Source organism: Pelomonas aquatica (assembly GCF_026712205.1).
Lineage (GTDB): Bacteria > Pseudomonadota > Gammaproteobacteria > Burkholderiales > Burkholderiaceae_C > Pelomonas > Pelomonas aquatica.
The window spans coordinates 1-56,130 of record NZ_JAPPUW010000026.1; the positions used below are offsets into that span (position 1 = coordinate 1).

Genomic DNA, 56,130 nt, shown 5'->3' on the forward strand with positions numbered 1-56,130 from the left:
CAGCCGCTGGGCTACGTCCCTCCGGCCGAGTTCGAGGCCAACTACCATCAACAACGCGCTGGTCAGGCCGCGACCGTCTGACTTAAACCAACGGGCCTCCGCGAAACCCGGGGCGATTCAGGTCAAGGCCGGCCTGGTGACCTTTGGCGCATCCGACAAGCCACTGTCTCCAGAGGATTTGAAGGCCGCTGGCCTGGTGCAGTTCCCGCTGGTGATCGGTGGTGTCGTGCCGGTCGTGAATCTTGAGGGCGTCAAGCCTGGGCAGCTGAACTTCACCGGCGAGCTGTTGGCCGACATCTACCTCGGAAAGGTCACGACCTGGAATGACCCGGCGATCGTGGCCCTGAACCCCGACGCCAAGCTGCCGGCGCTGAAGATCATGGTCACACACCGGTCCGACAGCTCGGGCACGACCTTCAACTGGGTCAACTACCTCTCCAAGCTCAGCCCGGAGTGGAAGGCCAACGTCGGCGAAGGCACGACGGTGAAGTGGCCCACCGGCACGGCCGGCAATGGCAACGAAGGCGTCGCTCGCTACGTCAACTACGTCAAGGGCTCCATCGGCTACGTCGAGCTCGCCTACGCCGTCGAGCACAAGATGACGTTCGCCAAGCTCAAGAACAAGAGTGGTGTCTTCGTGACGCCCTCGCTTGACAGTTTCCAGGCCGCTGCCGCCAACGCAAGCTGGAAGTCGCCGGACTTCTACGAAGTACTCACTGACGCGCCAGGCAAGGACTCGTGGCCCATCACCGCAACGACGTTTGTGCTGATGCCCAGACCGTCCAAGGACATGTCGAGCTCTGCCGAAGCGCTCAGGTTCTTCCGCTGGTCGCTTGAGCAGGGCAAGGCCGACGCGAAGAAGCTGAACTACGTGTCGCTGCCCGACACACTCGTCCAGCAGGTCGAGGCGTACTGGGCAGAGAACCTGAAGTAATCGCCGAGCCGCGACCTGGACTCGACGGCCCAGGAACGGGCTCCTGGATAGGATCGAAACCGCATACGGCTTCGTCGACAGGGCGGCATTGCTCCAGGCTCGCGAGTCGTTCGACATGGCCGGCCTGCTTCACCGCATCGAGGAACTAAAGCAGGCCGCGGATTCTCTGGACTCAGAGGGCGGGCTAAGGGATTCCTTCATGCGCCTCTATTGCGTGATGGCCACCATCCTCTTTGGTGCCAGCACGACCGTGCCACCTGGGGACGGGGATCTGTCGTCGCTGCTACGCGACATCCGTTCGGGTTTGGACGACAACATCGCGTTTGCGCAAACCTGCATCGCGACGATCGAGCCGTTGGAGCGACTTCAAGGGGCGCAGGAAGTACGCCGTTGATTAGCGATCATGTGAGTGCTCGGCGGGAAGGTCAGGACAGCAAGCCATGGGGTGATGGCCAGCCCGCGGCGTTCGGTGTCCGTGCCGCCACATTCGAAGTTTGAATACGCTTCGGCGCACGCCATGCTGCGCGAATGTCGACGCTGGAAGAACGCCTCAGATCACTGCGCGACGGCCGCTTGTTGCTTGCGGCCCTAGTCAGCGCTGACGCCTTGTCTCCGGCATTGCGAGATCTTGCAGCGGGCGCGTTGCAGCGCTATCCGGACGATCAGGCCATCCATCACAGACTGCGCGGCACCGAAGCCATTCAGGCATTGGCGTGGGGAGAGGCCCTAGCGGCGACTCGTACCCTGATCGAGGCCTTGATGGAACGGCGGCCTGGCGACGATCCCTGGAGGCAATGGGCTCGTGGAGTGGATCGGCACTTTCCTGAGGCCCGCTACCTTCCCAGCGGCATCACTTCGTGTGAGCGTTGGTCCGCGGCATTCCTTGACCCCTGGGTGGGCTTGGAGAGTGGGAGCTAGCCATGTGGGCCCGCCAACGAGATCAAAGACGGAAAACGACGACCCTCGGCTTAGTTATCCACAGGTGGATTTCTGGTCAGGACAAGAACTGAGAGGCCAATCCGGTCAGTGAAGGCCGGCACTAGCGGTCAGAGGTGCCGGAATACGCAATCTTCTGCAGAACACCGATGCGAGCGGCGAATGGAATCGCTACGACACGCAATTCGATGCGATGGCGCGTTGCCTGCATATAGCGCCTGCGCACCCACGCAGTTTGCTGCGCAGCGTCAGGCCACAGCTGTGCAGGGAAGCCGTCAGGGACAAACTCTATGCAGCGGTCGATTCAAACCGCAAGGCGGCGTCGGAACGGGACGTCGCGCATGTGATTTCGAGCTGGGTCGCGCGCAATCGCCGCGACACCCGATCCGCCGCTCGCGGCAGCCGGCCGGTGGGATTTTCGGTGTCCGCCCACCGTTCGCTGGCCCTCCACAGGGACGGAGCCCAGTTGGTGGGAATTGATGAAACCGCCGGTGAGTGGCGGCTGTTGGGAGATTGGCAGCGTGCCGACCCTGCATTGGTCACCCATTTAGAGGAATTCGGCGACCGTTCGCCGGAAGCGGAAGGCTGCCCGGTCTAGCAGCCACTTTGGAGAACGATATGCAACATGCTCAACCTCAAGCGCTCAAGCGAATCCAATCCCGCGTCCTGATCCAGGAACTCACGCCGGAGGAGCTCGAACTGGTGGCGGGCGCCGGCTGCAAGACGACCGGCGGCGGCGGATGCAGTGGCGGCAGCAGCGGCACCAGCTGCAGCGGCAATGTCGACTACGAGTGCACGTTCTAAGAATCTGCTGCCTGCACTCGTTGAACGGGCCGATCGGCCCGTTTTTCCATGAAAAATACACCGCGCCTCGCACCTCCATTTCCCGATTCCGTCGACGGCATGATCAAGGCACTGGACATCCGCTGCCTGCAGCCGCAGGTGCAGGCGTTGACGCTCGGATTGGCCTGGAAAAGCCAGCTTTCAAATCTTGACCATCTGAAAATAAGGAATACCAACGCGATGGCGCGTAAGCTCATCGAATATATTTCCAATCGATCGATTCAATTGTATTTCGACACCTACGGACGCGTTCATGGGCATCTCGCTTGGCACCATGAGCACAACGCTGGACCAGTGCGGCAGGTGGAAATCGATTCAGTGGCGATGACCCCTCGCGTGCGGCGCAGCGTCCTTCAGGATATCAGGAATCTCAGTGCGGCATATGGTGCCGACATTGCCTACACACGCGTGCAGCGAACCGGACTCGTGCGGCATGTTTGTCGCCAAACGTCTAGCCATTCCGAAAATGATCCGTTCATCGTGGCATTCGGCAGCATCAACCTGCCGCCAATTTTGGAAAACATCAGGATCTCGATGCTGGAAGGGGAGATGCTGCAACTTTTCGCAAGCTCGTCGCTGTCTGCATCTGCCAATCCTTTCCGCCGTATTGCTACGCCCATTTCCTGCGCGCAGCATGCAATCGCCTACGGCGCGCGTGGCGAGGCCGTGGGCCTCGTTACGTGGGCATGGACGTCCGCGCGATCCAACGACCGGTGGAGCGATATTGCTTCGGTCCACAACACCCGCTGGCGGTGCGGGCCAAGGCTGCTCTTGATCGACGGTGTCGGCGACTGGCAAGCCGCACGCGCGGCTGCTGTCTCGAGCAACAAGTTGTCTGCCGAAGAAACAAGCTCGCTCGTTCCCCTGCATCGATTTTGATCCCACCATGCGCCATCGCTTCCTGATCGCCGCCCCAGCGCACGACATCCATGCCAAGCTGGTGGCTGAAAAACTGGTCGACAGCGGCAAGGCCGTCGATGTCGTCGACTTCGGCAACTTCCCAGAGCGAAGTTTCATCGACCAAAATATTTCAGATGAATCCGATACGGTGGCCCTGCGTGAACTCGGTGTAGTCATCGATGACGCCACAGTCGACGTTGTGTGGTGGCGTGCTTACTATGGATTTCAACCGAGCCTGCAATCGGTGCATCACGACGATCGAGAAATGGTTGCACGTGAGAATCAGGTTTATTCGCGGTATTTTCCATACCACGTCGCCCGCCGGGCGCTGTGGATCAATTCGCCGCAGGCCGAGCTGGAATCATGCAACAAGCTGCTTCAGCTACGCATCGCACGCGATTGTGGAATGTCTGTCCCAACTACCGTCGTCACGAACGACAGCGCAGTTGCTCGCCGTTTCGTCGAGGATGCCGAAAGGGCAGGCAAGAGGACAATCTACAAGTCGCTAATTCCTCCCGAGACGAGGTTTTTTGAATCGCTGCCTGCCGGCGCGATGGGTGGTCTCACCACATTCGTGGACGAAGGCAGTATCGTCGATCAGGATATTTTTAAAAAGTCTCCGGGAATTTTTCAACATGTGGTCGACAGCCAGTATGAACTCCGAATATTCGTCATTGGCGCCGCGTTTGTTGCGATTGCACACAATTTCCGTGACCTGCCCGATTGGAAAATCGACTCGCGCATAGTGCTCGGGCGCAATCGCCATACGAAGTACCACCCCATCCCCCAGCATTTCAAATCACGATGTATGGAATTCATGACACGCATGGGGTTGTCCATGGGATCGTTCGACGTAATGGTCGATCGAACCGGACGCTATGTTTTTCTTGAAGTCAACCCGCAGGGCGCGTGGCTGTGGATGGAGGACGTGTGCGATGAGATCCGGATCCTCGACCCCTTCTGCAGCTTTCTGTGCGGAAATGAGGTCAGCGACCGGTCGTTCATCCGGGCCTAGCGATGGACCGACAGTTGTTTCGACCCGAGGTGGTCGACAAGATCACGTCCGAACATGGCGCGCCTTTGTTTCTTGGCTTGCGGCAACTCTCGATGCTCACCTGGGCGACGATGCTGGCGCTGGTGATCGTCTGCGCCGGGGCTTGCCTGATCCCGATAAGGACGTTGATCCCCACCCCCGGCGTGATCGTGCGCGACGGCACCACCGATGTGGCCGCATCGTCGTCGGGGCGCATCGACCGGCTGTTCGTCAACCCGGGCGACAAGGTGACCGTCGGCCAACCGCTGTTCCAGATCTCCTCCGACGTGTCGTCACCCGATCAATCATCGGTTGAAGGGCTCAGTTCCAGCTTGCTCGCCACACGTCGCAAGCTGGCGATCTCTGAAGGCGCCCTGGACGCCGTCGAGCTTGCAAAGAAGGTGGCGTCATGGAGGGCCCAAGCCGACACCGTGTCGAGCGACATCCAGTCACTCGGCGCCGAACACCGTGCGCAATTGCGGCGCTTGGACTACGCTGCTTCGGACTTGAAGAATCAGGAAGCGTTGGTGGCCAACGGATTCATTTCGAGCGGTGCTCTGGTGGCTAAACGCGACGCCATCATCGTCCTGGAGCAGGGCGCCCTCGCCATCGCCCGATCAATCGCGACCAAGACAAGGGAGCTCGCAGCGCTACAGGAATCTATCGACGGTCAAAGCGTTCAACGCCAGCAAATTGAGTTGCGGCGCGACAAGACCATGCGGCAACTCGATGCGGAGTCAATCGCTTTAAGCGCCAGGACCTTTTCCGTCGTGACCGCGACCACGTCCGGTGATTTCAGCGGCCTGGCGATGTCGAAAGGTCAGTTCGTGACAACCGGGCAATCGCTTGGGCGCATCTCCGACGCTGCTGCAACGACGCGGGTGGAATTGTTCATCGCCAACTCGTCACCCGCGCTGCCAAGACCGGGAATGCCGGTGTTCATCCGCTTGAGAGCTTATCCACACCAACTGTATGGGTCGCTGCGCGGCGTCGTATCGAAAGTGGCGGGTGGCGCGGTGACTGGGCGGCAATTCGCTCACCTGCCGATCAAGCTGATTCCGGACGAGCTCTACTTTCGTGCGGAAGTCAGCCTGTCACCCGATGGCATCCCAGGCTCCATCCTGATGGATGGCATGGCGGTCGATGCAGATATCCAGGCTGAACGATCGAGTGCGATCCAGTGGCTGTTCAAGCGGTTGATCGTGCAAAAGCGAGCCTTGGCGGCATGAGCATCTTTAGGCCGATCAACCGGCGGAAATGTCCCGTCGTGCTCCAGGCGGAGATGGCGGAATGTGGCCTCGCCTGCGTCGCCATGATTGCCGGGTTCCATGGGCGAGAGGTCTCGCTGCCGTGGCTGCGGAACGCATTCTCCGTGTCGTCCCGTGGCATGACGCTTCGCAGCATCATCGGCCTTGCCAACACCATCGGCCTGGACAGCCGACCGGTGAAACTGGATTTGGACGGTCTTCAGGAACTCCAGCTGCCGGCGATCATCCATTGGGACATGACCCACTTCGTCGTGCTCGAGGCTGTCGACAGGAATGCAGTCGTGATCGTCGACCCGGGCGAAGGACGGCGCCGACTGTCACATTCGGCATTTGCTGCCTCATTCACTGGCATCGCCGTGGAACTCTGGCCGGGTGAAGACTTCCACAAGTCCGCCGCGGACACGGCGGCGCAGAGGCAAGGTGGCGCGCTGTTGACGCGTCAGCTCACCAGCTTTCCAGGCATTGGCAGATCGATCTGGCAGTTTGCGTTCCTGGGTCTGCTTGTGCAGCTGTTAGGCCTGACGGCCCCCTTTTATTTGCAGTGGCTGGTCGACGACGCTCTGCCAAACAACGATTTCGACCTGATCTGGATGCTGGGCGCGATCTTCATGTGCCTAGTGGGCGTACAAATCCTGCTTTCAACCATCCGCAGCTGGCTGCTGGCCGTGATCGCGACCCAGGTTCGAATGCGATGGAACACGAACGTGATGTCGCACTTGTTGAAGCTGCCCGTCGATTATTTTTCGAAACGCAGCCTGGGGGATACCACTTCCAGGCTGGGAAGCATCGAGCACATCCATCAGACGCTCAGCATCTCGCTGCTGGAGGCTGTGCTCGACGGTGTCGTCGCCATCGCAGTGGTGGTGTTGATGCTGAACTACAGCGTGGTCCTGACGGCGGTCGCCACTGCGACAGTGGTCTGCTACGCCCTGCTGCGCCAGGTGACGAACCCGCTGCTAGCAGCGCGCAACCGCGACCAAATGGTTGCTGCGGCGCGCCAGCAGTCGATATTGATGGAGACGATAAGGGGCATTCAGGCAATCCGCATTTTCCAGATCGCCGCAGCTCGGAAATACACCTGGCTCAACTCGTTTTCGCGCCAGCTAAACATGGAGTTGAAGCTGACGAAATTCAACATCGGCTTCTCGGCAGCGAATGCGGCATTCTCCGGCTTCGAGCGCATTCTCGTCATTGCGCTCGGTACCAGGATCGTCGCTGACGGCGCGATGTCGCTCGGCATGCTCGTCGCATTCCTGGGCTACCGTGAACAGTTTGCACAGAGGGCGATGCGTTTGGTGGATGTGATGGGGCAGTTCGTGCTGCTGCGCGTCCATTTCGAACGGCTGTCCGACATCACCGCAACCGCCGCCGAGGACCCTGGCCCCGACACCACGGAGAAGGTGAGCCAGACACCGCACCTGTCGCTGCGGGATGTCAGCTTCAGGTATGCCGACAACGAGCCGGATGTTGTGAAGGGCGTCAATCTTGAGATTCCGTTCGGCAGCAACCTATGCATCACCGGCCCGTCGGGCTGCGGTAAGTCGACTTTGGCCAAGTTGCTGCTGACCATCCTGAGGACGCGCAGCGGCGGCATCTTCATCGACGGATTGAGCATCGACGACTTCGGCATCGAGCGGTATCGCTCCTTGTTTTCGGCAGTCATGCAGGACGACATCGTTTTCGCCGGCACCATCGCGGACAACATCCACCTCTCCGACCTCGCACCCGACTCGACGCTCGTACAGGACGTCTGCGAATCCGTTGGCTTGCACACGGATATCGCAGCCATGCCGATGGGTTATCGAACGCTGTTGGGCGAGGGTGGTAGCGGGTTGTCGGGCGGGCAAAAGCAGCGGATCTTGCTGGCACGAGCGCTGTACAGGAAGCCGAAGATCTTGATCCTCGACGAAGCCACCAGCCATCTCGATGTGCGCCTGGAAGCGAGCGTCAACAGTGCAATTAAGAAGTTCAACGTCACCCGCATCGTGATCGCCCACCGTCCCGAGACCATCAACGCTGCGGATGTGGTCGTCACCATGGAGGCCGGCGCCATCGCAGGCGCCTGAGCCGAGGCGACAGGCCATCGTCTGTGCAGCCGAGTCCGCGCGTGACAGCCACCGAGTGGCCCATCAGGATCTTCGCCCTAGCGGTCGCGTTTGCGTTGTGCCTGGGGTTTGTCAGCGCGTTTGATGCAAGCCGCTCGCCGGTTGCGGCAGCCCCGGCAGCGAAGCCCAGGATCCAGGTGGTTGCCACGGCGTCCCTGCGCCCGAGACCTGAGCGTCGGATCCCTCATGCCTTAGCACCGCCCATGCGCGCTGCTGAGCGCATCCTGGGGGGGCGTGCATCCGCCCCCCAACGGGTCGAGCGTCTGAATGAGGCCGCGCACGAGCCAGTTTCCGGGACGGTGGATGCGGGCGTCGTCGACGCCACAGCACCGCAGTCCCTGCAGCCGCTCAGCATTGACATCCAACGGGCCATGAGCGACAGCCAGAGCCACGTCCTGTCGATGAGTGTGACCGCCGGCGCGCCGACCAGCATTGGCAGGCGCACCGCGGCGGAGCGCTTCGCCGATGACGTATCCAGTACTGAACGGCGGGATTGCCTCGGCCCGCAGCCGAACATGAAAGCCGATCTCATTCAGTTGGCGATCTATCTCCAGACGGCGGTCGCCGGCAAGTGCAAGGGGCAATAGCCGCCACATGCCGGCTGATCGCCCCGCCGCGCGACCACGCGCAGGGCGGGGGCCGGCCCATCATCTGCGGCCCAACTGCACACCGAGTCATCCATGACCCGTGCCACCAAGCCCCGCGCGCGTCAGAATAGTTGTCGCCTCCATAGAGCGACTCTGGGGGCGGCGATGAAGGACGGAGTGGGCTCGATACGGACAAGCATTCATGGACAAGGCGGTGCCGAGGTCGGCCGGCCTGCGAGACCACCGGCATCGATGTAGGCCCTTGCTCGCCGTCGAAGACCCCGCCAAGTCGGTTCTGATCAACCTCAACTGGGACGACGTTCGCCTTGGCCTCGTCCGCAAGAACAGCGGGCAAGCGCGCTTGTGGCCCCGGCTGGAGGCAGGCCAGCCGAAGCCTGCGGAGATCGCCAAACTACGAGCCGAAGCCACGCACACGGTGTGGGCTGCGGCGCGCGCTGTGTGCGTGTCTGAACAGCAATGGATGGGCTGGGAGGGGGGGGCGCTGCTGTGCGCCTTCGACGTCCGGGGACCCTAGGGTGAGCACTTCGCAAAGGAAGCCGTGGCTGGCCCACGAGTTCGAGGCCAGCGATGCAGCGGTGGTGCTCGCAACTTTTCCTGGCACGCCGTACGTCGTTGTGACTGACGGTGGCAAGGCGGCCAACGCTCCCACTCGGTGGCCAAAGGTCGTTGCAGCCGGCCGTCCCGTCGTCGTGGAGCGATTCCGGGCCGACGCGGATCAAGCGCCGGCGCCCGAGAGTTCGGGCGCAGGCCCCCCACTGATTTTTCCCATGGGGCTCGTTTTGGGCCAACCAGGCTGATTTCTGGGGTTTCGTGCACCGCCAGACGGCTCCGAGGCGCTGGCGCCAGCCTCAGAAGGAGTAATTCGATATTAAGACTTCTCAGCAGTTCACAGATTTCTGAATCTTTACATCTATATCGTGGTACGTAATACTGGCATTACGTACTACATACGAAATTGGTGGCAGACATGGCACGAGCAGGCGTGACGAAGGGCGAGGTCCAACGGGCCAGGCTGGCGCTGATCAAGGCGGGCAGGCATCCGTCGATCGACGCCATCCGCATCGAGCTCGGCAACACCGGGTCCAAGGCGACGATCTTTCGTCACTTGAAGGACATCGAGGCCGACGAGGGCGGTGCCGGCGTGCCGCAAGGATCGGTCAGCGAGGAACTACTGGCCTTCGTCACCAACCTCGCCGGGCGCCTCGAATTCGAGGCGCAGGAGCGTTTCGACACGCTCAAGGCCAGCCATGTCGAGGAGGTGCGCGGCCTCAAGGAACAGCTGGAAAAAGCCCGTGGCGAGGCGCGATCCGGCCGGTCTGAGGCTGAGCGCAGCCAGGTCGACTTGTCGGCGGAACGCGCCGCCCGACAGCGCGTCGAGGCGGACCTGACCACGCTACGCCTGGAGCACGGTCAGACGGCCACGCAGCTCGCTACCCAGCTGGAAGGCGTCCAGGCGCAGCTCAAAGCCTCCCAGGCTCAGGTGGCCTCGCTGGAGGAAAAGCACGCCCACGCGCGTGACGCTCTGGAGCACTTCCGAAACGCGTCCCGGGAGCAGCGCGACCGAGAAGCGCGCCTGCACGAGCAGCAGCTCCAGTACCTGCAGCGGGAGGTCGCCGGTGGCGCGGAGGCCCTGACCGCCAAGCAGACCGAGCTGCGCGCGGCGCTGCAGGAGAAGGCGGACGCCTTGGCGTTGCTCACCGTCGCCCGGGCTGAGCGGCGTCAGGTGGATGAGCAACTGCGCGAACTCAAGCCCGCGGCCGAGCGACTGGCGGTACAGAATCAACTGGTGGAAGATTTGCGTGAGCAGGCGAAACTGGCTGCTCAGCAGTACGAAACGCTTCGGGCACGCACAGGAGAGCTTGAACTGCGCAACGGGGAACTGGTGCGCCAGCTGGCGGCCGCCCACGCCTGTGCACAATCGCAGGAACAGTTGGTCCGGGAAGTCCTCGACCGCATCAGCCAGGCTGGCAACAGCACGGAGTCGGGCAAGAAGCGCACGAAAGCCGCCGCGCCGGGCTAGACCCATGGAATCAGAACCGGACGACATCGCGGCGACGCCTGCCACCGATCAAGAGACTCCACCCGCACTGGTTGCCGTCGCCAGGGCGATGGGTGACCTTGACGACTTGGTGCGCCTGCTGGCGAAGGGGCTTTCGCGAGCAAAGCCTTGGCAGTTGCACCTTGCAGCACACCTGGCCGAAGCCGACCGGCTGATGCAGGTCTTGCGGCTCACGGTCGCCTTGGATCGGCCGAATGCCGAGATCGTCGAGGCTGCCGTGGATCTGCAACTGGCTTGCCGGCGAGCGAGACACTCTCTTGCTGGCACGCGCGCGGACCGAACCACCGTGGCTGCCATGCAGCTGAGCACAGATCTGGTGGCGTCTATCGTCCACGCCTTGCAGCGATTCATGACAACGCGTTGACGTGGTCGCCATGGCGGTGGTCAGAGTCGTCATCGGGCGTGCGGATAGGCGAAATTTCCGGGGCATCCGATGTACATCAAAACGACCCAAACCCCAAAAATACAGGCTGAATTTCTTATGCGCAGCAATCACTTGCGATAATTTTTGCGTTTATGGGGGATTCGCAAAATTAGCCAAATAGTCGACGGCGCGGGCCTCGAAGGCCTCGACGGCGTACTGGTCGTAGGCTGTCACGAAGACGACGCGGGTCGCACCCTCGATGCCCTGGGCCACTTCCAGGCCGGTCAGGCCCGGCATCTGGATGTCGAGGAAGGCCAGGTCGGGTTCGAGTTCGGCGATGGCCTCGGCGGCCTCGACGCCGTTGGCGACGGTCCTGACGATCTGCAGCCCGGGCCAGGCCTGGGCAAGCTGGGCCTTGAGGTACTGGACCAGATGGGGTTCGTCGTCGGCGATCAGGGCGGTGGTCATGGGCTCAGGGCAGTGGCGGGAATCTGGATGCGGGCGAGCGTGCCGCCGCCGTCGCGAGGCAGCAGGTCGAGGCTGGCGCCGGGGCCGAAGCGGGCCGCCAGCCGGGCGCGGATGTTGTCGAGGGCGACGCCGTTGCCGCTGCGGCGCTGACCGCCCGGTCTCTGGCCGTCGAGGCCCTGGCCGTCGTCGGCGACCTCGATCCACAGCCGGCCGTCGACGCGCCGCGCGCTGACGGCCACGGTGCCGCCGGCGATCTTGGGTTCCAGGCCGTGGTGGATGGCGTTCTCGACCAGGGGCTGGGCCAGCAGCGGCGGCAACGCGATGGCGCCCAGCTCGGCCGGCAGCGACAGCTCCACCTTCAGCCGCTCGCCCATGCGCAATTGCATCAGCGCGAGATAGGCGCCCAGCATGCCGAACTCCTGGGCCAGCGTCGTCGAATCGCCGCGCAGCTGGCCGAGGCTGGCGCGCAGATAGTCGGTGAAGCGCTCCAGCATCTGCTTGGCCCGCTCGGGGTCGAAGTCGATCAGGCTCTGCACATTGGCCAGCGTGTTGAACAGGAAGTGCGGCTCGATCTGTCCCTGCAGCAGCTTGAGCTGGGCCTCGGTGACGCGGGCCTGCAGGGCCTCCTGCTTCCAGCGGGCGCGGTAGCGCAGGCCCATGATGAAGGTGACCAGCATCGACACCGACAGGAACTCGCCCCAGAAGCCGGGCTGGGCCAGCAGCTTGTCCAGCCCCTGGCTCAGCCAGATGCGGTCGACGACGCCCAGGCCGATGACGACGCCGAGCAGCGAGCAGGCGATGGAGAACACCGAGAAGAACACGCCCGAGCGCCAGTCGCGCCAGCCCATGATGGTGTCCAGCCAGCGCTGCGGCGCGAGCCGCTCGAAGCCGCGGAAACCGATGACGAAGCAGGCCGTCACGCAGGCGCTGACGAGCATATGGCCCGGCACGTCGTTGAGCCACCAGCCGGCCGATCCCAGGCGGCCGCTCTGCAGGCCGTTGATCGTCGCGAAGAACAGGCCGAAGCCCGCCAGCCAGAGCAGATAGACCAGCACGCGCATGCGCAGCCGGTCGGGTCGGTGTTTCATCAGCATGCGCTGGTGGCGCAGGGCCTGGCTGAATTCCTCGGTGAATGTCATGGGCCGCAGTGTAGGAAGGCGCCTGCCCTGTCCCGCGGTTACAGCGATGAATCGACAGCGGCGCCGACAAATGGAAAGCCACGCCGCCTGCCTACAATCCGGCGCGCTTTTCAAACCCAGTTTCCCGAGGCATCCATGCAGGTTCACGCATCCATCTTCAAGGCCTACGACATCCGCGGCGTCGTCGGCCAGACCTTGAACGAGGAACTCGCCGAGCACCTGGGCCGGGCCTTCGGCACCGAGGCCAAGGCCGCCGGCGAGAAGGCCGTGGCCGTCGGCCGCGACGGCCGCCTGTCCGGCCCCGGCCTCGTCACCGCGCTGATCCGCGGCATCGCGTCCACCGGCCTCGACGTCGTCGACATCGGCGCCGTGACGACGCCCATGCTCTATTACGTCGCCGCCACGCGCGCCAGGCACGGCTGCAACTCCGGCATCCAGGTCACCGGCAGCCACAACCCCAAGGACTACAACGGCTTCAAGATGGTCCTCAAGGGCGCCGCCGTCTACGGCGAGCAGATCCAGGGCCTGCGCCGCCGCATCGAGGCCGAGGACTACGCGAGGGGCCTGGGCCGCGTCGGCGCGATGGACATCACGGCCGAGTACACCCACCGCATCGTCAAGGACTGCAAGCTGGCCCGGCCGATGAAGATCGTCGTCGACAGCGGCAACGGCATCCCCGGCGCGACGGCGCCCGCCATCCTGCGCGCGCTGGGCTGCGAGGTCGTCGACATCTACTCCAAGGTGGACGGCGACTTCCCCAACCACCACCCGGACCCGAGCCGCCCCGAGAACCTCGAGGATCTCAAGCGCATCGTGCACGCCTGCGACGCCGAGCTGGGCCTGGCCTTCGACGGCGACGGCGACCGCCTCGGCATCGTCACGAAGGACGGCGAGATGATCATGCCGGACCGCCAGATCATGCTGATCGCGGCCGACATCCTGAAGCGTCAGCCCGGCGCCGAGATCATTTTCGACGTCAAATGCACGCAGCGCCTGGCGCCGTGGATCCGCGAGCATGGCGGCAAGCCGCTGATGTGGATGACCGGCCATTCGCTGGCCAAGGCCAAGCTGAAGGAGACCGGCGCGCCGCTGGCCGGCGAGCTGTCGGGCCACATCTTCTTCGCCGAGCGCTGGTATGGCTTCGACGACGCGATGTACACGGCCGGCCGCATGCTCGAGATCCTGTCGCGCAGCGCCGACCCGAGCGCCACGCTGAAGGCCCTGCCCAACAGCTTCAACACGCCCGAGATCAACGTGCCCTGCGCCGAAGGCGAGCACCACGAGGTCGTCAAGACGCTGAAGGCCCGGACCACGCTGGCCGACTTCCCCGGCGCGTCCGAGCTCATCACCATCGACGGCCTGCGCATCGAGTACGCCGACGGCTTCGGCCTGATCCGCCCGTCCAACACGACGCCCGTGCTGGTGCTGCGCTTCGAGGGCCACACGCCCGAGGCGCTGGAGCGCATCCAGCACGACGTGCTGGCCCAGCTCAAGCGGGTGAAGCCGGACGCCACGTTTGCCGCCGGCCATTGAACCCGCCCGGTGGCTTTATGCCACCGCACTGCGGCTGCTGACGCCGCTCTACCTGCTGCGCCTGTGGCGCCGCGGCGCCCGGGAGCCGCTGTACCGGCAGGCGCTGGGCGAACGTCTTGGCGTCTACCGTGGCCGCAGCGAACCCGGCCGGCTGTGGATCCACGCCGTGTCGCTGGGCGAGACGCGCGCGGCCGGCGCGCTCATCCACGCGCTGCGCGAGCGCGAGCCTGGCCTGCGCCTGCTGCTCACGCATGCCACCGCCACCGGCCGCGAGGCCGCCCTGCCCCTGCTGTGCGACGGCGACGCGCTGACCTGGCTGCCCTACGACACGCCGGGCGCCGTGCGCCGCTTCCTGCGCCACTGGCAGCCGTGCCTGGGCGTGCTGATGGAGACCGAGGTCTGGCCGACGCTGCTGCGCGAGGCCGAGCGCACCGGCCTGCCCATGGTGCTGGCCAACGCGCGCCTGTCCGGGAAGAGCCTGCGCCGCGGCCTGCGGCTGGCGGCGCTGATGCGGCCGGCCGCGCAGCGGCTGACACTGGCGCTGGCCCAGACCGAGGCCGACGCGGCACGGCTGCGCACGATGGGCGCACCGCGCGTCGAAGTGGCCGGCAACCTGAAGTACGACATCGCCATCGACCCGGCCCTGATCGCCCGCGGCCAGGCCTGGGCGCAGCGGCTCGGCCGGCCCGTGCTGATGCTGGCCGTCAGCCGCGAGGGCGAGGAGACCGCGCTGCTGGCCGAATGGCTGAAGCAGCCCGCCCCGCGCCCGCTGCTGGCCATCGTGCCGCGCCATCCGCAGCGCTTCGACGACGTGGCCGCACTGGTCGAGGCCGCCGGCCTGACGCTCGCACGCCGCAGCGGCTGGGACGATGAACCCACGCCAGCGGCCCTGGCAGCGGACGTCTGGCTCGGCGACTCGATGCGCGAGATGCCGCTCTACTACGGCCTCGCCAGCGTCGCGCTGCTGGGCGGCAGCTTCGAGCCACTGGGCGGCCAGAACCTCATCGAGGCCGCCGCCTGCGGCTGCCCGGTTCTGGCCGGGCCGCACACCTTCAACTTCGCGGAGGCCACCGAGCTGGCGCTGGCGGCGGGCGCGGCCGAGCGCTGCGCGACGCTGGCCGAGGCCATGGCCCGCGGCCTCGGCCTGTGCGCCGATGCGCCGGCCCGCGCGGCCATGGGCCGCATGGCCCTGGCCTTTTCGAGCGCCCATCGCGGGGCGGCCGCGCGCATGGCGCAGGCCTTGCTGGCGCTGCCCTGAGTCAGCGCTCTTCGCCGCTCGCCCGCCAGACGAGGACCGGCACCTCGGCATGGGCCAGCACGCGTTGGGTTTCGCTGCCCAGCAGCAGGCCCGCCAGCCCGCGCCGGCCGTGCGAGGCCATCACGATCAGGTCGCACTGCAGGCGCGTCGCCGCCTGGCAGATCGCGTCGTGCGGATGGTCGCTGCTCTCCATCAGGGTCTCGCAGCGGACCCGGGCCTCGGCGGCGGTGGCGCGGACAAAGTCCAGGTAGCGCTGCGCGTGCGCCAGCACGTCGGCGGCGAACTGCTCGCGGGACTCGGAGAGCTCGGCCACCCGGTAGCTGAGCACATGGAATTCGGGCGCCGCGTGGATGCCCGTCACCTTCGCGCCGAACTGGCGGGCCATTTCGATGCCACAGAAGACGGCGCGCTCGGAAAAACGCGATCCGTCGGTGGGAAGCAGGATGTGCTTGAACATGATGCACCTCCATGGAGGCCGGGTGCGCGGGCGGCAAGGCTCAATCGGGCCCTCCCGGCGGCCCGACCGGACCCGGCTCACAGGCGGGTCGCTTCGATGGAAATGCTACGCCGGCCCGGGCGCCGGCGAAAGCGGGCATGCCGCGAAATCAGCCGCCGTTGGCCGCCCAGCCACCGCCCAGCGCCTTCACCAGTTGCGCCGTCGCCGCCCACTGCGCACCACGCAGCTGGGCCAGCGCGCGCTCGGTGGCCAACGGCGTGCGCTCGGCCTCGGTCACGTCGAGGTAGCTGACGGCGCCCTTGTCGTAGCGGCTCCTGGCCACGGCCAGGGCCTGGCTGCTGGAGGCCAGCGTGCGGTTCTGGGCGTCGACCACGGCGGCGCGGCCCTGCAGTTCGGCCAGCGCGTCGTCCACCTCGCGCAGCGCCTGCAGCATGCGGCCGCGGAAGCCGGCGAGGGATTCGTCGACCTGGGCCTTGGCAGCGCCCAGGTTGGCCTGGTTGCGGCCGCCTTCGAACAGGGGCAGCGAGATGCCGGGACCGAAGCTGTAGAGCCGCGCCGGGGCCGACACGAGGTCGCCGAGCGCCTTGCTCTGGTAGCCGAAGCTGCCGGTCAGGTGGATGGACGGGTAGAAGGCCGCCTCGGCGATGCCGACCTGGGCGGTCGCGGCATGCAGCTGCGCGAGGCTCTGGGCCAGGTCGGGGCGGCGCTGCAGCAGCTCGGACGGCAGGCCGGCGCGGATCTGCGGCGGCGCGGCCAGCGGCGCGGTGGCCTGCAGCTTCAGCTCGGCGGCGGCCTGGCCGGTCAGCGCAGCGATCTGGTTCAGCACCAGGGCCTGGCGGCGCGGCAGGTCGGCCACGTCGGCATCGGCCGAGGCCAGCTCGGCGCGCACGCGCTCCAGGTCCTGCGCCGTCGACGAACCGGCATCGAAGCGGGTCTGCGCGACCTGGAAGGCCTGGGCGCGGCTGTCGCGCTGGCGCTGCAGGGCCTTGGCCTCGTCGGCCAGCGCGCGCCACTGCCAGTAGGCGGCGGCGACGTCGGCCGTCAGCGCGACGCGCGCCGCGGCGGCGTCCAGCGTGGACGCGTCGAGCTGGGCCTGGGCGCCCTCGGCCTGGCGCTTCACGCGGCCCCAGAGGTCGATCTCCCAGCCCAGGCTGGCCTGCAGCCCGCTCTGCCAGCCCTCGAAGGTGATGGCCTTGCCGCCCAGCACGGGCGTCGTGACGGACTTGGCCGACGTGCGCAGCCCGGTCTCGCTGGCACCGACATCGACGCGCGGCAGCTCGTCGGCCCGCGTGGCGCCGAAGACGGCACGCGCGCGCTCGATGCGCGCGGCGGCGGCGGCCAGCGTCGGGCCGGCCTGCAGGGCCTGGGCTTCGAGCGCGTCGAGCTGGGCGTCGCCGAACATCAGCCACCAGTCGCGCTGCAGCTCGGCGCCGGCCGCGGGAGCGGCGCTGCGGTAGGCGGCCGGCGCGTTGGCGGCCGGGGCCTGGTAGTTGGGGCCCAGCGTCGTGCAGGCGGCGAGAGCGGCCGTGGCGACGAGGGTGAGGACGGTCTTGAGTTGGAACATCTTGTTTTCCCGGAATCAGTGGGCAGCTTCCGCCGAGGCGGCGCCGCCCATCACCTTCTTGCTGAGCCAGACGATGGCCACGCAGCTGAACAGCGCGATGCCCAGCACCAGGAAGGCGTCGTTGTAGGCCATCACGAAGCTGTCGCGGCGCACGACGTTGTCCAGCGCCTTGATGGCCATGTCCTGGGCCGCGGCGAGGTCGAAGCCCTTGGACGCGAAGTTCTGGGTCAGCGCGTCCAGCCGCGCCTGCGTGGCCGGGTCGTAGAGGCTGACGGCCTCGCCGACGCGGTTGCTGTGCAGATGCTCGCGGTTGGTCAGCAGCGTGGCCAGCGTCGCGATGCCGACCGAGCCGCCGAGGTTGCGCAGCATGTTGAACATGCCCGAGGCACTGGGCAGCAGTTGCGGCGGGATGCCGTTGATCGCGAAGTTGGTCAGCGTGATCATGATGAGGGGCTGGCCCAGGGCCCGCACGATCTGCGCGGCGAGCAGTTCGGGGCCGGCCGTGTCCGCGCTCATGTGGGTGTTCATGAAGCAGGACGTCGCGAACAGCGCGAGGCCCAGGCTCATCATCACGCGGTTGTCCAGCTGGGTGGACAGCTTGGCCGCGAACGGCATGATGAAGAGCTGGGGCAGGCCCATCCACATGATGACCAGGCCGATCTGCATCGGCGTGTAGTTGGCGATCTGGCCGAGGTAGAGCGGCAGGATGAAGGCCGAGCCGTAGAGGCCCATGCCGGTCGCGAACGCGATGACGCCGGCGATCAGGAAGCTCGGGCGGCCGAGGATGTGCAGGTCGATGAAGGTGTTCCTGCGCGTCAGCCCGCGCCAGGCCCAGCCGTAGATGCCGGCGATGGCGAGCATGGCGGTCGCGATGATGAAGGGGCTCTGGAACCAGTCCTTGGCGTTGCCCTCTTCCAGCATCGCGGTCAGCGAGCCCAGGCCCACGGCCATGAAGAGGATGCCCCACCAGTCCACGTCGCGCAGCAGCTTGAGGTTCATCGGCTCGGGGTCGAGGCCGGCGCTGACGCCCAGCATCAGCAGCACGCCCGGCAGCCAGTTGATGTAGAAGATGCTGGGCCAGCCGTAGAGCTCGGTCAGGTAGCCGCCGAAGGTCGGGCCGAGGGTGGGCGCCAGCGTGGCCGTCATGCCGAACAGCGCCAGGCCGATGGGGCGCTTCTTCAGCGGCAGCTTGCGCGTGACCAGGGTCATCGCCATCGGGATCATCACGCCGCCGGTGAAGCCCTGGGCCGCGCGGAAGGCGATCATGCTCTCCAGGCTCCAGGCCATGCCGCACAGCGTGCTGAAGACGAGGAAGAGCGCGACGTTGACGACGAGGTAGCGGCGCGTCGAGAACACCATCGCCAGGAAGCCGGCCAGCGGGATGACGACGATCTCGGCGACGAGGTAGGCGCTGGAGATCCAGGAGCCCTCTTCCTGAGTGGCCGACAGCGCGCCGAGGATGTCCTTCAGCGAGGAGTTGGTGATGGCGATGTCCAGCACCGCCATGAAGGCGCCCAGCAGGCTGGACAGCACGGCCAGCCAGGTGCGCCCGCCGACCTTCTGGCCCGGTGGCGGCGGGAGATAGTTTTCATTGCCCATGGCGGCCCCGGCTTACTCGCCGATTTCCACTTCGACCTGGACGGACAGCCCCGGCACGATGCGTGCGGCCTGCTCGCCCAGCGCCTTCAGGCTCTCGGGTTCGAAGACGAGCTTGACCGGCACGCGCTGCACGATCTTCGTGAAGTTGCCGGTGGCGTTGTCCGGCGGCAGCAGCGCGAAGCTGGCGCCCGAAGCGGGCGAGAAGCTGTCGACCCTGGCCAGCAGGTCCTGGCCGGGGAAGGCGTCGACCTTGACGTGCACCTTCTGGCCGGGCTTCATGCGGGCGAGCTGGGTCTCCTTGAAGTTGGCGACGATCCAGGTCTCGGGCTCGACGATGGCGGCCAACTGCTGGCCGGCCTGCACGCGCTGACCCACCTCGACCGTCCGCTTGCCGACGCGGCCGTCGCTGGTGGCGCGCAGCTCGACATAGCCGAGCTGGTTCTGCGCGTCCTTCAGCTGGGCCTGCGTGGCGCTCTTCTGCGCGGCGGCCGACTGGCGGGCGCTCTCGGCGGCCACGACCGCCTCCTTCGCGGCATTGGCGCCGGCCTTGCGGGCCGCGAGGTCGGCGCGGGCCACGTCGCGGGCGGCCAGCGTGGCGTCCAGCTCCTGCCTGGAGGTGGCACGCAGCTCGGCGCCGAACAGGGCCTGGCTGCGCTTGGCGTCCAGCTCGGTGCGGGCCAGCACGGCCTCGGCCTGGGCCACCTGCGAGGCAGTGGCGGCGGCCTGGGCCTGGGCCTGGGCGATCTGCGCGGCGCTCGTCGCGATGGCGGCGTCGGCCTGGGCGATCTGGGCCTTCAGGCGCTCCACCTGCACGGCCGCATCGGCCGGGTCCAGGCGCAGCAGCACGTCGCCGGCCTTGACGATGGCGTTGTCCTGCATGCGCATCTCGGTGACGACGCCGGCCACACGCGTGGCCACCGGATGCAGGCGGCCGGCCACGAAGGCGTTGTCAGTCTCGACCAGATGCTGGCTGCGCCACCACATGCGGCTGCCCAGGCCGATGCCGCCGACCAGCAGCAGCGCGCCGATGACGAGCAGGGGCACGGGCGGGCCCTTCCTGGCCGGCGCCTTGATCGGCTCGGGAATGGCCTCGGTGAGCTGCCTGAGCGCGATGTTCTCTTTCGGTGCGTTCATGATGGGGGACTCCTTGATGGGGATCGTTAGGCTTGTTGTTGTCGCGGACTGAGGCGGCCCATGCCGCCGGACTGGAAGCGCTGCAGCGCGGCCACGACCTGGCCTTCGTCGCTCATGACGAAGGGGCCGTGGCGCACGATGGGTTCGCAGAGGGGGCGGCCCGAGAAGCAGGCCAGGCGCAGCGGTTCGCCGGCGATGATGGTGCTGCTGCCGCCCGGCGCCAGGCCGAGGGCGCAGCCCGCGGACAGCGGCAGCTCGCCCGCGTCGCCGCTGCCGTGGATGACGACGGCAAAGCCCTGCTCGCCGTCGCGCAGCGCGAAGTCGAAGCCGGCGCCGGCATCCACGTCGACGACGGCCAGCGCCGTCGGCCAGGGCAGCGCCAGTTCGGCCGTGCCGCCGAAGACCTGCACGGCCCGCCAGCCTGCGCCGATGCGGCGCGGCATCTGCGCGGCGCCCAGGCGCATCACGCCAGGGGCGCGCAGCTTCTGCTCGGCCGGCAGGTTGACGAAGATCTGCAGGCCATGGGCTTCGCGGCCGGCCTCGGCGGGGAATTCGTCGTGCATGAGGCCGCGGCCGGCCAGCGTCCAATGCAGGCCGCCCGGCAGGATCTCGTGCTCGCCGCCCAGGGAGTCGCGGCTGACCAGGGCCGTGGCCGAATCGTCGAAGAGATAGGTCACCGCCGAGAAGCCCGCGTGCGGATGCGGCGCGAAGGCCGCCTCGCTCATGCGGAAGTGGTCGACCAGGATGAAGGGGTCGAGCTGCACCAGCGGCTCGCGCCAGCCCTCGACCTGGAAACCAGTGCCGATGCGATGCCGCTGGGGCTGGAGCAGTCGGGGCGTTGACATGATGGCCGCGACTGTAGAGAGTTCCATTTACGGCGAATAGCCGCAGAATTCAAACGGACCGTTCCGGAAACGAAACGAAATAAAACGAGATGAAGATCGACGACCTGCTGCTGCTGGCCCAGGTGCACAAGGCCGGATCGCTGTCCGCAGCGGCCCGGCTGCTGGACCTGCCCAAGGCCACGCTGAGCCGGCGCCTGGCCGCGCTGGAGACCTCGGTCGGCGCCCGCCTCTTCGTGCCCGGCGCCAGCCGGCTGACGCTGACCGAACTGGGCGAACAGCTGGCCGAGCGCGCGGCGCGGCACGACGACGACATCGCCGAGACGCGCCAGTGGCTGGCCTCGCGCGACGCGACGCCGCAGGGGCGGCTGCGGGTGTCGGTGCCGGCCGAGTTCGCGATGCTGGTGCTGGCCGAGAGCCTCTCGCGCTTCGTGCGCCGCTACCCCAGGGTGGAGCTGGAAATCGACACGACGCCGCGCCGCGTCGACCTGTTCAACGAGCCCTACGACGTGGCCGTGCGCATGGGGCCGGTGGACGAGCCCGACCTCGTCGCCCGCCAGTACATGCTGCTGGAGCGCGGCCTGTACGCCAGCCCCGTCTACCTGCAGGCGCGGCCCGCGCCGCAGTCGCCGGCCGACCTGGCCGAACATGATTTCGTCGTGCTGAGCCAGGCCAAGGGCCTGTACCGCACGCTGCTCAACGGCAAGCAGACCGCCGAGGTGCAGATGCACGGGCCGCTGGAGACCAACTCCATCGGCCTGGTGCTGTCGCTGGTGCGGGCGGGCGGCGGCATCGGCAGCTTTCCCTATGGCATGGTCGCGTCCGACGTCGAGACCGGCACCCTGGTGCAGGTGCTGCCCGACTGGTGCTACGAGCCCCTGCCCGTGACGCTGCTGACGGCGAGCCGCCGGCTGATGCCGGCCAAGACCCGGGCCTTCATCGACCACCTCTTCGAAACCGCGCCCGGCTGGGCGCGGAGCCACTTCCTCAACCCGTCGCCAGCAAGGCCCTCAGCCCCGCCTCGTCGAGCACCGTGACGCCCAGCGTGCGCGCCTTCTCGAGCTTGCTGCCGGCCTCCTCGCCGGCGATGACGAAACTGGTCTTCTTCGACACCGAGCCGCTGACCTTGCCGCCGGCCTCCTCGATGAGGGCCTGGGCCTCGTCGCGGCTCAGCGTCGGCAGCGTGCCGGTCAGCACCAGCGTCCGGCCCAGCAACGGGCGCGGCCGGTCGTCGGCCTCGCCGGCGCTCTCCTTGGGCGCCACACCGGCCGCCAGCAACTGCTCGACGACCTCGACGTTGTGCGGCTGGGCGAAGAAGGTGTGGATGCTGGCCGCGACGATGGGCCCGACGTCGGCCACCTCCAGCAGCTGCTCGACGCTGGCCTTCATCAGCTTGTCCAGCGTGCCGAAGTGGCGCGCCAGCTCCTTGGCCGTCGTCTCGCCGACCTGGCGGATGCCGAGCGAGAACAGGAAGCGCGCGAGCGTGGGCTGCTTGCTCTTCTCCAGCGCGTCGGCGAGGTTCTGCGCGCTCTTCTCGGCCATGCGGTCCAGCGCGGCGAGCCTGGCCACGCCGAGCTTGTAGAGCCCGGGCAGGCTCTGCACGATGCCGGCATCGACGAGCTGCTCGACCAGCTTGTCGCCCAGGCCCTCGATGTCCATCGCGCGGCGGCCGGCGAAATGCAGCAGGGCCTGCCTGCGCTGGGCCGGGCAGAACACGCCACCGGTGCAGCGGTATTCGATGCTGCCCTTCTCGCGCGTGGCCGCGCTGCGGCAGACCGGGCATTCGCGCGGCATGCGGAAGTTGGGCACATAGCCGGGCCGCTCGCCGGGCACGCGGCCGACGACCTCGGGGATGACGTCGCCGGCGCGGCGGATGATGACCTTGTCGCCCACGCGCACGCCCTTGCGGCGCATCTCGAACACGTTGTGCAGCGTCGCGTTGGACACCGTCGTGCCGCCGACGAAGACCGGCTCCAGCCGCGCCACCGGCGTCAGCTTGCCGGTGCGGCCGACCTGGACGTCGATGGCCAGCAGCGTCGTGACCTGCTCCTGGGCCGGGTATTTGTGCGCCACGGCCCAGCGCGGCTCGCGGGTCTTGAAGCCGAGCTTGAGCTGCAGCTCGCGCGAGTTGACCTTGTAGACGACGCCGTCGATGTCGAAGGGCAGCGCATCGCGCCTGGCGGCCATCGCGCGGTGGAACTGCACCAGCCCGCCCGGGCCGGACGTGACGACGCGGTCGCCGTTGACCGGCAGGCCGAAGGCGGCCAGCGCGTCCAGCAGGCCCGCATGCGTGGCCGGCTGCTCCCAGCCCTGCACCTCGCCCAGGCCGTAGGCGTAGAAGCACAGCGGCCGCTGGCGCACCAGCGCCGGGTCGAGCTGGCGGATGGCACCGGCCGCCGTGTTGCGCGGATTCACGAAGGTCTTCTCGCCACGCTCGCGCTGGCGCTCGTTGAGCTTCTCGAAGTCGTCGCGGCGCATATAGACCTCGCCGCGCACCTCCAGCACGGGCATGTCCTCGGCTCGGCCCTTCAGCCGCAGCGGGATCTGGCCGATGGTGCGCACGTTCTGCGTGACGTCCTCGCCGGTCTCGCCGTCGCCGCGCGTGGCCGCCTGCACGAGCAGGCCGGCCTCGTAGCGCAGGTTCATCGCCAGGCCGTCGAACTTCAGCTCGGCGGCGTACTCGACCGGCGCATCAGCTTCCACGAGGCCAAGCTCGCGGCGCACGCGGGCGTCGAAGGCGATGGCGCCGCCCTCGGTCGTGTCCGTCTCGGTCGTGATCGACAGCATGGGCACGACGTGGCGCACCGGCGCCAGCCCCTCCAGCACGGCGCCGATGACGCGCCGCGTCGGCGAATCCGGCGCCAGCAGCTCCGGATGGGCCGACTCGATGGCCTGCAGCTCCGCGAACAGCTTGTCGTACTCGGCGTCCGGCAGCTCGGGCGCGTCGAGCACGTAGTAGAGATGGGCGTGGCGGTTGAGCTGGGCGCGCAGGTCGGCGGCGCGTTGGGCGAGGTCGGCGGGGGCGGTCATCGCCGCATTGTCGCGGGCAGACAATGCCCCGCATGAGTTCGAAGATCGCCCTGCACGCCGGCCCCGCCGTGGGTTTCGACCAGCCCTTCGAGATGCTGGCTGCCTGCCACGAACGCGTGCGCCGCAGCCTGGACCTGCTGCAGCGCCTGCAGGCCCATGTCGCCCGGCATGGCGTGGACGCCCAGGCACGCGACGCGGCGGCCGACGTGCTGCGCTACTTCGACCTGGCCGGCCCGGCCCACCACGAGGACGAGGAACGCCATGTGCTACCCCGCCTGCGCCAGCAGGGCCTGGCGGAACTGGCCGCGCGCCTGCAGGCCGATCACGCCGAGATGACGCGGCTCTGGGCCGCGCTGCGCCCGCCTCTGCTGGCCTGGGCGGCTGGAAAGGCAGCAGATTTGCCGGATGATCTGTTGCATAGCTACACAACCATCTATGCAGCGCATATGCCACTCGAAGAGGAGCAGGCCTTCCCTTCGGCCGCAGCGAATCTGGATGAGGCCACCTTGAAATTCATAGGCGTAGAGATGACCGCGCGGCGCCAGGGCAGCCGGCAGTGACGCGCTCCGAAGCGCCTCCCTCGCGCTCAATCTAGGGATATTTTTCGTCGATAGGTAGTTTTGCTACATCAATGATGCCGGCATTTACCTAGAGTCTGGGCACTTTCCCGGATCGGGAAAGGCGGCCGGGTCATGCAGTCGATCGGCCGAAGCAGCCGCCCCGCGACGAGGGCGGCGTCGAACCCCACGGAGACAGACCCATGCAAAAGCTGCCGCCGAGCCGCCGGCTCTTCCTCGCCCTGACGCTGGCCTCCAGCACCGCGCTGCTGGCAACCTTCGCGCCTCCTGCCCTGGCCCTGAACCCGAACTCCACGTCCGTGCAGATGTTCGAGTGGGCCTGGCCCGACATCGCCACCGAATGCACGCAGTGGCTGGGCCCCAAGGGCTTCGGGGGCGTGCAGATCTCGCCGCCCGGTGCGTCCAAGAACGCCAACGGCTGGTGGGGCGTCTACCAGCCGGTCAACTACGTCAACCTGAACAGCCGCATGGGCACGCCCGCGCAGCTGCAGAGCATGATCGCCAGTTGCCACGCGGCCGGCGTGCGCGTCTATGCGGACGTCGTCGTCAACCAGATGGCCGACGGCAGCGGCACGGCCACCGACGGCTCGACCTGGGATGCCGCCTCGCTGAGCTACCCCTACTTCAGCGCCAACGACTTCCACGCCAACTGCAGCATCGCCGCCACCGACTACAACTCGCCGGCCGGCCGCAGCAATGTGCAGAACTGCCGCCTCGGCGGCCTGCCCGACCTGGCCACCGAAAGCAGCTATGTGCAGGGCCAGATCGTCAACTACCTGAAGGCCCTGCTGGCCCTGGGCGTGGACGGCTTTCGCATCGATGCGGCCAAGCACATGCCCGCGAGCGCCTGGGCCTCGATCATGGGCGCCGTCAAGGCCGCCTACCCGACGACGCTGCAGGGCGAGCCCATCTGGGTCACGCAGGAAATCATCAACGACGGCGAGGTGGACCGGCCGAGCTATTTCCCGGTCGGCACGCTCAACGAGTTCCAGTTCACGTCGGCGATGCGCGACGTCTTCCGCGGCAACAACGGGCTGAGCCTGTCCAGCATCCCCGGCGTCATGGGCACCTGGGGCAACTGGGGCGGCAGCTGGGGCTTCATCCAGCCGCAGAACGCGACCGTCTTCATCACCAACTGGGACACCGAACGCAACGGCGGCTCGCTGAACATCAACAACGCGGTCAGCAATGACGCCGCCAATATGCGCTACACGCTGGCCAACATCTTCATGCTGGCCCAGGGCTATGGCGAGGCCCAGCTCTACTCGGGCTACAAGTTCAGCGACACCGGTGCCGACCGCCCCACGACCAGCCCCTACAGCGGCGGCGTGGCCCAGATCAATGTCGTCTGGGACTTCGCCCACCGCTGGACGCCGCTGGCCAATATGGTCGCGTTCCGCAACGCCAGCACCGGCCAGGCGCAACAGAACTGGATCGTCGGCGACAACGCCAACCAGGTGGCCTTCAGCCGCGGCAACGTCGGCTTCGCCGCGCTGAACAACAGCGGCAGCCCCTGGACGCGCAGCTTCTCCACCGGGCTGCCGGCCGGCACCTACTGCAATGTCATCAACGGCACGAAGAACGCCGCCGGCACCGGCTGCACGGCCGATTCGGTCACGGTGGACGCCGGCGGCAACGCCAGCTTCACGGTGCCGGCCAACAGCAGCGGCAGCACGCCGGCCGTGGCCATCTACACCGGCCAGGCGCTGACGGGCGGCGGCGGTGGCACGGGCTGCACCGTGAGCTTCACGATCGCCAACGCGAACACGAGCTGGGGCCAGAGCCTGCGCATCGTCGGCAACGTCGGTGGCCTGGGCGCCTGGGCGCCGGGCTCCGGCTTCGCGTTGACCATCCAGGGCTCGGGCGCCAACGTGCCGTGGACGGGCAGCGTGGGCCTGCCCGCCGGCGCGGCCATCCAGTACAAATATGTGAAATGGAACGGCTCGACCGCCGTCTGGGAAAGCAACCAGGCCACCGGCAGCGGCAACCGCGAGTTCACGAGCTGCGCGGGCGGCGGCACGCAGTCGCGCAACGACGGCAACTTCAAGTTCTGAAGGCCTTCGCCGGCGCCCGGCCGGCCTCGGCCGGCGAAGCGCTCGCGGATGCTGCGGCGCGGCTTGTAGGGCCTGGCCGGGGACGCACAGCCCCGACCGTTCGATTTCGGCCTCTGGGTCAGGACATGTTCGACGGGGCGATGGGCGTGATCATCACCTGGTCCACCCGGTGGCTGTCCACGTCGACGACCTCGAAGCGCCAGCCCTCCCATTCGACGACGTCGGTGCGCCGCGGGATGCGGCGCAGCATGACCATCAGGAAGCCGGCCAGCGTGTCGTACTGGCCGGCATGCGGCCAGCCGTCGATGCCCAGCGCGCGCTCCACGTCGGGGATGGGCGTGATGCCGTCGGCCAGGAAGGAGCCGTCCTCGCGGCGCACGATCTGCTCCTCGTAGTGCGGCGCAACGAGGCTGCCCATCACCGTGCTCATCACGTCGTTCAGCGTGATGACGCCCACCACCAGGCTGTACTCGTTGACGACGACCGCGAAGTCCTCGTGCGCCTCGCGGAACTGCGTCAGCATCTCGGACAAGGTCAGCCGGTCCGGCACGATCAGCACCTTCTTGACCAGGCCGGCGCCCCCGTCGCGCAACGAAAGCGCCTCGCCACGCAGCACGCGCTGGAACAGGTCGGTCGCGTCCACATAGCCGGCGACCTGATCGATGCCGTCATCGCACACCAGGTAGGTGGAGTGCGGCGTGTCGGCAATCCGGTTGCGGATCAGCACATCGTCTTCGTCGCGCGAGAAGAACACGATGCTCTCGCGCGTCGTCATGACCGTCTCGACGGTGCGGGTGTCCAGCTCGAACACATTGGCGATGACCTGCTGTTCCTCGTCGGCGACGACACCGGCCTGGTAGCCGGCCTCGGTCAGCGCCAGGATGTCGCGGTAGCTGATGGTCTCGTCGCGCTTGGCCGGCAGGCCCAGCAGGCGGATCAGGCCCTCGGTGATGCCGCTGAAGAACCAGGCCAGCGGCCGCAGCAGCCGGCACAGCAGCAGCATGGGCCCGACCAGCGCCATCGCCACGCGCTCCGGCTCGCTCATCGACAGGCGCTTGGGCACCAGGTCGGCCATCACGATGAAGAGGGCCGTGATGCTGGCGAAGGAGCCGGCGAAGCCCAGCGTGGCCGCCAGCTCCGGTGCCATCACGACGCGCAGCGCCGCCTCGAAATGCGGCGTGAACGCGCCCTCGCCGACGATGCCGGCCAGGATCGCAACGGTGTTGACGCCGATCTGCACGACGGTGAAGTAGTCGCCCGGGCGCTCCTGCACGGCCAGCACGCGGGCCGCGCGGGCGTCGCCGGCGTCGGCGCGCTGCTGCAGGTTGAGCCGCCGCGAGGCCGCCAGCGACAGCTCGGCCATCGAGAAGAACGCACTGCCGAGGATCAGCAGGCTGATCAGCAGCAGGCTGGTCGTCATCAGCTGAACAACCTGCGGGCGGCCGGTGACCCCGCCGCCAGGTCGCGCTCGGCGAGCGCCTCGTAGAGCTTCTTCAGCTCGACGTCGATGGACGCGAAGGCATGCAGGCCCAGCACCTGGCCGCGGTCGTCGCAGACCTCGGCCTCCAGGTCGCGGGCCAGCGCGCGGGCGGCCTCCTGCCAGGCCGCGAAGGGCTCGGCCTCGGCCGGCGTCTGCGGCACGTCCAGGGCCAGCGTCAGCACCCGCAGCGACAGGGCCTCGGGGTCTTCGGCCAGCGCGGCCTGGGCGTCGAACTGCAGGGTCAGCACCGGTGGCGCACCCTCCTCGGCGGACGGCAGCACGAGGCGGCCCGGCAATGCACCGGCGACGAAGCCGTGGCGGGCCGCGGACTGCTGCACGAAGCCCGGCGTCCAGGCCGCGGCCTTGGCGCGCAGCAGCAGGGCCAGCTGCGCATCGTGGCTGGCGGCGAACTGGTCCAGCTCGCGGGCGCGGGCGACGACGTCCAGCATGTCGGGGAACTGCACGAAGCCGCCGACGCCATCGGCAAAGGCCTGGATCTTCTGCACGAACTCGGAGTATTCGATCTCGTTGAGCGCGCCACTGCGGTTGGCCATCTTCAGGCCGGCCTGGAACTCGCCGTAGCGCTGGCCCGGCTCGGGCAGTTCCCAGTCGCCGCTCTCGGCGTTCAGGCCCTCGATCTGCAGCGGCTTGGTGCCGGCGCGGCGGCTGCCGGGCTGGTGCTGCAGGGCCAGTGCACCGGCGACGGGCTGCTCGACGGTGATGGTCGCGATCGCGTCGATCAGCGCATCGATGCGGTTGGAAGGCCGGCGCGCCGGGCGTACGACCGCGGGCAGGTTCACTTCCAGCGGCTCGGCCTCGCCCGCGACTTCACCAGGACTCGGCGGCGCGTCGAAGTGCGGCTCCTCCATCGGCGACGGCGCGGCGCGCTTGGGGCCGGCCTTGCGCGCGGCCCAGGCGCCATGGGCGACGACGCCGGCCAGCACGATGCCGCCGGCCATTGCGAGAAGTTGGGTCAGAGTGACGGTCATGCCATTTCGGCCATTGAAAGAGCCTTGTCCATGTCGACGGCGACGATACGGGACACGCCCTGCTCCTGCATCGTCACGCCGATCAATTGTTCCGCCATCTCCATCGCGATCTTGTTGTGCGAGATGAAGAGGAATTGGGTCACGCGGCTCATCTGCGAGACGAGCTTGGCATAACGCTCGGTGTTGGCGTCATCCAGCGGCGCGTCCACCTCGTCGAGCAGGCAGAAGGGCGCGGGGTTGAGCTGGAAGATCGCGAACACCAGCGCGATGGCCGTCAGCGCCTTCTCGCCACCCGAGAGCAGGTGGATGGTGCTGTTCTTCTTGCCCGGCGGCTGGGCCATGACCTGCACGCCGGCGTCCAGGATCTCGTCGCCCGTCATGACCAGCCGGGCCTGGCCGCCGCCGAACAGCTCGGGGAACATGCGGCCGAAGTGCTCGTTGACCTGGTTGAAGGTCGAGCCCAGCAGGTCGCGCGTCTCGAGGTCGATCTTGTGGATCGCGTCTTCCAGCGTCTTGATGGCCGCGTTCAGGTCGGCGCATTGCGAGTCGAGGAAGGTCTTGCGCTCGCGGGCCGCGGTCAGCTCGTCCAGCGCGGCGAGGTTGACGGCGCCCAGGGCTGCGATCTCGCGGTTGATGCGGTCGATCTCGCCCTGCAGGCCGTGGAGCTTCACGGCGCCGTCCTCGATGGACTTCGCCAGCGCTTCCAGGTCCACCGCGGCGGCTTCGAGCTGCTCGCAGTACTGCGCGCCGCCGAGCTGAGCGGCCTGCTCTTCGAGCTGCAGCTTGGTGATGGCCTCGCGCAGCGGGTCCAGGCTGCGCTCGAAGCCGAGGCGCTGCTCGTCGGCCTTGCGCAGGCGCAGCGACAGGTCGTCGTAGCTGGCACGCACGGCGGCCAGCGCCTGTTCGCGCTCGACCTTCAGCGCCAGCGCGTCCTGCAGGCCGGCCTGCGCGGCGGCGTCGTTGAAGCCGTCCAGCTCGGTCTGCAGGCTGGCCGCGGAACTGGCCACCGTGGCGATCTGGGCCTGCGCCGTCTCGATGCCGCGCTGCAGCTCGCCGCGGCGGGCGGCCAGCGTCTGCGTCGCGAAGCGGGCTTCCTGCGAACGCCGCTCCAGCGTGCGCAGCTGCTCGCGCGCGTCGGCCAGCTTGCGCTCGGCGGCGATGACGCCGTCGTCGAGTTCCGCGTGGCGCTGCTGAGCGTCGCCGAGCTGAATGTCCAGTTCCTCGAAGCGCGCCTCGCCGACCGCGCGGCGCTCCTGCAGGCTTTCCTGCTGGGCGGCGATCTCGGCCAGCTCGGCATCCAGCGCGCTGCGGCGCTGCTGGCTGGCCTCGGCCTGCTGCGTGAGGCGCAGCAGTTCGACATGGATCTGGTGGGCGCGCGTCTGCGTCTCGCTGGCCTCGCGGCGCAGCGCGGCCAGCCGGCCGTTGGCGTCGTTGAACTGGTGCTCGAAGCGGCCCAGCGACAGGCGGGCCTCGTCGGCGATCAGGTTCTGCGCGCGCTGGGCCGTCGTCAGCTGCTCGATCTCCTGGGCGCGGGCCAGCAGGCCGGCCTGCTCGGAGTCGGGCGCGTAGAAGGTCACCGAGAACTGGCCGACCGCATGGCCCTGCGGCGTCAGGATCAGCTCGCCGTGCGTGAGCTTGCCGCGCTCGGCCAGCGCCGCGTCGAGGTGGGGCGCCGTGTAGACGCCTTCCAGCCAGTCGTTCAGCAGCGCGACGAGGCCGGCGTCCTCCAGCTTCAGCAGCGCGCTCAGCTTGGGCAGGGTCTCGTGGGTGTTGGCTATTGAACCCGCCGGCGTCGAATAGAAGGCCAGGCGGGCCGGCGGTGCGTCGGCCTCGAAGGCGCGCACCGTGTCCAGCCGGCCCACGCTCAGCGCGCCCATGCGCTCGCGCAGCGCGGCTTCGAGGGCGTTCTCCCAGCCCTGCTGGATGTGCAGGCGCGTCCACAGGCCCTGCAGGCCGTCGAGGCCATGCTTGGCCAGCCAGGGCTTGAGCTTGCCCTCGGTCTGCACCTTTTCCTGCAGAGCGCGCAAAGCCTCCAGCCGCGCGCTCAGCTCGGACTGCCTGGCCAGCTGGGCATTGGCATCCTGCTGCGCGGCGCGGCGCTGCTCTTCCAGCTGGGGCAGTTGCTCGGCCAGCTCGTGCAGCCGGGCATCGGCGAGGTCGCGGGCTTCGTCGGCTTCCGCGCTGCGGGCCTTCAGCGCCTCCAGCGCCTCGTGATCGGGGGCGCCCAGCGCGCGCGACTCGGCCGTCAGCCGGTCCTCGCGCTGCCGCAGCGCCCTCGCCTGCTCGTCCACGCTGCGGCTCTCGGCGGCCAGCACCTGGATCTGCTGCTGCACCTGGGCCACCAGCGTGCGCTGCTCGTTGCTGCGGGCCTGGGCGGCGCGCAGCGCGTCCTCGGCCAGCGGCAGCTGGGCCTGCTGCTCCTCGGCCTGGGCGGCCAGGATCTCGCTCTGCTCGTCGGCGCCGGCGATCTGCTCGGCAATGCCTTCCAGCTCGGCGGCCGACTGCTCGACGCGCTCACGCCACTGCTGGTCCTGCGCATGCAGCTCGGCCAGGCGCTGCTGGGCGCGGTTGCGGCTCTCGACGACGAAGCGGATGCGCTCCTCCAGCCGGCTCACTTCCAGCTGCGCCTCGGCATAGCGGCTCTGGCTGCCGTGCAGCTCGTCGCCGGCCGCGTAATGCTGCTGGCGCGTTTCTTCCAGCGTGGCCTCGACGGCGCGCAGCTCGGCGGTGCGCGACTCCAGCGCATTCAGCGCCTCGGCATGCGCGGCCTTCACGCGCGTGGCCTCGTTGCCGGCATCGCGCAGCTTAAACCACCAGAGCTGGTGCAGCTTCAGCGTGCCGGCGTCCTGCAGTTGCCGATAGCTGGCCGCCACCTCGGCCTGGCGCTCCAGCTTTTCGAGATTGCTGTTGAGCTCGCGCAGGATGTCGTCGACGCGGGTCAGGTTCTCGCGCGTGTCCTTCAGGCGGTTCTCGGTCTCGCGGCGGCGTTCCTTGTACTTGGACACGCCGGCCGCTTCTTCGAGGAAGAGGCGCAGCTCCTCGGGCTTGCTCTCGATGATGCGCGAGATGGTGCCCTGGCCGATGATGGCGTAGGCACGCGGCCCCAGGCCCGTGCCGAGGAACACGTCCTGCACGTCGCGCCGGCGCACCGGCTGGTTGTTGATGAAGTAGCTGCTGGTGCCGTCGCGCGTCAGCACGCGCTTCACGGCGATCTCGGTGAACTGGTTCCACGGGCCGCCGGCGCGGGCGGAACTGTTGTCGAACACCAGCTCCACGCTGGAGCGCCCCGCGGGCTTGCGGTTGCCGGAGCCGTTGAAGATGACGTCCTGCATGGACTCGCCGCGCAGCTCGCTGGCCTTGCTCTCGCCCAGCACCCAGCGCACCGCGTCCATGATGTTGGACTTGCCGCAGCCGTTGGGGCCGACGACGCCGACGAGCTGCCCGGGCAGCTGGAAGGTCGTGGGTTCGGCAAAGGACTTGAAGCCGGCCAGCTTGATCGAATTCAGCCGCATGAAGGAGGCGCGTAAGCCGTTGATTTGGCTAAAGAAAAGCGCCTTTCAGGGGCGCTTAGATGGGGCTGGATGATAGCATTCGCCCCCTCGCAAGACCCACATGATCATGGCTACCAAGAAGTCCCCCGCCCCCGCTGCCGCCAAGAAGAAGCCCAAGATGCGCGAGGTGCCGCCCAACCCGCCGAGCAAGCCCAGCAAGGACATCCTGGTCTTCCCGAACCCGAATCCCGAGCGCGACTACGTCATCCAGTTCCAGGTGCCCGAGTTCACCTGCCACTGCCCGCTGACCGGCCAGCCCGACTTCGCCTACTTCACGATCGACATGATCGCGGACGAGTTCTGTGTCGAGCTCAAGAGCCTGAAGATGTACTTCTGGAGCTACCGCGACGAAGGCGCCTTCCACGAGAAGGTCACGAACAAGATCCTGGACGACATCGTCAAGGTCACCGACCCGCGCTTCATCCGCATCACGGCCAAGTGGTATGTGCGCGGCGGCATCTACACCAATGTCGTTGCCGAGCACCGCAAGCCGGGCTGGACGCCCGCACCGCGCGTGGAGCTGCCGGCGCATGGTTTCGAGAGCGGGATGCTGGGCTGATGAATCCGTTGCTCGACCGGCTGCAGCCCTACCCCTTCGAACGCCTACGCGCGCTGACCGCCGGCATCACACCCAACCCGGCGCTGGCGCCGATCTCGCTGGGCATCGGCGAGCCCCGCCATGCCGCGCCGGCCCTGATCGAAGAGGCCATCAAGGGCGCGATGAAGGGCCTGTCGGGCTACCCGGCCACGGCCGGCTCGCCGGCCCTGCGCGAGGCCATCGCCGGCTGGATCGCCCGCCGCTACGGCCTCACGCTGGACCCGCCCACGCAGGTGCTGCCCGTCAACGGCTCGCGCGAGGCGCTGTTCGCCATCGCGCAGACGGTCATCGATTCGAGCCGCGCGGGCGCCACGGTGGTCTGCCCCAACCCCTTCTACCAAATCTACGAGGGCGCGGCGCTGCTGGCCGGTGCCGAGGTGGCCTACGCCAACTCCGACCCGGCGCGCAATTTCGCCGTCGACTGGTCGCAGATCGACGACGCCACCTGGGCCAGGACGCAGCTGCTCTACGTCTGCTCGCCGGGCAACCCCAGCGGCGCGGTGATGCCGCTCGCCGAATGGCAGGCGCTGTTCGAGCTGAGCGACAGGCACGGCTTCGTCATCGCTTCCGACGAGTGCTACTCGGAGATCTATTTCCGCGACGAGGCGCCGCTCGGCGGCCTGGAGGCCGCCGCCAGGCTGGGCCGCAGCGACTTCAGGAACCTGATCGCGTTCACGTCGCTGTCCAAGCGCTCCAATGTGCCGGGCCTGCGCTCGGGCTTCGTGGCCGGCGACGCGGCGCTGCTGAAGAAATTCCTGCTCTACCGCACCTACCACGGCAGCGCGATGAGCCCCATCGTGCAGGCCGCCAGCATCGCGGCCTGGGGCGACGAGGCCCATGTCGTCGACAACCGCGCGCGCTACCGACGCAAATTCGCCGAGGTCACGCCGCTGCTGGCCGAGGTGCTGGACGTGGCCCTGCCCGACGCCGGCTTCTACCTGTGGGCGGCTGTTCCTGAATGTTTCAGCCCCCATGCCCCCCGAGGGGGGCATGGCGCCTTGGGGCGGCCCGGCGCCGCCTTGGGTGACGACATCGCCTTCGCCCAGGGCCTGCTCGCTCAATACAATCTCGCGGTCCTGCCGGGCAGCCTGCTGGCCCGCGAAGCCCACGGCAACAACCCCGGCGCCGGGCGCATCCGCCTCGCTCTCGTCGCCGACGAGGCCGAATGCCTCGAAGCCGCCCGCCGCATCGTTTCCTTCACGAAATCCCTGTCATGAACACCGCCGAACTGCAAAGCCTGATCGACCTCGCCTGGGACAACCGCGCCTCGCTCGACCCCACCAATGCCCCCGAGCTGCGCGAGGCCGTCGAGCATGTCATCGCCGAGCTGGACGCGGGTCGCCTGCGCGTGGCCACCCGCGAGGGCGTCGGCCAGTGGACGGTGCACCAGTGGATCAAGAAGGCCGTGCTGCTGTCCTTCCGCCTGAACGACAACCGCCTCATGGGCGACAAGGACCTGACCTTCTTCGACAAGGTGCCGACCAAGTTCGCTGGCATGAGCGAGGCCGAGCTGCGCGCCACCGGCGTGCGCGTCGTGCCGCCGGCCGTCGCCCGCCGCGGCAGCTTTCAGGCCAAGAACGTCGTGCTGATGCCCAGCTACGTCAACATCGGCGCCTACGTCGACGAAGGTGCCATGGTCGACACCTGGGCCACCGTCGGCTCCTGCGCGCAGATCGGCAGGAACGTGCACCTGAGCGGCGGCGTCGGCATCGGCGGCGTGCTGGAGCCGCTGCAGGCCAGCCCGACCATCATCGAGGACAACTGCTTCATCGGCGCCCGCTCCGAGGTCGTCGAGGGCGTCATCGTCGAGGAGAACTCGGTCATCTCGATGGGCGTCTACATCGGCCAGAGCACGCCCATCTACGACCGCGCGACCGACACGGTGAGCTACGGCCGCATCCCGGCCGGCTCCGTCGTCATCTCGGGCTCGCTGCCCAAGGACGGCGGCCGCTACTCGCTGTATGCGGCCATCATCGTCAAGCGCGTCGATGCACAGACGCGCTCGAAGACGAGCATCAACGAACTGCTGCGCGCCTGACCATGGCTCACCCCCTACGCGCTTCGCGCGCCCCCTTCGAGGGGGCACCGCCGATGGACCGGCAAAGCCGGATTCATGGCAGTCGCTGGGTCAATACCGAGGAGGCTTCGGCATGAGTGGGGGGAACATGGAGCGCATCCTGCGGCTGATGGCCGACAAGGGTGCTTCGGACTGCTATCTGTCGGCCAATATGCCGGTGCTGATCCGCATCAACGGGCAGACCGTGCAGCTCTCCGACCAGCTCCTCACGCCGCCGCAGCCGCGCCAGCTCATCGCCGAGGTCATCGACCCGGCCAGCCTGGCCGAGCTGGACAACAGCGGCGAGCTGAACATGGCCGTCGGCGTGTCCGGCGTCGGCAGCTTCCGGCTGTCGGGCTTTCGCCAGCGCGGCTCCATCGCCGGCGTGTTCCGGCACATCCCGCACGACATCCCGACGCTGGAGAGCCTGAGCCTGCCGCCCATCCTCGGCCAGATGATCAAGGAGAAGCGCGGCCTGATCCTGATGGTGGGCGCCACCGGCACCGGCAAGAGCACGACGCTGGCGTCCATGCTGGAGCTGCGCAACCAGACGATGACCGGGCACATCCTCACCATCGAGGACCCGATCGAATACCTGTTCAGCAACAAGCGCTCGGTCGTCAACCAGCGCGAGATCGGCCGCGACACGGCCTCGCTGCAGGTCGCGCTGAAGAACGCGCTGCGCCAGGCGCCGGACTGCATCCTGATCGGCGAGATCCGCGACCGCGACACGATGACGGCGGCCATCAGCTATGCGCTGTCCGGCCACCTCGTGCTGGCCACGCTGCACGGCAACAACACCTACCACGCGCTGAACCGCATCCTGTCCTTCTACACGCCCGAGTCCCGCCCGGCGCTGCTGAACGACCTCGCGGCCGGCCTGAAGGCCATCGTGTCGCAGCGCCTGGTGCGCGCGACGGCCGGCGGGCGCGTGCCCGTCATCGAGATCCTGCTGAACACCAAGCTGACGGCCGAGCTCATCGAGCAGGGCGACTTCGCCGGCGTGAAGGAGGCGATGGAGAAATCCATCGCCGAGGGCTCGCAGACCTACGAAGAGCATTTCGCCAAGCTCATCACCGACGGCACCATCAGCCGCGAGGAAGGCCTGGCCTTCGCCGACTCGCCGACCAACCTGCTGTGGCGGCTGCAGAACGAAGCGCCGGGCGCCCGCCTCACGGCCGCGCCGCGCAAGGAAGAAAAGGCGGGCGACGAGGCCAGCTTCACCGAAATCACGCTCGACGTGCGCACCCCTTGAAACTGATCGCCTGCATCGAATCCCAAGCCGCCCGCCTCGCCCAGGCGGGCTTGTTTTTTGGCCACGGCACGACCAACGCCTTCGACGAGGCCATGTGGCTGGCGCTGTGGCGCCTGGGCCTGCCGCTGGACGCGCTTGACGAGCATGAGGAGCGCGAGCTGACGGCGGACGAGGAAGCCGCCATCGCCGCGCTGATCGACGAGCGCATCGCCACCCGCAAGCCGGCCGCCTACCTGACCGGAGAAGCCTGGCTGCAGGGCGTGCCGTTCACGATCGACGAACGCGCCATCGTGCCGCGCAGCTTCATCGCGGAGCTGATCGCCGACGCCAGCATCGACCCCTGGCTGAACCCGGCGAGCCGCCGCGTGCTGGACCTGTGCACCGGCAACGGCAGCCTGGCCGTGCTGGCGGCCATGGCCTGGCCGGACGTCGACGTGGATGCGCTGGACATCGACGTCAACGCGCTGGCCGTGGCCAGGCTGAACGTGGAACGACACAACCTCGCGCTGCGCATTCGCCTGCTGCAAGGCGACGGCCTCGCCGGCGCCGAAGGCCGCTACGACCTCATCCTCTGCAACCCGCCCTACGTCAACAGCGCGAGCATGGCCGCCCTGCCCGCCGAGTACCGCGCCGAGCCCGAGCTGGCCCTGGCCGGCGGCGCCGACGGCATGGACTTCATCCGCGAGCTGCTGCGCGCCGCGCCCGCCGCGCTGGCCGACGACGGCGTGCTGGTGCTGGAGATCGGCAACGAGCGCGAGCACTTCGAGGCGGCCTTCCCGACGCTGGAAGTCGTCTGGATGGAAACCTCCTCCGGCGCCGACCAGGTGCTGCTGGTGACCAAGGAAAACCTGCTGTGATCACGCTGCGCGACATCACGCTGCGCCGCGGCGTCAAGGTGGTGCTGGACGCCGCGTCCGCGACGCTGCAGCCCGGCGAGAAGATCGGCCTCGTGGGCCGCAATGGCGCCGGCAAGTCCAGCCTGTTCGCGCTGCTGACCGGGCGCCTGTCGAACGACCGCGGCGAGGTCGAGGTGCCGAAACACTGGCGCCGCTCCGAGGTGGCCCAGAACATGCCCGAGACCGAGGACGGCGCGACCGACTTCGTGCTGCAGGGCGACCTGACGCTGATGGCCGCCCGCGTGGCGCTGGCCGAGGCTGAAGCCGCCGAGGACGGCCACGCGATGGCCGAGGCCCACGCGGCGCTGGCCGACGCCGGCGCCTTCGACGCCCGCTCGCGCGCCCAGGCGCTGCTGATGGGCCTGGGCTTCAGGACCGAGCAGCTGGACGCACCGGTCAACAGCTTCTCCGGCGGCTGGCGCATGCGCCTGCAGCTGGCCCGCGCGCTGATGTGCCCGGCCGAGCTGATGCTGCTGGACGAACCCACCAACCACCTGGACCTGGACGCCCTGGTCTGGCTGGAAGCCTGGCTGCAGCGCTACGACGGCACGCTGATCGTCATCAGCCACGACCGCGAGTTCCTCGACGCGATCACCAAGGTCACGCTGCATCTGGACGAAGGCAAGCTGGTGCGTTACGGCGGCAACTACACCAGCTTCGAGACGCAGCGCGCCGAACGCATGGTGCTGCAGCAGGCCGCGTTCGCGCGCCAGCAGGAGAAGGTCGCCCACCTGCAGAAGTTCATCGACCGCTTCAAGGCCAAGGCCAGCAAGGCCAAGCAGGCGCAGAGCCGCGTGAAGGCGCTGGAGCGGATGGAGAAGCTGGCGCCCGTGCTGGCCTCGGCCGACTTCGACTTCGAGTTCCGCGAGCCGCTGAACCTGCCCAACCCGATGCTGATGTTCGACGAGCTGTCGGCGGGCTATCGCACCGACGAAGGCGACAAGATCATCGTGCGCGGCGTGGACCGCTCGGTGCTGGCCGGCCAGCGCATCGGCATCCTCGGCGCCAACGGCCAGGGCAAGTCCACGCTGGTCAAGACCATTGCCCGCGCGCAGGCGCCCATGGGCGGCAGGCTGACCGAGGGCAAGGGCCTGTCCATCGGCTACTTCGCCCAGCAGGAGCTGGATGTGCTGCGCCTGGACGAAGGGCCGCTTGCGCACATGGTGCGCCTGGCCCGCGATGTCGGCCCGCCCGGCCGAGAGCAGGAACTGCGCGACTTCCTCGGCCAGTTCCGCTTCACCGGCGACATGGTCAACCAGCAGGTCGGCAGCCTGTCCGGCGGCGAGAAGGCGCGGCTGGTGCTGGCCATGCTGGTGTGGCAGCGCCCCAACCTGCTGCTGCTGGACGAGCCGACCAACCACCTGGACCTGAACACCCGCGAGGCGCTGTCGCTGGCGCTGAACGAATTCGAAGGCACCGTCATGCTGGTCAGCCACGACCGCGCGCTGCTGCGCGAGGTCTGCGACGAGTTCTGGCTGGTGGCCGACGGCGTCGTCAAGCCCTTCGACGGCGACCTGGACGACTACCAGCGCTGGCTGCTGGACCAGAGCAAGGAAGCGGCGCGCGCGGCCAAGAAGGGCTCGTCAGCCCCTGCGCCGGCGCCCGTCGTCGCTGCCGCGCCAGCCCCGGCGCCCGCACCGCGCGAGGACCGCAAGGCCTCCGGCCAGGCCCGCGCCAAGCTCGCCGAGCAGACGCGCCCGCTGCGCAAGGAGATGGAAGCCATCGACAAGCGCCTGCACGCGCTGGCCGAGGAGCGCGCCGAGATCGAGGCCCAGCTCGCCGAAGGTGCCGCCGCATCGGCGATCGCCGAGATGGGCAAGCGGCTGAAGGCGATTGCCGACCAGCTCGAAGCCGACGAGATGCGCTGGCTGGAACTGGGCGAGCAGATCGAGGCGATGAGCGCCTAAAGCGCGAAGACCGCTGCCAGCGCGAGCGCGCCGGGCAGCGCCTGCACGAACAGGATCTTCCTGGACGCCGTGGCCGCGCCGAACACGCCGGCCACGACGACGCAGCCCAGGAAGAACAGCAGCCAGGGCCGGCCCGCGCCCGCGGCGCCCTGCATCAGCCCCCACGCCAGGCCGGCGACGAGGAAGCCGTTGTAGAGGCCCTGGTTGGCCGCGAGCGCCTTGCTCTGCTCGGCGAAGTCGGCCTTCAGCCCGAAGGCCTTGCGGCCCAGCGGCTTGGTCCAGAAAAACATCTCCAGCACCAGGAAGTACAGGTGCAGCAGCGCCACCAGCGCGGCCAGCACGTTCGCAAGCATCAGCATTGCCACTCTCCTCGTCGTTCTCTATTGGTCGGGCCGGCGCATCGTCGCAGATCGCCACGAAGCAGCCTGCCTCCCAAAAGACCATTTAACTTGCACGCAATTAAATTGCTGACTACATTATCAACCATGCCACGCAGCAAGCCTCCCGCCACCGACGTCCGCGAGCAATGGCTGCTGCTGGACCGCCAGCTCTGCTTCGCGCTCTACAGCAGCTCGCTGGCCATGACCCGGATCTACAAGCCGCTGCTGGCGCCGCTGGGCCTGACCTATCCGCAATACCTCGTCATGCTGGTGCTGTGGGAGCTGGACGGCCCGAGCGTGTCGCAACTCGGCCAGCGCCTGTCGCTGGACTCGGGCACGCTGACCCCGCTGCTCAAACGCCTGGAAAGCCTCGGCCACATCGAGCGCCGGCGCGCCCGCGACGACGAGCGCCGCGTCGACATCTTCCTGACCCCCCAGGGCCGCAAGCTGCGCGAGCAGGCCTTGGACATCCCCGGCCAACTCGCCTGCGCCAGCGCCTGCGAGCTGGACGAGGTCATCGCGCTGACCCAGCGCCTGCAGCAGTTGCGCCAGCAGCTGAACCGGGCCGCCGATGCGGCCGCCTAACTTTTCCCCCACCCACCACCCAAGGAGCCCACCCATGGCCATCGAGAAAGCCCTCTACACCGCCACCGCCACCGCCACCGGCGGCCGTACCGGCACCGCCAAGTCGTCCGACGGCGTGCTGGACCTTGCCCTGTCCACGCCCAAGGAACTGGGCGGCGCGGGCGGCCACGGCACCAACCCCGAGCAGCTGTTCGCGGCCGGTTACTCCGCCTGCTTCATCGGCGCGATGAAGGCCGTGTCGGCGCGCCAGAAGATCGCGCTGCCGGCCGAAGTGAGCATCACCAGCGAGGTCGGCATCGGCCCCCACGCCAACAAGCCGGGCGCCTTCGGCATCCAGGTCGCAATGAAGATCTCGGTGCCCGGCATGGACCGCGCCCATTTGGAAACCCTGGTGGCCACGGCCCACGAGGTCTGCCCCTACTCCAACGCGACGCGCGGCAACGTCGACGTGACGCTGACCATCGTCTGATGGCCCTGCGGCCGACCTTCAGCCGTCGGCTAGCAAGGCCAGGATCAGCTCGATCCTGGCCTTGACCGGGCTCAGCGCTCCCGCGCTGGGCAGCAGGCCGGGCAGGTCCATGACCGGCCCCGCATCGCAGCGCGTACTGCGCCAGACCCTCACGCCGCCGGCCTGCGCATAGCGCAGCGCAGCCTCAAGGCCACGGCTCAGCGTGCCATTGCCCGTGCCGGCGGCAACCAGGCCGTCGATGCCGCTGGCCCACAAGGCCCGCACGACGGCGCCATCGGCGCCCACGTGATTCATCACGATCTCCACGCGCGGCCAGCGCTCGGCAGGCGCGGCGATGCGCGTCAGGCCGACGGCCTCGCCCGCGGGCCAGCGGCCGAGCAGGCGCACGGTGCCCTCCTCCACCCGGGCCACCAGCGCGCCATCGGTCGACTCGAAGGCATCGACGCGATAGCTGTGGGTCTTGCGCACCTGCACCGCGTCATGCACGCGGCCGGCGAATGCGACGACCACACCCGCCGCGCCCTCGGCCGCGGCCACCTGGACCGCGTCGAACAGGTTCTGCGGCCCGTCGGGCGCCAGCGCCGTCGCGGGGCGCATCGCCGCGGTGAGCACCACCGGCTTGGCCGGCGCCAGCACGCGGTGCAGAAAATAGGCCGTCTCCTCCAGCGTGTCGGTGCCGTGCGTGACGACCACGCCCGCGACCTCGGGGCGGGCGAGGTGATGCTCCACGACAGCCGCCAGCCGCTGCCAGGTCGCGAAGTCCATGTCCTTGCTGTCGAGCTGCGCGACCTGGTGCGCCTCCAGCCGCTGCCCGGCCAGCGCCGGCACGCCGGCCAGCAAATCCCCGACGCTCAATTGCGCGGCGGTGTAGCCCACGCCATCGCTGGCGGTTTTGGCGGTGCCGGCAATCGTGCCGCCGGTACCCAGAATGACGATCAGTCGATCAAGAGTTTGCAATTTCCTGGCTTCCTGGACAAAAATACAGGTGCTGGACAAATTGCCAGCCCACTCAGCCCTTTCAATCAAGGCCGCCCGTGCAAGACCGACCCAAGCTTACCGCCCGCCAGCAGCAGATCTTCGACCTGGTCCGCAATGCGATCGAAAGCACCGGCGCGCCGCCGACCCGCGCCGAGATCGCCGCCGAGCTGGGTTTCAAATCCGCCAACGCGGCCGAGGAACATCTACAGGCCCTGGCCCGCAAGGGCATGCTGGAACTCGTCGGCGGCACCTCGCGCGGCATCCGCCTCAAATCCGACATGCTGAGCGCCGTCAACCGCGCGCGCCAGTTCAGCCTGCCGATCCCCAATCTGGCACAACTGACGCTGCCGCTGATCGGCCGCGTCGCCGCCGGCGCGCCCATCCTGGCCCAGGAGCATGTCGAGCAGACCTACAGCGTCGAGCTCGGCCTGTTCGCCAAGAGGCCCGACTACCTGCTCAAGGTCAAGGGCATGAGCATGAAGGACATCGGCATCCTCGACGGCGACCTGCTGGCCGTGCAGTCGGCCAAGGATGCCCGCAACGGCCAGATCGTCGTTGCCCGTGTCGGCGACGAAGTCACAGTCAAGCGCTTCAGGCGCGGCCCCGAGGGCATTCAGCTGCTGCCCGAAAACCCCGATTTCGAACCCATTCTGGTCAACGAGCACAGCGAGAGTTTCAGCATCGAGGGCCTGGCCGTCGGCCTGATCCGCGGGCAGGGCTTCAACTGAGCCCACGGGCGGGGGTTCTATTCCCCCGCACATTCGATTCGAAATGGAAAAAGGCCCGTGTCACCGACACGGGCCTTTTGCTTGGATGGTGGAGCCGGGGGGAATTGAACCCCCGTCCGCAAGCCATCACCGGGCAGATCTACATGCTTAGCCGGCTGGTTTGAATCTCGCGGTCAACTCGCGCAGTGGCACGCTAGTTTTCCCGCCAGTCACTTGATCTCGCAACGCACTGAGTGACCCAGCGCGCTGCCAGCCGATGTGAGTGACTTCTCAGCCTCGCCCCTTGCGGAACTCGGCCCGGCCCATCGGCCTGCCGTTGAGAAGCTCAACCGCAATTAAGCGGCGAGTGCGAACGTAGAGTCGTTTGCAGTTACTTTGTTTCCAGTGGTTTTACGAGCGGACTGGTGCTCGGCATGCCCTACTCCGGATCCGCACCCACGTCGAAACCAGGTCGGCCCCAGAACTCGCTATTTTAGGCCAGACCGAGATGCTTCAAGAGCTCGCCGGGCGCGGCCAGTTCAATGTCGGCCTGCCAGCGCCCAATTTCGGCAGCTTGCCCGAGATAGCCCCAGGCCGCGGCGGCGGTGGCCATGCCGGCAGCGCGGCCGGCCACGACGTCGCGCTCGTCGTCGCCGACGTAGAGGCAGGCCGCTGGCGTCACGCCCAGGCGTCGGGCCGCCTCCAGCAAGGGCGCGGGATGCGGCTTGAGGTGCGCCGTCGTATCGCCGCCCACGACGGCAGCCGCACGCAGGCCCAGCGCCTCAACCAGGGGCAATGCGAAACGCTCGGCCTTGTTCGTGACGATGCCCCACGCAAGGCCGGCACCGGCAAGCGCGCCGAGCTCTGCCTCGATGCCGCCGAAAGGCCGCGTGCTGGCGTACATCAGCAGTTCATAGCGGTCGAGGAATTCGCGCTTGAGCTCCTCGTACGTCGCCTGCCCGGGCGCAACGCCGAAGGCCTGGGCCAGCATGCCGCGCGCGCCCGTGCCGCCATGGGGGCGGTATTGCGCCAGCGGCAGCGCCTGCAGGCCTCGCTCCACGCGCATCGCATTGGCCGCCGCGGCCAGGTCGGCGGCGCTGTCGATCAGCGTGCCATCCAGGTCGAAAAGCACGGCCCGCAGATGGGCCCAGCGGCCGTCGCGCTTCACGGCGCGCGACGGCAGGCGAGCAGGTAGTTCACGTCGGTGTCGGCGCCAAGGCTGTAGCGCTGGGTCAGCGGGTTGTAGCCCAGGCCCCGGCTGGACTGGAGTCCGAGGCCGGCATCGCGGCAGAACTGGGCCAGTTCGGACGGCTTCAGGAAGCGCGCGTATTCGTGCGTGCCCTTGGGCAGCATCCGCAGCACGTACTCCGCGCCGACGATGGCCAGCAGGAAGGACTTGGCGTTGCGGTTCAGCGTCGACAGGAAGACCCAGCCCCCCGGCTTGACCAGCGTCGCGCAGGCGCGCACGACCGACGCCGGGTCGGGCACATGCTCCAGCATCTCCATGCAGGTCACGGCATCGAAGCCCGCCGGCTGTTCAGCGGCGAGTTCCTCGACGGCGATCTCGCGGTACTCGACGCCCTGCGTGCCGGCCTCCATCGCATGCAGTTCCGCCACGCGCAGGGGCTTGGTCGACAGGTCGATGCCCAGCACGCTGGCGCCGGCTCGCGCCATCGAATCACTGAGGATGCCGCCGCCGCAGCCGACGTCGACGACGCGCTTGCCCGCGAGGGGGCAGAGCTGCTGTATCCAGCCCAGCCGCAGCGGATTGATCTGGTGCAGGGGCTTGAAGTCGCTCTCTGGGTCCCACCAGCGATGGGCCAGCTCGCCGAACTTGGCGAGCTCTTGCGGGTCGGCGTTGATCGTCATGAGATCCTGGAAATAAAAAAGCCCCGACGGCGAGCCGGCGGGGCCTTGCGCAAAGCGCCCATGGGCGCAGAGCTTACTTGTTGCGCGTACCGACGACTTCGATCTCGGTGCGGCGGTTCTTGGCGCGACCTTCCGCGGTCTTGTTGTCGGCGACGGGCTGCTTTTCGCCCTTGCCTTCGGTGTAGACGCGGTTCGGCTCGACACCCTTGCTCACCAGATAGGCCTTGACGGCTTCGGAGCGGCGGATCGACAGCTTCTGGTTGTAGGCATCGCTGCCGACGGAGTCGGTGTGACCCACGGCGATGATGACTTCCAGGTTGATGCTCTTGGTCTTGCTGACCAGGTCATCCAGCTTGGCCTTGGCTTCGGGCTTCAGCGTCGACTTGTCGAAGTCGAAGAAGGCATCAGCGGCGAAGGTGACCTTCTCGCTGACCGGAGCCGGGGGCGGCGTCACGGGCTTCGGGGGGACCGGAGCAGGGGCCGGGGGCGGCGGAGCGACCGGCTTGGGTTCTTCAACCTTGGGTGCCGGCTTGATTTCGCCGTCGCAGCCCTTCGCAGCCGTGGCGGGCGTCCAGAAGTTGTCGCGCCAGCAATATTCGCTGGTGCCGTTCTTCCAGACCGTGCCGTCGGCGGCGCGCCAGTTGTCGACAGATTGGGCCAGCGCGGCCGACGAAGCCGCAGCGGCGACCGCAGCCACCGCAAACAGCGACGCCACGCGATTCAGTTTCTTCATGATTCTCCTCTCAAGGAATGCCGCAGTTGCCCTGCGAGAGTCAATACTCAACCTCTAACCTCAGGAGCACTTTAGGGTTTCTCCTAGGGACTCGACGATTGTGCCATAGGGCACCGGGACGAACGCATTGTGGCGGCCTACGTTCGTGGGCACGGTGACGATGTTGCGCTGCTGCTACAAGGTGGCGGCCCGCTTAGAATCCGCGCCTTTCGCCACCCACCCCGTCGCGCCCGTGTCGCGCACGCGAGAGCCAGAGCCCGCATGACCCAGTTCGCCAAGGAAACCCTGCCGATCAGCCTCGAGGAGGAGATGCGCCGCTCCTACCTCGATTACGCGATGAGCGTGATCGTCGGCCGCGCCCTGCCCGATGCGCGCGACGGCCTGAAGCCCGTGCACCGCCGCGTGCTCTACGCGATGAACGAGATGGGCAACACCTACAACGCCAAGTACCGCAAGAGTGCGCAGGCCGTGGGTGAGACCATGGGTAAATACCACCCGCACGGCGATTCCGCCATTTACGACACCATCGTCCGCATGGCGCAGCCCTTCAGCCTGCGCCACATGCTGATCGACGGCCAGGGCAACTTCGGCTCCATCGACGGCGATAACGCCGCTGCGATGCGATACACCGAGATTCGTCTCGACAAGATTGCTCACGAAATGTTGGCCGACATCGACAAGGAAACCGTCGATTTCGGGCCCAACTACGACGGCAGCCATAAGGAACCCCTGGTCCTGCCCACCCGTTTGCCGAATCTGCTGGTGAACGGCGCGGCGGGTATTGCCGTGGGCATGGCCACGAATATCCCGCCGCACAACCTCAACGAGGTCGTCGACGCCTGCCTGTTCGCATTGAAGAACCCTGAGGTCAGCGTCGACGAGCTGATGGAGATCATCCCGGCGCCCGACTTCCCGACGGCCGGCATCATCTACGGCCTGGCCGGCGTGCGCGACGGCTACCGCACCGGCCGGGGCCGCGTGGTCATGCGCGCCAAGGTGCACTTCGAGGACATCGACAAGGGCAACCGTCAGGCGATCATCGTCGACGAGATTCCCTACCAGGTGAACAAGAAGACCCTGCTGGAGCGCGTCGCCGAGCTGGTGCAGGAGAAGAAGATCGAGGGCATCGGCCACATCCAGGACGAGTCCGACAAGTCCGGCATGCGCGTCGTCATCGAACTCAAGCGCGGCGAAGTCCCCGAGGTGGTGCTGAACAACCTCTACAAGCAGACCCAGCTGCAGGACAGCTTCGGCATGAACATGGTCGCCCTCGTCGACGGCCAGCCCAAGCTCTGCAATCTGCGCGACATGATCGTCGTGTTCCTGGAGCACCGCCGCGAGGTGGTGACCCGCCGCACGATCTACGAACTGCGCAAGGCCCGCGAACGCGGCCACGTGCTGGAAGGCCTGGCGGTGGCCCTGGCCAACATCGACGAGTTCATCGAGACCATCAAGACCTCGCCGACCCCGCCGGTCGCCAAGGCCGCGCTGATGGCCAAGAGCTGGGACTCCTCGCTGGTGCGCGAGATGCTGGCGCGCGCCGAAGGCGGCGGCCAGGCCTACCGCCCCGAGGGCCTTGAAGCCCAGTTCGGCATGCAGGCCGACGGCCTCTACCGCCTGTCCGAGGCCCAGGCCGGCGAGATCCTGCAGATGCGCCTGCAACGCCTGACCGGCCTGGAGCAGGACAAGATCGTCGGCGAGTACCGCGACGTGATGGCCGAGATCGCCGATCTGCTCGACATCCTGGCCACGCCGTCGCGCGTGACCACCATCATCGGCGACGAGCTGGTGCAGCTGAAGACCGAGTTCGGCCAGACCAAGCTGGGTGCGCGCCGCAGCGTCATCGAGCACAACGCCCAGGAGCTGGGCACCGAGGATCTGATCACGCCGACCGACATGGTCGTCACGCTCTCGCATACCGGCTACATCAAGAGCCAGGCGCTGAGCGAATACCGCGCCCAGCGCCGCGGCGGCCGCGGCAAGCAGGCCACGGCGACCAAGGACGACGACTGGATCGACCAGCTCTTCATCGCCAACACGCACGACTGGATCCTGTGCTTCTCCGACCGCGGCCGCGTCTACTGGCTCAAGGTCTGGGAGGTGCCGCAGGGCTCGCGCAACTCGCGCGGCAAGCCCATCGTCAACATGTTCCCGCTGCAGGCCGGCGAGAAGATCACCGTCGTGCTGCCGCTGACCGGCGAGTTCCGCGCCTTCCCCGAGGACCATTTCATCTTCATGGCCACGGCCATGGGCACGGTGAAGAAGACGTCCCTCAAGGACTTCAGCAACCCGCGCAAGGCCGGCATCATCGCCGTCGACCTGGACGAGGGCGACCACCTGATCGGCGCTGCGCTGACCGACGGCCACCACGACGTGATGCTGTTCAGCGACGGCGGCAAGGCCGTGCGCTTCGACGAGGACGACGTGCGCCCGATGGGCCGCACGGCCCGCGGCGTGCGCGGCATGATGCTCGAGCCCGACCAGCGCCTGATCGCGATGCTGGTGGCCGAGGACGAGACGCAGAGCGTGCTGACCGCCACCGAGAACGGCTACGGCAAGCGCACCAGCATCGTCGAGTACACCCGCCACGGCCGCGGCACCAAGGGCATGATCGCCATCCAGCAGAGCGAGCGCAACGGCCGCGTCGTCGCCGCCACACTGGTGCGCCCCGAGGACGAGATCATGCTGATCACCGACAAGGGCGTGCTGGTGCGCACCCGCGTCGCCGAGATCCGCGAACTCGGCCGCGCCACTCAGGGCGTCACGCTGATCGCGCTGGACGACGGCGCCAAGCTGTCGGGCCTGCAGCGCATCGTCGAGAACGACGCCAACGAGGCCGACGCCTCCGCCGAACCCGACGAGTCCGGCGACAACCCCGAAGCCCCCAAGGACTGACATGACTTCTCGCAAGCTGGGCCTGGCCCTGGCGCTGTCCCTCGCATTGGCCGCCGGCACCGCGCTGGCCGAACCCTCGCCCGCCAAGAAGGCCCTGATCGACAAGCTGGTGCAGCTGCAGCAGCCACAGGCCGAGCTGCTGGCGCGCAATGTCGTGCAGCAGCCCATCGGCCCGCTGATGCAGAGCGCCGGCCAGGCTCTGCAGCAGTTGCCGGCGGACAAGCGCGAAGCCACGGCCAAGGCCATGGAGGCCGAGATCAAGAAGTTCGTCGAGGACAACGTGGCCTACGTCAAGGACAAGGCCGCCAAGATGGCGCCGACGACGACGGCCGCCTTCCTCGACGAGCGCTTCACCGAGGACGAACTCAAGCAGGTCGTGGCCTGGTTCGAATCGCCGGTCAGCAAGAAGTTCGGCCAGGTCCAGATGGAGCTGAACAAGGCGCTGCTCGACAAGGTCCTCGGCGAAGCCGGCCCGACGCTGCAGGAGCGCTTCAAGACCCTGCATGCCTCGCTGGCCAAGCAGCTCGGCATCCCGGCCCCCGCCTCCGCCGCCAAGCCCGCCCCGTCCGCTCCCGCGAAGAAGTAGGCCCGCCTCTATGACCTCGCACCGCCCGTTCAATTTCGCCCCCGGCCCCGCCACCCTGCCCGAACCCGTGCTGCGCCAGGTGGCCGCCGAGATGCTGGACTGGCAGGGCAGCGGCATGAGCGTCATGGAGATGAGCCACCGCGGCAAGGAGTTCATCTCGATCTACGAGCGCGCCGAGGCCGATCTGCGCGAACTGCTGGCGGTGCCGGCCAATTTCCGCATCCTCTTCATGCAGGGCGGCGGCCTGGGCGAGAACGCTTTTCTGCCGCTGAACCTCAGCCGCGGCGGCAAGGTCGACGTCGTCGTCACCGGCTCCTGGTCGCGCAAGAGCGCTGCCGAGGCGCGCCGCTATGCCGACGTGCAGGTTGCCGCCGATATCGGCAGCGGCCACAGCATCCCCGGCGACTGGGCGTTGCGCGGCGACGCGGCCTATGTCCACGTCTGCACCAACGAGACCATCGACGGCATCGAGTTCCATGAGCTGCCCCGCTTGACCCACGGCGTGCCGCTGGTCATCGACTGCTCCTCCCATCTGCTGTCCCGCCCCATCGACTGGAGCCTCGTCGGCCTGGCTTTCGGCGGCGCGCAGAAGAACATCGGCCCGGCCGGCCTGACGATGGTCTTCGTCCGCGACGACCTGCTCGGCCACGCGCTGGACATCTGCCCCTCGGCCTTCAACTACGAGACCGTGGCGGCCGCCCAATCCATGTTCAACACGCCGCCGACCTTCGCGATCTATGTCGCCGGCCTCGTGTTCCAGTGGGTCAAGGGCTTCGAATACGGCGGCCGGCAAGGCCTGGCCGCCATCGAGCAGCGCAATATCGACAAGGCTGCGCTGCTCTACGCCGCGCTCGACGCCTCCGGCCTCTACGAGAACCGGGTCGACGCCAGTTGCCGTTCGCGCATGAACGTCCCGTTCTTCCTGCGCGACGAAAAACTCAACGATGCCTTCCTCGCCGCGGCCAAGGCTGCCGGCCTGCTGCAGCTCAAGGGCCACAAGTCCGTCGGCGGCATGCGCGCGTCCATCTACAACGCCATGCCATTGGAGGGCGTCCAAGCCCTGGTCGACTTCCTGAAGGACTTCGAGGCCCGTCATGGCTGAGCCTGTTTCCACCCCTGCCCTGCTGGCCCTGCGCGACCAGATCGACGGCCTGGACCGCCAACTGCTGGAACTGCTGAACCAGCGCGCCCGCGTGGCCGAGCAGGTCGGCGAGATCAAGCGCGCCGAGGGCACGCCTTTCTTCCGCCCCGACCGCGTGGCCCAGGTCATCGACAAGATCCGCGCCGCCAACCCCGGCCCGCTGAAGGCCGAGCATGTCGCCGCGATCTGGCGCGAGATCATGTCGGCCTGCCTGGCGCTGGAGTCGCCGCAGCGTGTGGCCGTGCTGGGCCCCGTCGGCACCTTCTGCGAGCAGGCCGCCATCGAATACTTCGGCGGCGCGGCGGACATGATCTATTGCGCCAGCTTCGACGAGGTCTTCCACGCGACGGCGTCGGGCAGCGCGCAGTTCGGCGTCGTCGGCGTCGAGAACATGACCGAGGGCGTCGTCACGCGCTCGCTGGACCTGTTCCTGCACACGCCCTGCCATGTGGTCGGCGAGGTCAGCCTGCTGATCCGCCACAACCTGATGCGCAAGGAGCCGTCCCTGCATGGCATCGAGGCCGTGCTGGCGCATCCGCAGGCCCTGGCCCAGTGCCAGAACTGGCTCAACAAGCATCTGCCGGATGTCGAGCGTCGCGCCGTGTCGAGCAATGCCGAGGGCTCGCGCCTGGCCGCCACCAACCCGGCCTGGGCGGCGCTGGGCAGCGAGCGCGCGTCGACGCTGTTCGGCCTGCACATCACGGCCCACGCCATCCAGGACGAGGCCTACAACCGCACCCGCTTCGCCGTCATCTGCCTGCCGCAGACCATGGCCACGCCGCCCGCCACCGGACGCGACTGCACCAGCCTCGTCGTCTCCGTGCCCAACCGCCCGGGCGCGATGCACGACCTGCTCGTGCCGCTGAAGAAGCACGGCGTGTCCATGACCCGCCTGGAGTCCCGCCCGGCCCGCACCGGCCAGTGGGAGTATTACTTCTACATCGACCTCGACGGCCATCCCAGCCAGCCCCATGTCGCCGCGGCGCTGGCCGAGTTGCGCGAGCTCTGCGCCTTCTTCAAGATGCTGGGTGCCTACCCCGTCAAAAACTAGGGCCCGACGATGTTCAACCAGCTTGGCGTGATCGGATGCGGCCTGATGGGCGGCAGCTTCGCGCTGGCGATGAAGCGCGCCGGCCTGGTCAAGCGCGTCATCGGCTACAGCAAGTCGCCCTCCACCACCGAGCAGGCCAAGAAGCTCGGCGTCATCGACGTGGCCGCCGAGTCCGCGCTGCTGGCCGTGTCGGGCTCGGACATCGTGCTGATCGCCGTCCCCGTGTCGGCCACCGAGATCACGCTGAAGGCCATCCGCCACCTCGTGAACCCGGGCGTCCTCTTCATGGACGTGGGCTCGACGAAGTGCGACGTCATCGAGTCGGCCCGCCGCGCGCTGGGCGACCGCGCCGCCAGCTTCGTGCCCTGCCACCCCATCGCCGGCAAGGAATCGGGCGGCGTGCAGCACGCCGAGGCCACGCTCTACGAAGGCCGGCAGGTCATCCTGACGCCCCAGCCCTTCACCAATCCGCAGCTGGTGCAGAAGGCCACCGACGTCTGGTCGGCCCTGGGCGCGACGGTGCTGAAGATGCGGCCCCACAACCACGACGCGGCCTTCGCCGCCGTCAGCCATCTGCCGCATCTGCTGGCCTTCGCCTTTTTCCAGGCCATCGCCGAGCAACCCGCCGCGCGAGACTACCTCAGCCTCGCCGGCCCGGGCTTTCGCGACTTCACGCGCATCGCCGCGGGCGAGCCGGCCGTCTGGCGTGACATCTTCCTGGCCAACAAGCATGAGGTGCTGGCGCAGTCCAAGCGCTTTCGCACGATGCTGGACCAGCTCGAAGCGCTGATCGAAGCCGGCGACGCCGCGGCGCTGGAAGCCGCGCTGCGCCCCATCTCCGAAGGCCGCTCGGCCTGGAGCCTGCCCACGATCCCTCCCGGCCGCCCTGCGGCTAAGTGATGTTCAAGATCCCCTTCCTCGACCTGCCGCCGCTGCGCGGCGCCGCGGGCACGGTGCGCCTGCCCGGCTCCAAGAGCATTTCCAACCGCGTGCTGCTGCTGGCGGCGCTGAGCGAGGGCAAGACCGTCGTGCGCGACCTGCTGGCGTCGGACGACACCGCCGTCATGCTGGAGTCGCTGCGCACGCTGGGCTGCGGCGTGTGGCGCGAAGGCGATGCGGTCGTCATCGACGGCCTGGGTAGCCGCCTGCGCGCCAAGCAGGCCAAGCTCTTCCTGGGCAACGCCGGCACGGCCATGCGCCCGCTGACGGCCGCGCTGGCGGTGCTGGCCGCCACGCAGGGCGGCGACTTCGAGGTCTCCGGCGTACCGCGCATGCACGAGCGGCCCATCGGCGACCTGGTCGACGCGCTGCGGGCCTTGGGCTGCACCATCGACGACCTCGGCAACCCCGGCTACCCGCCGCTGCGCCTGCGCGGCCCGTCCGCGCTCGCGCTGGACACGCCGGTGCGCCTGCGCGGCGACGTGTCCAGCCAGTTCCTGACCGCGCTGCTGCTGGCCCTGCCCCTGGTCGCCGAGCAGGACGTGCGCATCGAGGTCATCGGCGAGCTGATCTCCAAGCCCTACATCGAGATCACGCTGGCGCTGCTGGCGCGCTTCGGCATCGCGGTGAAACGCGAGGGCTGGGAGGCCTTCGTCATCCCGGCCGGCAGCCGCTACGTCTCGCCGGGCGAGGTCTTCGTCGAGGGCGATGCGTCCTCGGCCTCCTATTTCGTCGCGCTGGGCGCCATCGCGGCGACGGAGGCGCCGCTGCGCATCGAAGGCGTCGGCAGCGAGTCCCTGCAGGGCGACGTGCGCTTCATCGAGGCCGCGGCGGCCATGGGCGCCGAGGTCCAGGCCGGCCCGAACTGGCTGGAAGTCCGTCGCGGCGCCTGGCCTCTGCGCGGCCTGACGCTGGACTGCAACCACATTCCCGACGCGGCGATGACGCTGGCCGTCATGGCGCTGTACGCCGACGGCCCGACCACGCTGACCAACATCGCCAGTTGGCGCGTCAAGGAGACCGACCGCATCGCCGCGATGGCCACCGAGCTGCGCAAGCTCGGAGCAGCGGTCGACGAAGGCCCGGACTGGATCCGCGTGCAGCCGCTGCAGGACTGGAAGCCCGCGTCCATCCGCACCTACGACGACCATCGCGTCGCGATGTGCTTCTCGCTGGCGGCCTTCAACGGCCTCGTCACGGAGCAGGCCGTGCCGGTGCGCATCCTCGATCCGCACTGCGTCGCCAAGACCTTCCCCGACTACTTCGAGACGCTGTTCGGCGTTGTCGCAGCCAACGCCGCCGACATCCCCGTCATCACGATCGACGGCCCGACCGCCTCCGGCAAGGGCACGCTGGCCGACGAGGTCGCCAAGGCCCTGGGCTTCGGCGTGCTGGACTCGGGCGCGCTGTACCGCGTGACCGGCCTCGCCGCCCGCCGTGCCGGCCTGGACCTGGACGACGGCGTCGCCGTCGCGGCCATCGTGCCCTCGCTGAAGCTGCGTTTCAGCAACGGCAATGTCTTCATCGGCGCTGAGGACGTGAGCGCCCGGCTGCGCGCCGAGGCCACCGGCCTGCTGGCCTCCCAGGTGGCCGTGCACCCGCAGGTGCGGACCGCGCTGCAGCAGCTGCAGCTGGACTTCCGCCGCCTGCCCGGCCTCGTCGCCGACGGCCGCGACATGGGCACCGCGCTGTTCCCCGACGCGGCGCTCAAGGTCTTCCTGACCGCCAGCGCCGCCACGCGCGCCGAGCGCCGGTATAAGCAATTGATTTCCAAAGGGATTTCCGCTAATATCGAAGGCTTGCGCGAAGATCTTGAGGCGCGGGACGAGAGGGACAAGAACCGCTCGGCCTCGCCACTTGAGCCCGCGCAAGACGCGCTGCTGCTGGACAACTCGGCGCTGGGTATCGAGGAATCGGTCACCCAGGTGTTGGGCTGGTGGCAACAGCGCCGGCCGTTCTGACGCCCGTATTCCCCGGGTTTCAGGCGGCCCAGGCCTGAGAAGCCACGGCCCGCCAGGTCTCCCTCCGAGCGCCAGCTCGTGATGCCAGGAGGAACGCAAGTTCCTCGCGGCCGGCGATGTCAACAACTCAACCCGCAGCTCGTCTGCACGCCGCGCCGGGGCTCCCTGGCGCATCAGGATCAATCAACATGTCCCAAACCCAAACCGCCGCTTCCGGCATGGAATCCTTCGCCGCCATGTTCGAGGAGTCGCTGCAGCGCTCCGACATGCGCGCCGGTGAAGTGATCTCGGCCGAAGTCGTTCGCGTCGAGCACAACTTCGTCGTCGTCAACGCCGGCCTGAAGTCCGAGGCCTATGTGCCCATCGACGAGTTCAAGAACGACCAGGGCGAACTGGAAGTCCAGGTCGGCGACTTCGTCTCCGTCGCCATCGACGCCATCGAAAACGGCTACGGCGACACCATCCTGTCGCGCGACAAGGCCAAGCGCCTGGCCTCGTGGCTGAGCCTGGAAACGGCCCTGGAGTCCGGCGACTTCGTGACCGGCACCGTCTCCGGCAAGGTCAAGGGCGGCCTGACCGTCCTGGTCAACGGCATCCGCGCCTTCCTGCCCGGCTCGCTACTGGACACCCGCCCGGTGAAGGACATGAGCCCGTTCGAGGGCAAGACCATGGAATTCAAGGTCATCAAGCTCGACCGCAAGCGCAACAACGTTGTGCTGTCGCGTCGCGCCGTGGTGGAAGCCTCCATGGGTGAAGAGCGCGCCAAGCTGCTGGAAACGCTGTCGGAAGGCGCGATCGTCCAGGGCGTGGTCAAGAACATTACCGAGTACGGCGCCTTCGTCGACCTCGGCGGCATCGACGGCCTGCTGCACATCACCGACATGGCCTGGCGCCGTGTCCGTCACCCGAGCGAAGTGGTGACGGTCGGCCAGGAACTGACGGCCAAGGTCCTGAAGTTCGACGCCGAGAAGAACCGCGTCTCCCTGGGCATCAAGCAGCTGGGCGACGACCCGTGGTTCGGCGTGGCCCGCCGCTACCCGACCGGCACCCGCCTGTTCGGCAAGGTCACCAACATCGCCGACTACGGCGCCTTCGTCGAGATCGAGCCGGGCATCGAAGGCCTGGTGCACGTCTCCGAGATGGACTGGACCAACAAGAACATCGCTCCCAGTAAGCTGGTCTCGCTGGGCGACGAAGTCGAAGTCATGGTCCTGGAAATCGACGAAGACAAGCGCCGCATCAGCCTGGGCATGAAGCAGTGCAAGGCCAACCCGTGGGAAGAGTTCGCCGAGAACGTCAAGCGCGGTGACAAGGTCAAGGGTCCGGTCAAGTCCATCACCGACTTCGGCGTGTTCGTGGGCCTGGCCCAGGGCATCGACGGCCTGGTGCACCTGTCCGACCTGTCCTGGGACGAGTCCGGCGAAACCGCCGTGCGCAACTTCAAGAAGGGCCAGGAAGTCGAGGCCGTCGTGCTGGCCGTGGACGTCGAGCGCGAGCGCATCTCGCTGGGCATCAAGCAGCTGGACAGCGACCCGTTCACCGCCTACACCACGATCAACGACCGTGGCGCCTCGGTGACCGGCAAGGTCAAGACCGTCGACCCGCGCGGCGCTGAAGTCGAGCTGGCCGATGGCGTGATGGCCTATCTGCGCGCTTCGGAAATCTCCCGCGACCGCGTGGAAGACGCCCGCAACGTGCTGAAGGAAGGCGACGAAGTCACCGCCGTCATCGTCAACATCGACCGCAAGACCCGCAACATCCAGCTGTCGATCAAGGCCAAGGACAACGCCGACCAGCAGGAAGCCATGCAGCGCATCAGCCAGTCAAACGAGCGCGAGAACGCCGGCACGACCAGCCTGGGCGCCCTGCTGCGCGCCAAGCTGGACAACCAGGGCAACTAAGTCCTCGGTTGACTGCCCGGCCTCTGTGGAGGCCGGGTATGCTCCCCACAGGCTCGCCGGCCTCGCCAGCGGGCCTGTTTCAATTCTGATTCCTGCAAAGCCACGCCATGACCCGCTCCGACCTCGTCGCCGTGCTCGCCGAACGCTTTGGCCAATTGACCCAGCGCGACACCGAGTTCGCGGTCAAGACCATCCTCGACGCGATGAGCGACGCGCTGGCGCGCGGCCACCGCATCGAGATCCGTGGCTTCGGCAGCTTCTCCATCAGCCGCCGCCCGCCCCGCGTGGGCCGCAACCCGCGCAGCGGCGAGCAGGTCATGATCCCCGAGAAGCTCGCCCCGCACTTCAAGCCCGGCAAGGCGCTGCGCGAGGCCGTCGACGAGCATCTGCCCGTGGAATGATGCCCCTCGTCCAAGGACTACATTGGCCGGTCCCCCGCGGGGACGGCGATGCTTGCCGGATTGACCGGCAAGCACATCGCCACGGCGGGCCGGCTT

50 protein-coding genes, 1 other RNA gene and 1 pseudogene are annotated in these 56,130 nt (G+C 67.8%); 35 read left to right on the forward strand and 17 right to left on the reverse strand.

Going from position 1 to position 56,130, the window contains the following annotated elements; translation table 11 throughout:
* The 13 genes from pstS to NYP07_RS20835 form a co-directional block, all read left to right on the forward strand.
* Positions 1-934, forward strand: a 934-nt coding sequence (pstS, locus tag NYP07_RS20775) for a phosphate ABC transporter substrate-binding protein PstS (RefSeq protein WP_268153654.1), incomplete at its 5' end; no start/stop codon positions are given.
* Positions 935-1,049: 115 nt separating this feature from the next.
* Entirely contained in the window at positions 1,050-1,328 is a 279-nt protein-coding gene (locus NYP07_RS20780) for a hypothetical protein (RefSeq protein WP_268153655.1), read from the forward strand.
* 134 nt (positions 1,329-1,462) lie between these two features.
* Positions 1,463-1,852, forward strand: a complete 390-nt coding sequence (locus NYP07_RS20785) for a BPSL0761 family protein (protein ID WP_268153656.1) — start codon at positions 1,463-1,465, stop codon at positions 1,850-1,852.
* A gap of 253 nt (positions 1,853-2,105) precedes the next feature.
* Positions 2,106-2,468, forward strand: coding sequence for a hypothetical protein (locus tag NYP07_RS20790; protein WP_268153657.1), 363 nt, complete (start codon positions 2,106-2,108; stop codon positions 2,466-2,468).
* Positions 2,469-2,488: 20 nt separating this feature from the next.
* Positions 2,489-2,674 carry a hypothetical protein gene (locus NYP07_RS20795; RefSeq protein ID WP_268153659.1) on the forward strand — a complete coding sequence of 62 codons (186 nt, stop codon included), beginning with the start codon at positions 2,489-2,491 and terminating at the stop codon, positions 2,672-2,674.
* Positions 2,675-2,722: 48 nt separating this feature from the next.
* The gene (locus NYP07_RS20800; RefSeq protein ID WP_268153660.1) at positions 2,723-3,592 is read left to right on the forward strand and encodes a hypothetical protein; all 870 of its coding nucleotides are present in this window, start codon (positions 2,723-2,725) and stop codon (positions 3,590-3,592) included.
* Positions 3,593-3,599: 7 nt separating this feature from the next.
* The gene (locus NYP07_RS20805) at positions 3,600-4,628 is read left to right on the forward strand and encodes an MvdC/MvdD family ATP grasp protein (protein WP_268153661.1); all 1,029 of its coding nucleotides are present in this window, start codon (positions 3,600-3,602) and stop codon (positions 4,626-4,628) included.
* Positions 4,629-4,630: 2 nt separating this feature from the next.
* On the forward strand, positions 4,631-5,875 hold the full coding sequence (locus NYP07_RS20810) for an HlyD family secretion protein (protein ID WP_268153662.1): 1,245 nt from the start codon (positions 4,631-4,633) through the stop codon (positions 5,873-5,875).
* A complete protein-coding gene (locus tag NYP07_RS20815) occupies positions 5,872-7,980 on the forward strand; it encodes a peptidase domain-containing ABC transporter (RefSeq protein ID WP_268153663.1) in 2,109 nt (702 codons plus the stop codon). Before NYP07_RS20810 ends, NYP07_RS20815 begins: the two co-directional genes overlap by 4 nt.
* Positions 7,981-8,222: 242 nt before the next feature.
* Positions 8,223-8,606, forward strand: a complete 384-nt coding sequence (locus NYP07_RS20820; protein WP_169335471.1) for a hypothetical protein — start codon at positions 8,223-8,225, stop codon at positions 8,604-8,606.
* Positions 8,607-8,868: 262 nt separating this feature from the next.
* On the forward strand, positions 8,869-9,141 hold the full coding sequence (locus NYP07_RS20825) for a hypothetical protein (RefSeq protein WP_268153664.1): 273 nt from the start codon (positions 8,869-8,871) through the stop codon (positions 9,139-9,141).
* Between the two features lie 468 nt (positions 9,142-9,609).
* Entirely contained in the window at positions 9,610-10,647 is a 1,038-nt protein-coding gene (locus NYP07_RS20830; RefSeq protein WP_268153665.1) for a DNA-binding protein, read from the forward strand.
* A gap of 4 nt (positions 10,648-10,651) precedes the next feature.
* On the forward strand, positions 10,652-11,050 hold the full coding sequence (locus NYP07_RS20835) for a hypothetical protein (RefSeq protein ID WP_268153666.1): 399 nt from the start codon (positions 10,652-10,654) through the stop codon (positions 11,048-11,050).
* A gap of 174 nt (positions 11,051-11,224) precedes the next feature.
* Here NYP07_RS20835 and NYP07_RS20840 read toward each other — a convergent pair.
* Both NYP07_RS20840 and NYP07_RS20845 read right to left on the reverse strand, forming a co-directional pair.
* Positions 11,225-11,518, reverse strand: a pseudogene (locus NYP07_RS20840) (LytR/AlgR family response regulator transcription factor); the annotation flags it as partial.
* Positions 11,515-12,657 carry a sensor histidine kinase gene (locus tag NYP07_RS20845; RefSeq protein ID WP_268153667.1) on the reverse strand — a complete coding sequence of 381 codons (1,143 nt, stop codon included), beginning with the start codon at positions 12,655-12,657 and terminating at the stop codon, positions 11,515-11,517. The pseudogene NYP07_RS20840 and the gene NYP07_RS20845, both read right to left, overlap by 4 nt.
* 135 nt (positions 12,658-12,792) lie before the next feature.
* Between NYP07_RS20845 and NYP07_RS20850 the strand changes: the two genes are divergently transcribed.
* Both NYP07_RS20850 and NYP07_RS20855 read left to right on the forward strand, forming a co-directional pair.
* Positions 12,793-14,190 carry a phosphomannomutase/phosphoglucomutase gene (locus tag NYP07_RS20850; RefSeq protein WP_268153669.1) on the forward strand — a complete coding sequence of 466 codons (1,398 nt, stop codon included), beginning with the start codon at positions 12,793-12,795 and terminating at the stop codon, positions 14,188-14,190.
* Positions 14,174-15,448, forward strand: coding sequence for a 3-deoxy-D-manno-octulosonic acid transferase (locus tag NYP07_RS20855; protein ID WP_268153670.1), 1,275 nt, complete (start codon positions 14,174-14,176; stop codon positions 15,446-15,448). The genes NYP07_RS20850 and NYP07_RS20855 overlap by 17 nt, the downstream gene beginning before the upstream one ends.
* A 1-nt stretch (position 15,449) precedes the next feature.
* Here NYP07_RS20855 and NYP07_RS20860 read toward each other — a convergent pair whose 3' ends face one another.
* From NYP07_RS20860 to NYP07_RS20880, 5 genes are all read right to left on the reverse strand, one after another.
* The gene (locus NYP07_RS20860) at positions 15,450-15,905 is read right to left on the reverse strand and encodes a universal stress protein (RefSeq protein ID WP_268153671.1); all 456 of its coding nucleotides are present in this window, start codon (positions 15,903-15,905) and stop codon (positions 15,450-15,452) included.
* A 148-nt stretch (positions 15,906-16,053) separates the two neighbouring features.
* Entirely contained in the window at positions 16,054-17,469 is a 1,416-nt protein-coding gene (locus NYP07_RS20865; protein ID WP_268153672.1) for an efflux transporter outer membrane subunit, read from the reverse strand.
* Between the two features lie 15 nt (positions 17,470-17,484).
* A complete protein-coding gene (locus NYP07_RS20870; protein WP_268153673.1) occupies positions 17,485-19,068 on the reverse strand; it encodes a DHA2 family efflux MFS transporter permease subunit in 1,584 nt (527 codons plus the stop codon).
* A 12-nt stretch (positions 19,069-19,080) separates the two neighbouring features.
* A complete protein-coding gene (locus NYP07_RS20875) occupies positions 19,081-20,202 on the reverse strand; it encodes an HlyD family secretion protein (RefSeq protein WP_268153674.1) in 1,122 nt (373 codons plus the stop codon).
* Between the two features lie 26 nt (positions 20,203-20,228).
* The gene (locus NYP07_RS20880) at positions 20,229-21,047 is read right to left on the reverse strand and encodes a pirin family protein (protein WP_268153675.1); all 819 of its coding nucleotides are present in this window, start codon (positions 21,045-21,047) and stop codon (positions 20,229-20,231) included.
* Positions 21,048-21,136: 89 nt separating this feature from the next.
* Between NYP07_RS20880 and NYP07_RS20885 the strand changes: the two genes are divergently transcribed.
* A complete protein-coding gene (locus NYP07_RS20885; protein ID WP_268153676.1) occupies positions 21,137-22,081 on the forward strand; it encodes a LysR family transcriptional regulator in 945 nt (314 codons plus the stop codon).
* On the opposite strand, the gene ligA is transcribed toward NYP07_RS20885, so the two are convergent.
* Positions 22,032-24,074, reverse strand: a complete 2,043-nt coding sequence (gene ligA / locus NYP07_RS20890) for an NAD-dependent DNA ligase LigA (protein WP_268153677.1) — start codon at positions 24,072-24,074, stop codon at positions 22,032-22,034. The two genes, NYP07_RS20885 and ligA, sit on opposite strands and share 50 nt — an antisense overlap.
* Before the next feature lie 32 nt (positions 24,075-24,106).
* Between ligA and NYP07_RS20895 the strand changes: the two genes are divergently transcribed.
* Positions 24,107-24,634 carry a hemerythrin domain-containing protein gene (locus tag NYP07_RS20895; RefSeq protein ID WP_268153678.1) on the forward strand — a complete coding sequence of 176 codons (528 nt, stop codon included), beginning with the start codon at positions 24,107-24,109 and terminating at the stop codon, positions 24,632-24,634.
* A gap of 200 nt (positions 24,635-24,834) precedes the next feature.
* Positions 24,835-26,706 carry a carbohydrate-binding module family 20 domain-containing protein gene (locus NYP07_RS20900; RefSeq protein WP_268153679.1) on the forward strand — a complete coding sequence of 624 codons (1,872 nt, stop codon included), beginning with the start codon at positions 24,835-24,837 and terminating at the stop codon, positions 26,704-26,706.
* Between the two features lie 118 nt (positions 26,707-26,824).
* Here NYP07_RS20900 and paeA read toward each other — a convergent pair whose 3' ends face one another.
* Genes paeA through smc form a run of 3 tightly spaced genes read right to left on the reverse strand, consistent with a single transcriptional unit; the run spans position 26,825 to position 32,687 of the window.
* Complete coding sequence (gene paeA, locus NYP07_RS20905; protein WP_268153680.1) at positions 26,825-28,126, reverse strand: polyamine export protein PaeA; 1,302 nt, start codon at positions 28,124-28,126, stop codon at positions 26,825-26,827.
* Entirely contained in the window at positions 28,126-29,175 is a 1,050-nt protein-coding gene (locus NYP07_RS20910; protein ID WP_268153681.1) for a cell division protein ZipA C-terminal FtsZ-binding domain-containing protein, read from the reverse strand. Before NYP07_RS20910 ends, paeA begins: the two co-directional genes overlap by 1 nt.
* Complete coding sequence (gene smc / locus NYP07_RS20915; RefSeq protein ID WP_268153682.1) at positions 29,172-32,687, reverse strand: chromosome segregation protein SMC; 3,516 nt, start codon at positions 32,685-32,687, stop codon at positions 29,172-29,174. The genes NYP07_RS20910 and smc overlap by 4 nt, the downstream gene beginning before the upstream one ends.
* A 157-nt stretch (positions 32,688-32,844) precedes the next feature.
* On the opposite strand from smc, the gene queF reads away from it, so the two are divergent.
* The 6 genes from queF to NYP07_RS20945 all read left to right on the forward strand — a co-directional run bounded on the left by queF (position 32,845) and on the right by NYP07_RS20945 (position 39,438).
* Complete coding sequence (queF, locus tag NYP07_RS20920) at positions 32,845-33,285, forward strand: preQ(1) synthase (protein WP_268153709.1); 441 nt, start codon at positions 32,845-32,847, stop codon at positions 33,283-33,285.
* A complete protein-coding gene (dapC, locus tag NYP07_RS20925) occupies positions 33,285-34,541 on the forward strand; it encodes a succinyldiaminopimelate transaminase (protein WP_268153683.1) in 1,257 nt (418 codons plus the stop codon). The genes queF and dapC overlap by 1 nt, the downstream gene beginning before the upstream one ends.
* Positions 34,538-35,362, forward strand: a complete 825-nt coding sequence (gene dapD / locus NYP07_RS20930) for a 2,3,4,5-tetrahydropyridine-2,6-dicarboxylate N-succinyltransferase (RefSeq protein ID WP_268153684.1) — start codon at positions 34,538-34,540, stop codon at positions 35,360-35,362. The genes dapC and dapD overlap by 4 nt, the downstream gene beginning before the upstream one ends.
* Before the next feature lie 112 nt (positions 35,363-35,474).
* Entirely contained in the window at positions 35,475-36,635 is a 1,161-nt protein-coding gene (locus NYP07_RS20935) for a PilT/PilU family type 4a pilus ATPase (RefSeq protein WP_268153685.1), read from the forward strand.
* A complete protein-coding gene (prmB, locus tag NYP07_RS20940) occupies positions 36,632-37,492 on the forward strand; it encodes a 50S ribosomal protein L3 N(5)-glutamine methyltransferase (protein ID WP_268153686.1) in 861 nt (286 codons plus the stop codon). Before NYP07_RS20935 ends, prmB begins: the two co-directional genes overlap by 4 nt.
* Positions 37,489-39,438, forward strand: coding sequence for an ATP-binding cassette domain-containing protein (locus NYP07_RS20945; RefSeq protein ID WP_268153687.1), 1,950 nt, complete (start codon positions 37,489-37,491; stop codon positions 39,436-39,438). The genes prmB and NYP07_RS20945 overlap by 4 nt, the downstream gene beginning before the upstream one ends.
* Here NYP07_RS20945 and NYP07_RS20950 read toward each other — a convergent pair.
* Complete coding sequence (locus NYP07_RS20950; protein WP_268153688.1) at positions 39,435-39,797, reverse strand: DUF1304 domain-containing protein; 363 nt, start codon at positions 39,795-39,797, stop codon at positions 39,435-39,437. The two genes, NYP07_RS20945 and NYP07_RS20950, sit on opposite strands and share 4 nt — an antisense overlap.
* A gap of 126 nt (positions 39,798-39,923) precedes the next feature.
* Between NYP07_RS20950 and NYP07_RS20955 the strand changes: the two genes are divergently transcribed.
* On the forward strand, positions 39,924-40,403 hold the full coding sequence (locus NYP07_RS20955; protein ID WP_268153689.1) for a MarR family winged helix-turn-helix transcriptional regulator: 480 nt from the start codon (positions 39,924-39,926) through the stop codon (positions 40,401-40,403).
* 34 nt (positions 40,404-40,437) lie between these two features.
* Entirely contained in the window at positions 40,438-40,872 is a 435-nt protein-coding gene (locus tag NYP07_RS20960) for an organic hydroperoxide resistance protein (RefSeq protein ID WP_268153690.1), read from the forward strand.
* A gap of 18 nt (positions 40,873-40,890) precedes the next feature.
* On the opposite strand, the gene NYP07_RS20965 is transcribed toward NYP07_RS20960, so the two are convergent.
* A complete protein-coding gene (locus NYP07_RS20965; RefSeq protein ID WP_268153691.1) occupies positions 40,891-41,829 on the reverse strand; it encodes an asparaginase in 939 nt (312 codons plus the stop codon).
* Positions 41,830-41,906: 77 nt separating this feature from the next.
* Between NYP07_RS20965 and lexA the strand changes: the two genes are divergently transcribed.
* Positions 41,907-42,578, forward strand: a complete 672-nt coding sequence (gene lexA, locus NYP07_RS20970) for a transcriptional repressor LexA (RefSeq protein ID WP_268153692.1) — start codon at positions 41,907-41,909, stop codon at positions 42,576-42,578.
* Positions 42,579-42,664: 86 nt separating this feature from the next.
* Here lexA and ssrA read toward each other — a convergent pair.
* From ssrA to ompA, 4 genes are all read right to left on the reverse strand, one after another.
* Positions 42,665-43,037: a transfer-messenger RNA gene (gene ssrA, locus NYP07_RS20975) on the reverse strand.
* A gap of 13 nt (positions 43,038-43,050) precedes the next feature.
* The gene (locus tag NYP07_RS20980) at positions 43,051-43,725 is read right to left on the reverse strand and encodes an HAD family hydrolase (RefSeq protein WP_268153693.1); all 675 of its coding nucleotides are present in this window, start codon (positions 43,723-43,725) and stop codon (positions 43,051-43,053) included.
* The gene (ubiG, locus tag NYP07_RS20985; RefSeq protein WP_268153694.1) at positions 43,722-44,426 is read right to left on the reverse strand and encodes a bifunctional 2-polyprenyl-6-hydroxyphenol methylase/3-demethylubiquinol 3-O-methyltransferase UbiG; all 705 of its coding nucleotides are present in this window, start codon (positions 44,424-44,426) and stop codon (positions 43,722-43,724) included. The genes NYP07_RS20980 and ubiG overlap by 4 nt, the downstream gene beginning before the upstream one ends.
* Before the next feature lie 73 nt (positions 44,427-44,499).
* Complete coding sequence (ompA, locus tag NYP07_RS20990) at positions 44,500-45,159, reverse strand: outer membrane protein OmpA (protein ID WP_268153710.1); 660 nt, start codon at positions 45,157-45,159, stop codon at positions 44,500-44,502.
* Positions 45,160-45,420: 261 nt separating this feature from the next.
* On the opposite strand from ompA, the gene gyrA reads away from it, so the two are divergent.
* The 8 genes from gyrA (at position 45,421) to NYP07_RS21030 (ending at position 56,034) form a co-directional block, all read left to right on the forward strand.
* The gene (gene gyrA / locus NYP07_RS20995; RefSeq protein WP_268153696.1) at positions 45,421-48,054 is read left to right on the forward strand and encodes a DNA gyrase subunit A; all 2,634 of its coding nucleotides are present in this window, start codon (positions 45,421-45,423) and stop codon (positions 48,052-48,054) included.
* A 1-nt stretch (position 48,055) separates the two neighbouring features.
* Positions 48,056-48,640: a DUF2059 domain-containing protein gene (locus NYP07_RS21000; RefSeq protein ID WP_268153697.1), complete on the forward strand. Its 585-nt coding sequence runs from the start codon at positions 48,056-48,058 to the stop codon at positions 48,638-48,640.
* A gap of 10 nt (positions 48,641-48,650) precedes the next feature.
* The gene (gene serC, locus NYP07_RS21005; protein WP_268153698.1) at positions 48,651-49,742 is read left to right on the forward strand and encodes a 3-phosphoserine/phosphohydroxythreonine transaminase; all 1,092 of its coding nucleotides are present in this window, start codon (positions 48,651-48,653) and stop codon (positions 49,740-49,742) included.
* Positions 49,735-50,832 carry a prephenate dehydratase gene (gene pheA, locus NYP07_RS21010; RefSeq protein ID WP_268153699.1) on the forward strand — a complete coding sequence of 366 codons (1,098 nt, stop codon included), beginning with the start codon at positions 49,735-49,737 and terminating at the stop codon, positions 50,830-50,832. The genes serC and pheA overlap by 8 nt, the downstream gene beginning before the upstream one ends.
* Before the next feature lie 9 nt (positions 50,833-50,841).
* Complete coding sequence (locus tag NYP07_RS21015) at positions 50,842-51,732, forward strand: prephenate dehydrogenase (RefSeq protein ID WP_268153700.1); 891 nt, start codon at positions 50,842-50,844, stop codon at positions 51,730-51,732.
* On the forward strand, positions 51,732-53,732 hold the full coding sequence (locus tag NYP07_RS21020) for a bifunctional 3-phosphoshikimate 1-carboxyvinyltransferase/cytidylate kinase (protein WP_268153701.1): 2,001 nt from the start codon (positions 51,732-51,734) through the stop codon (positions 53,730-53,732). Before NYP07_RS21015 ends, NYP07_RS21020 begins: the two co-directional genes overlap by 1 nt.
* 188 nt (positions 53,733-53,920) lie before the next feature.
* On the forward strand, positions 53,921-55,633 hold the full coding sequence (rpsA, locus tag NYP07_RS21025) for a 30S ribosomal protein S1 (RefSeq protein ID WP_268153702.1): 1,713 nt from the start codon (positions 53,921-53,923) through the stop codon (positions 55,631-55,633).
* A gap of 107 nt (positions 55,634-55,740) precedes the next feature.
* Positions 55,741-56,034, forward strand: a complete 294-nt coding sequence (locus NYP07_RS21030; RefSeq protein WP_268153703.1) for an integration host factor subunit beta — start codon at positions 55,741-55,743, stop codon at positions 56,032-56,034.
* Positions 56,035-56,130 lie beyond the last annotated feature (96 nt).

What these genes read in the sequence shown, in the direction of transcription:
- NYP07_RS20780 (WP_268153655.1), top strand. Translation starts at nt 1,050, where the DNA reads ATGGCCGGCCTGCTTCACCGCATCGAGGAACTAAAGCAGGCCGCGGAT.
- NYP07_RS20785 (WP_268153656.1), top strand. Translation starts at nt 1,463, where the DNA reads ATGTCGACGCTGGAAGAACGCCTCAGATCACTGCGCGACGGCCGCTTG.
- NYP07_RS20795 (WP_268153659.1), top strand. Translation starts at nt 2,489, where the DNA reads ATGCAACATGCTCAACCTCAAGCGCTCAAGCGAATCCAATCCCGCGTC.
- NYP07_RS20800 (WP_268153660.1), top strand. Translation starts at nt 2,723, where the DNA reads ATGAAAAATACACCGCGCCTCGCACCTCCATTTCCCGATTCCGTCGAC.
- NYP07_RS20805 (WP_268153661.1), top strand. Translation starts at nt 3,600, where the DNA reads ATGCGCCATCGCTTCCTGATCGCCGCCCCAGCGCACGACATCCATGCC.
- NYP07_RS20810 (WP_268153662.1), top strand. Translation starts at nt 4,631, where the DNA reads ATGGACCGACAGTTGTTTCGACCCGAGGTGGTCGACAAGATCACGTCC.
- NYP07_RS20815 (WP_268153663.1), top strand. Translation starts at nt 5,872, where the DNA reads ATGAGCATCTTTAGGCCGATCAACCGGCGGAAATGTCCCGTCGTGCTC.
- NYP07_RS20820 (WP_169335471.1), top strand. Translation starts at nt 8,223, where the DNA reads ATGCGCGCTGCTGAGCGCATCCTGGGGGGGCGTGCATCCGCCCCCCAA.
- NYP07_RS20835 (WP_268153666.1), top strand. Translation starts at nt 10,652, where the DNA reads ATGGAATCAGAACCGGACGACATCGCGGCGACGCCTGCCACCGATCAA.
- NYP07_RS20845 (WP_268153667.1), bottom strand. Translation starts at nt 12,657, where the DNA reads ATGACATTCACCGAGGAATTCAGCCAGGCCCTGCGCCACCAGCGCATG.
- NYP07_RS20850 (WP_268153669.1), top strand. Translation starts at nt 12,793, where the DNA reads ATGCAGGTTCACGCATCCATCTTCAAGGCCTACGACATCCGCGGCGTC.
- NYP07_RS20860 (WP_268153671.1), bottom strand. Translation starts at nt 15,905, where the DNA reads ATGTTCAAGCACATCCTGCTTCCCACCGACGGATCGCGTTTTTCCGAG.
- NYP07_RS20865 (WP_268153672.1), bottom strand. Translation starts at nt 17,469, where the DNA reads ATGTTCCAACTCAAGACCGTCCTCACCCTCGTCGCCACGGCCGCTCTC.
- NYP07_RS20870 (WP_268153673.1), bottom strand. Translation starts at nt 19,068, where the DNA reads ATGGGCAATGAAAACTATCTCCCGCCGCCACCGGGCCAGAAGGTCGGC.
- NYP07_RS20875 (WP_268153674.1), bottom strand. Translation starts at nt 20,202, where the DNA reads ATGAACGCACCGAAAGAGAACATCGCGCTCAGGCAGCTCACCGAGGCC.
- NYP07_RS20880 (WP_268153675.1), bottom strand. Translation starts at nt 21,047, where the DNA reads ATGTCAACGCCCCGACTGCTCCAGCCCCAGCGGCATCGCATCGGCACT.
- NYP07_RS20885 (WP_268153676.1), top strand. Translation starts at nt 21,137, where the DNA reads ATGAAGATCGACGACCTGCTGCTGCTGGCCCAGGTGCACAAGGCCGGA.
- ligA (WP_268153677.1), bottom strand. Translation starts at nt 24,074, where the DNA reads ATGACCGCCCCCGCCGACCTCGCCCAACGCGCCGCCGACCTGCGCGCC.
- NYP07_RS20895 (WP_268153678.1), top strand. Translation starts at nt 24,107, where the DNA reads ATGAGTTCGAAGATCGCCCTGCACGCCGGCCCCGCCGTGGGTTTCGAC.
- NYP07_RS20900 (WP_268153679.1), top strand. Translation starts at nt 24,835, where the DNA reads ATGCAAAAGCTGCCGCCGAGCCGCCGGCTCTTCCTCGCCCTGACGCTG.
- paeA (WP_268153680.1), bottom strand. Translation starts at nt 28,126, where the DNA reads ATGACGACCAGCCTGCTGCTGATCAGCCTGCTGATCCTCGGCAGTGCG.
- NYP07_RS20910 (WP_268153681.1), bottom strand. Translation starts at nt 29,175, where the DNA reads ATGACCGTCACTCTGACCCAACTTCTCGCAATGGCCGGCGGCATCGTG.
- smc (WP_268153682.1), bottom strand. Translation starts at nt 32,687, where the DNA reads ATGCGGCTGAATTCGATCAAGCTGGCCGGCTTCAAGTCCTTTGCCGAA.
- queF (WP_268153709.1), top strand. Translation starts at nt 32,845, where the DNA reads ATGCGCGAGGTGCCGCCCAACCCGCCGAGCAAGCCCAGCAAGGACATC.
- dapC (WP_268153683.1), top strand. Translation starts at nt 33,285, where the DNA reads ATGAATCCGTTGCTCGACCGGCTGCAGCCCTACCCCTTCGAACGCCTA.
- dapD (WP_268153684.1), top strand. Translation starts at nt 34,538, where the DNA reads ATGAACACCGCCGAACTGCAAAGCCTGATCGACCTCGCCTGGGACAAC.
- NYP07_RS20935 (WP_268153685.1), top strand. Translation starts at nt 35,475, where the DNA reads ATGAGTGGGGGGAACATGGAGCGCATCCTGCGGCTGATGGCCGACAAG.
- NYP07_RS20950 (WP_268153688.1), bottom strand. Translation starts at nt 39,797, where the DNA reads ATGCTGATGCTTGCGAACGTGCTGGCCGCGCTGGTGGCGCTGCTGCAC.
- NYP07_RS20955 (WP_268153689.1), top strand. Translation starts at nt 39,924, where the DNA reads ATGCCACGCAGCAAGCCTCCCGCCACCGACGTCCGCGAGCAATGGCTG.
- NYP07_RS20960 (WP_268153690.1), top strand. Translation starts at nt 40,438, where the DNA reads ATGGCCATCGAGAAAGCCCTCTACACCGCCACCGCCACCGCCACCGGC.
- ubiG (WP_268153694.1), bottom strand. Translation starts at nt 44,426, where the DNA reads ATGACGATCAACGCCGACCCGCAAGAGCTCGCCAAGTTCGGCGAGCTG.
- ompA (WP_268153710.1), bottom strand. Translation starts at nt 45,159, where the DNA reads ATGAAGAAACTGAATCGCGTGGCGTCGCTGTTTGCGGTGGCTGCGGTC.
- gyrA (WP_268153696.1), top strand. Translation starts at nt 45,421, where the DNA reads ATGACCCAGTTCGCCAAGGAAACCCTGCCGATCAGCCTCGAGGAGGAG.
- NYP07_RS21000 (WP_268153697.1), top strand. Translation starts at nt 48,056, where the DNA reads ATGACTTCTCGCAAGCTGGGCCTGGCCCTGGCGCTGTCCCTCGCATTG.
- serC (WP_268153698.1), top strand. Translation starts at nt 48,651, where the DNA reads ATGACCTCGCACCGCCCGTTCAATTTCGCCCCCGGCCCCGCCACCCTG.
- pheA (WP_268153699.1), top strand. Translation starts at nt 49,735, where the DNA reads ATGGCTGAGCCTGTTTCCACCCCTGCCCTGCTGGCCCTGCGCGACCAG.
- NYP07_RS21015 (WP_268153700.1), top strand. Translation starts at nt 50,842, where the DNA reads ATGTTCAACCAGCTTGGCGTGATCGGATGCGGCCTGATGGGCGGCAGC.
- NYP07_RS21020 (WP_268153701.1), top strand. Translation starts at nt 51,732, where the DNA reads ATGTTCAAGATCCCCTTCCTCGACCTGCCGCCGCTGCGCGGCGCCGCG.
- rpsA (WP_268153702.1), top strand. Translation starts at nt 53,921, where the DNA reads ATGTCCCAAACCCAAACCGCCGCTTCCGGCATGGAATCCTTCGCCGCC.
- NYP07_RS21030 (WP_268153703.1), top strand. Translation starts at nt 55,741, where the DNA reads ATGACCCGCTCCGACCTCGTCGCCGTGCTCGCCGAACGCTTTGGCCAA.